Raw genomic sequence first — 57,671 nt, 5'->3', positions numbered from 1 at the left:
ACGAAAGTATACCATCAATAACAACTTGATTTAATTTCGCCAAAGATTCTTTATCGCTCTTTCCGTCCTTCACTGTTTGCACAGCTATTGACGTATACATATACAGCTTTTTTACCTCCTCCTGCTTCATACTTTTCCCTACTTTTTCAATTGATTTCCATTCTTTCTCAATTACTTCTATATCTTTTGCATTACTTTTCCCACCAGCTTGTACGCTAGAAGCATATTTTGCTAAATGAGTATATAATGGCTGTACTTTTGTTAAGAACGCTCCTATTTCTTTATCATCTTTAAGCAACGCTTTATCCGTAATATCCCAGTTCTTTTTTAAAACGGAGACACCATCATTTTTATACTGCGTCATTAATTGATTTATAGCCTGTTCATCGCTAGCAATACCAACAATTAGTGCATACTTATCACCGCTCGGTTTCAAAGCAGCAACCCCTCCGTTACCTTTCCATTCTTCAAGAGCGGCCTGTCCCGTTTCTTTGGAAGAATAAAGCCCACCTTGAACAAAAAATAATTTCATTGGCTCTAATGACATTCCTGTCTGTTTTTTTTGTTTTTCCTCTTTTGATACTGGTGTTTGTTCTGCCGTTCCATCCACCTTTGATTCTTCATTTCCAGTCTGCTTCGAAGCCGTTACCGTACTTTCCCCTGTTGTCCCTTGTCCTGTAAGTAACTGCAGCATTCCCATTCCAAACGCCGTACCAATTATAATTGCAGTTGCAACAATTACAATTAATGTATTACTCCACTTCTTTCTGTATTTTTCCATGGGCGCTGATTTCTTTTTTTGAAACGGAACAACGTTTTTCGGTCTTTCACTTTCCACTACCATCCATTCAAACTCATCTTTCTTCTTCTCTTCATACTTCGCTTCTGTTCCATTTACTTTCACTGAGATCGTTCGTGATTGCTTGTCCATACACTCACACCTCACCTCTTGTCGTTGTCCGCATCATATCATATTCATTTCACAAAAAAACGAGATATTTGTCAGAGGAATTCGCCAAATAACCCTATATAATTATCTTATATGTATGCATTTGACTTCATTTGTAGAACAAAAAAACTAGATAGCAAAGGCTATCTAGTTTTTCTCGCGAATATATTTTCTAACTTCAGAAATGAAATATAGAGAACCCGTTATGATAAAGACATCATTTCCCCCTATCATTTCAACCTTTGTATCAATTGCCTCTTTCCAATCTTCAAAGACTATTTTTGATTTTTTTTGCGAATGCGCTGCAAGTTTGTCAGCGGAAATGGCACGATCAAAGGCGAATGTTGTAAAAATAATTTCATCGGCAATTGTTTCTAATTGACCTACCATGTTATGCAACTGTTTATCACCAAGCGCAGTAAATAAAACTATTATATTTTTATCTTTATAATGTGCCTCTACTGTTTTCACAAGACTCTCAATACCTTCTGGATTATGAGCACCATCTATTATAATATCAGGATTACTTTTCAGCTTTTCAAATCGGCCAATCCAATACGCTTCATGTAATCCAGCTCTTATTTCCTCTTCCTCAATTAAAAATGATACATATGTTTTTAAATACATAATTGCCATAAGTGCTAGTGAGGCATTTCCTACTTGGTGAACACCTTTCATTGACATTCGAACATCTTCAAAAGATGCGAAAGGACAAGCAAAATCAAAACGTTCCCCATCTTCGTTAGACTGTTTATGTAACGCTGTAAAATGTTTGCCCAGTTCATATAAGTTTGCATGATTTTCCTTTGCAACCTTTTGAATGACCTGCAATGCTTCATCATCTTGCACGCCTGTAATAACCGGAACACCCGACTTAATAATTCCTGCCTTCTCATACGCAATTTCTCCTAGTGTATCCCCTAAAATATGCATATGATCGTGGCCGATATTTGTAATAATTGTGAGAATAGGATGAATAACATTCGTAGAGTCAAAGCGCCCTCCAAGCCCTGTTTCAAATAAAACAACATCACAGAAATTGATTTTACCGAAATAACAAATTGCCATAACAGTAATAATCTCAAACTCAGTCGCTTCCCCTAAATCCGTCTCGTCTAGTTTTTCAACGACTGGCTTTACCATGTTTACAAGTTCCGCAATCTCTTCATCTGCAATTGGTGTTCCGTTCACACTAATACGCTCATTAAATGTTTCAATGTAAGGAGAGGTAAATGTTCCAACCTTATATTTTGCGCCTTCTAGCATGTAGCGCATATACGTTAAAGTTGAACCTTTTCCATTTGTACCAGCAAGATGAACACATTTTATATGACGCTCTGGATTTCCGAGTTCTTCTAGCATCCAGCTCATTCTTTCTAATCCTGGTTTAATACCAAACTTCAATCGACTATGAATCCACCCTATCGCTTCTTCGTATGTATGTATCACGTATGTTTTCCCCTTTCAAAAGACAACCTTCATCATTCTATTATACGCAAAGAAAAGAGACTCACCAATATAGTGAGTCTCTAAAATACACTTTATTTCTCAAGATCTGCTAGACGTTGGCGAACTGCTTCGCGTTTTTCTAGGTAATCTTGCTCTTTCGCACGCTCTCCGTCAATAACTGCCGCAGGAGCTTTCGCTACGAAGCCTTGGTTTGAAAGTTTCTTCTGTACACGTTCTACCTCTTTATCGAACTTCTCAAGTTCTTTTTCAAGACGTGCTCTCTCTTCGTCAAGGTTGATAAGATCAGCTAACGGTAAGAATAACTCTGCACCTGATACGATTGCAGTCATCGCTTTTTCTGGCGCTTGTAAATTCGTTTGAATTGTTAATTCACTTGGGTTACAGAAACGCTCAATGTAAGAGCTGTTTTTCGTAAGTTGAGCAAGGATAGCCTCATCTTTTGCTTTAATTTGCATTTGAACTTTTTTGCTCATTGGCGTATTTACTTCTGCACGGATGTTACGAACAGAGCGAATGATATCAACTAGAAGGTGCATTTCTGCTGCCGCTTCTTTATCTTGTAAATCTTCGCGAACTGTTGGCCAAGCCGCTACTGTAATAGACTCGCCTTCATGCGGTAAATGTTGCCAAATCTTCTCTGTTACGAACGGCATGAATGGGTGTAATAGACGCATCGTTTGGTCTAATACGTAAGCTAAAATAGAACGAGTTGTTTTCTTAGCTACTTCATCTTCACCGTATAGTGGAAGTTTCGCCATCTCAATGTACCAGTCACAGAAATCATCCCAAATGAAGTTGTATAATGAACGACCAGCTTCACCGAACTCATATTTATCCATGTTACGTGTTACACTTTCAATCGTTTCGTTTAAGCGAGTTAAAATCCACTTATCTGCAACTGATTTTTCACCAGTTAAATCGATTTCTTCATACTTCATATCATCCATGTTCATTAATACGAAACGTGATGCGTTCCAAATTTTATTAATGAAGTTCCAAGTAGATTCTACTTTTTCCATGCTGAAACGTAAATCTTGGCCTGGTGCACTTCCTGTTGATAAGAAGTAACGCATTGCATCTGCACCGTACTTCTCGATAACATCCATCGGATCGATACCGTTACCAAGAGATTTACTCATTTTACGTCCCTGTTCATCACGAACTAAACCGTGAATTAATACATCTTTAAATGGACGCTCTCCTGTAAACTCTAAACCTTGGAAAATCATACGAGATACCCAGAAGAAGATGATGTCATAACCAGTTACTAAAGCATCTGTTGAATAGAACTTTTTAAAGTCTACTGCCTCTTCATTTGGCCAACCAAGTGTTGAGAACGGCCATAACGCTGAGCTAAACCATGTATCAAGTACGTCGTTATCTTGATTCCAGTTTTCAATATCCGTTGGCGCTTCAGTACCTACGTATACTTCACCAGTTTCTTTATGATACCAAGCTGGAATGCGGTGTCCCCACCATAATTGACGAGAAATACACCAGTCATGAATGTTTTCCATCCAGCGTAAGTATGTGTTTTCAAAACGCTCTGGTACGAACGTTACTTTTTCTTCTTCTTTTTGTTGAAGTGCTACTGCTTTTTCTGCAAGTGGAGCCATTTTTACGAACCATTGTGTTGATAAATAAGGCTCAACAACTGCACCGCTACGCTCACTATGACCTACTGAATGCATATGAGGCTCAATTTCTACTAATACGTCCGCTTCTTGTAAGTCTTTCACTAACGCTTTACGGCATTCGAAACGGTCCATACCGTTATACTTACCAGCTTTTTCGTTCATCGTTCCATCTTCGTTCATTACTAAGATGCGTGGTAAGTCATGACGGTTACCTACTTCAAAGTCATTCGGGTCATGAGCTGGTGTAATTTTTACAACGCCTGTTCCAAAGTCTTTTTCTACGTACTCATCGGCAATAATCGGAATCTCACGGCCTACGATTGGAAGGGTAACTGTTTTTCCGATTAAATGTTTGTAACGATCGTCTTCTGGATGAACTGCTACAGCTGTATCACCAAGCATCGTTTCTGGACGAGTGGTTGCAAGACGAATGTGACCAGAACCATCTGTTAACGGATAGTTCATATGGTAGAATGCACCTTGAACCTCTTTATGAATTACTTCGATATCAGAAAGAGCTGTACGTGTTGCTGGGTCCCAGTTGATAATATATTCACCGCGGTAAATTAAGCCTTTTTCGTATAATTGAACGAATACTTTATTAACTGCATCAGATAAACCTTCGTCTAATGTGAAACGTTCACGAGAATAGTCTAGTCCTAAACCAACTTTCCCCCATTGTTGACGAATGTGAGAAGCGTACTCTTCTTTCCACTCCCAAGCTTTTTCAAGGAATTTCTCACGGCCAAGATCGTAACGTGAAATACCTTCTTCACGAAGTTTTCCTTCTACTTTCGCTTGTGTTGCGATACCCGCATGGTCCATTCCTGGAAGCCATAATACATCGTATCCTTGCATACGCTTCGTACGAGTTAAAATATCTTGAAGAGTTGTATCCCAAGCATGACCTAAGTGTAACTTACCAGTTACGTTCGGAGGTGGAATTACAATTGTATACGGTTGTTTCTTCTCGTCTCCTGTTGCTTCGAAATATTTGCCTTCAAGCCACCATTGATAAAGGCCTTCTTCAACGGACATATGATCATATTTAGTTGGTAAATTCTTTTCCGTGTTTGACATTATTTTCCCTCCTTAAAATAAAAAATGCCCCTCATCCAAAAAAGGACGAGGGACATCGCGGTACCACCTTTATTTACAAACAAATTCAGAATTTGCTTATACTCTTAATTTGATAACGGACAAATCCGTCTTTTCCTAATGAGAACTATTCCGTTCAGAAAAGATGCTCCAGGGCTACCTTCTAACATAACTATCTAGAGAATCTCCCAGCTAATGATTCTCCTCTCTGAAGACGTTTCATGTTATACTCTTCCCCTTCAAGGCATTTATATGATTGTTAATTATTATATACAATAGTGTAAAAAACGAAACCTTATTCGTCAAGATAAATTTAAGACTATCACTTTCCGGGCGAATATAAAAAAGATAAGTAGCATCCTCCACTTATCTTTTTTACCCCTCTATTTACGGGCGGTAATACCCCCGCCACTGATTAAAGTTTCACTTTATCCGTTCCCTTGCTGGGCAGCTTGTAATTGTGACAGGAAATATTCTACATTGCTAACGAGCCAATGTGATTGTTGCAAGCTCTTTACTCCGCGAATCTCATTTTCCTTATTGCGACTCTGCCTTCTTTTTTTATAAGACTCAATTTGCCGAATAAATTGCGATGGATAGGTCATGTAAGCATACATAAGCAGTTGCTCTTCTTTCGTAAACGGGAAGTTTTTTTGGTACATTTGATACCATTCAAAACGATCACTTCGCGCAATTGGATATGTGTTTAAAGACCGCGAATAAAACCCTACAATATCTTGCACAGGCGTTGCAAACTTCGATTTTTCTAAACTAATAAAATAGCCATTCCGTTCATAGTCAAATAAAAAATGATTAAGTGACACGTTACCATGCACAAAAGTAATGCGTGTTTTATCTTTTTCTTTCATCGCATCGTTCCACTCATTTAATTGCTTCGTTGCAAATTCACGCGCCCTCATTACATGATGATAGTACGTACAATATTGTAATTCAAACGGAGACATATACCACTTCGCTTCAGATTCTACAAGAAACTCTTCTAACATCTCACCATCATTTTCCCAACGATCGGATATACTTGTGTAATGTTTTTCTAAATCTTCTTCTGTATATGTTTCTTCTTTCACCGTTTTTTGGTGCAACGTTCCAAGTGTTTGAAACATTTTATGGTATTGATCATTATCCTCGCCGTTTCCTTCCGCACGTTCTAACCAAGGCATTAAATAATAATTATAAGTCCCGTCACTTAAAATATAATTCCCATCCGTCGCATGGTATATAGGTACATAATTTGAAAAACCTTTTTCCTTCAAATATTGAATATGATGTAGAAAGTTATTCCGCTCTAACTTTCTATCTTCTATTTTCTTTAGCGCATATGGACCTTGATTCGTGTAAATTTTCGTTACACTTCCGTGCTCTTCCATATGCTGCGTATCCAATCTATATTGCCTTACAATGGGTTCATAGCGATTTCGTAATTCAATATCCATACGAATGACCCTTTCTATTCAAAACATAGCCTCTAGGACAATAGGGGAGTGAAAGCACTCACCCCCTTATTTCACCTTTGCTTTTGAAACGGGAATATAAATAATTTGTCCCGTAGTTAAATATATATCTTCTGTTTGATTAACACGGTATAAATTTTGTACAGACGTGTCATAACGTTCTGCAACAGATTCGATTGTATCCCCTTCTTGCACGAAATACATTCTTAACTTCGTAAATTCTTCTTCCGGTTCTTTCGTAAATAATTGTGTTAAATAAAGCGCATTTTCATCTCGCTGTGAGTATGCCTCTTCTTGCTCTTCCTGCTTTTTCGCCTTTTCTTTTTGATAATCTTTTCGTCCAAACAATTCAAATTGCAGCGTCGTTTCTTGCCCCTCTTCACGCTCCGCAAATTCATGTTCTGCCAATTCCTCTTCCGCTTCTTCTTGCTCTTTTCTTTCTTCTAGCTGGAACGGTTCAAATGCGTAATCTTCCCATTCATCCGATTCTTTATAGGTTGGTTCCGCTACATGCGGCGCGGGTCTATTTTCATCCTCTTCAGCTGAATCATCTTCTAACTCAGCATACGCCGTTTCTTCCTCTTCATCCTCGATTCTTTCCTCATCACATAAACCTGTAATAGATATATCCGCTAATAATTGTAAGCAACCATTTTCCTTCAATTCATAATCAAATTCTTCAATTGATACATATAATTCTTCAATTACTTTCACTCGATTTCTTGGAATTGATATTTCAAGTGGAAAGGAATGAACAAGTTCATTCACCCCATCTTCCCTTGTTTCTACATAATCAATTGACTTTGCTGGCGATAGTTCTCTTAATGAATAGGCCGAATCATCTTGCCTTGCAACATACTCCCCCGTTAAATCTAACTGCCCTCTCACGATAACTTCATGATCAAGCTCTTCTATCTCAACGTCTGGATCTAACGAAATTGACAAAAGTTCTTCGACTTCCTGTCCTTTTTGGAACCAAACAGATTCTTTTAATGAAAATCGTAACGAATGATCTGTTGTCACTTCTTTTCCCCCTCCCAAACTATATGTCATTACAGATTTATGTATGTAAAGCCCACTTTATGAATAAAAAAAATCGCTCCCCTTATGGAGAGCGATTTTCTCTAATATATTATGCTTGTAACTTTGACATTGCAATTTCAGCCGCTGCAATCGTCGCTTCAATATCTGCATCACTATGTGCTGTCGATAAGAACAAACCTTCAAATTGAGATGGTGGCAAGAATACACCTTGTTCTACCATTTCACGATAGTAAGCCGCGAAGAATTCTAAGTTTGAAGATTTCGCTGTATCGTAATTAATAACCGGCTCATCTGTAAAGAAAATACCAATCATAGAGCCTGCACGGTTAATATGATGAGGAATACCATGTTTTTCAGCCGCTTTACGTAGTCCCGCTTCTAACATTTCTGCTTTACGCTCAAACTCTACATATGATTCTGGCGTTAATTGTACTAACGTTTCATAACCTGCTGCCATTGCAAGTGGGTTACCTGATAAAGTACCAGCTTGATAAATCGGTCCGCTCGGCGCAACTTGACGCATAATTTCTGCTTTACCACCGTACGCCCCTACTGGTAAGCCACCACCGATTACTTTACCTAAACAAGTTAAATCAGGTGTTACACCGTAGTAACCTTGTCCACAGTTATAAGCAACACGGAATCCTGTCATTACTTCATCAAAAATAAGCAGTGCACCGTTTTGTTCTGTTACTTCACGAAGCCCTTCTAAAAATCCTGGTTGCGGAGGAACAACCCCCATATTCCCTGCTACTGGTTCTACAATTACACAAGCAATATCATCACCGAATTGTTCAAAAGCGTACTTCACACTTTCTAAATCATTATAAGCTACTGTAATCGTATTTTTCGCTACACCTTCTGGTACGCCAGGGCTATCTGGTAAACCTAGAGTCGCCACACCAGAACCAGCTTTAATTAATAACGAATCACCATGACCGTGGTAACAACCAATAAATTTTAAAATTTTGTTACGGCCTGTATAACCACGAGCTAAACGTAGTGCACTCATTGTCGCTTCTGTTCCAGAGTTAACCATGCGGACAATTTCAATCGATGGTACACGCTCAATAACAAGTTTCGCTAATTTATTTTCGATTTCTGTCGGCGCACCGAAGCTTGTACCTCTTTCAGCAACAGATTTTAACGCTTCAACAACACGATCATTTGCATGACCATGAATTAAAGGACCCCATGATAATACGTAATCGATGTATTCATTTCCATCAATATCATATACTTTAGAGCCTTTTCCACGCTCCATAAACAATGGATTCATACCAACAGATTTAAAGGCACGAACAGGGCTATTTACGCCACCAGGCATTAAGTCTTGTGCCTCTTCAAACGCCGCAATCGATTTATCAAACTTTTTCATTATTTAGCGCCTCCTTCTTGTAACCATTTTGCTGCATCTTTCGCATGATACGTAATAATTAAGTCTGCTCCTGCACGTTTCATGCTAATTAATTTTTCAAGCACAACTTCTTTTTCATTAATCCAACCATTTTGCGCTGCCGCTTTAATCATTGAATATTCACCACTTACGTTGTAAGCAATGATTGGTAAATTAAAGTTATTTTTCACATCACGAATGATATCTAAGTAAGAAAGAGCTGGCTTTACAATTAAGAAATCAGCACCTTCCATTACATCTGATTCTGCTTCACGGAATGCCTCCATACGGTTCGCTGGGTCCATTTGATATGTTTTACGGTCACCAAATTGCGGCGCGCCGTGTGCAGCATCACGGAACGGTCCATAAAATGCTGATGAATATTTCACAGCGTACGACATAACTGGTACGTGTCCAAAACCATTCTCATCTAACGCATGGCGAATTGCTGTTACGAATCCGTCCATCATGTTTGATGGCGCAATAATGTCCGCTCCTGCTTTCGCTTGGCTTACAGCTGTTTTCGCAAGTACTGCAAGAGACTCGTCATTTAAAATAATACCATCTTCAATTACACCGCAATGACCATGGCTTGTGAATTGACATAAACATGTATCTGCAACTACTACTAACTCAGGGAACTCACCTTTAATTTGCTTAATGGCACGCTGTACAATTCCATGATCACAATATGCTGATGATCCAACTTCATCCTTTTCAGCAGGTAAACCAAATACAATAACAGAACGAATACCTAAATCAACAACCTCTTGCATTTCAGCTTGCAATAAATCTAAAGAGATTTGATATACGCCCGGCATAGAAGGAACTTCATTACGAACATTCTCTCCTTCTAATACAAAAATAGGGTAAATAAAATCTTCCGTATGTAAAAACGTTTCACGCACAAGCGCACGCATGCCCCCGCTTTGTCTTAAGCGACGATGACGATTAAATTGTAAAGAGTTCATAAATTTCTATCCCCATTCTTTTATTTTGTCCCGCGTTAACGGGCAGTAAGACTCCCATCTCAAAATTCGGCTAGAGCAAAGAAGTTAGATGGGAAATCAACTGCCCATAAACGCCCAATTGGTGAGGGCTAATAATTAGTGTGGAATGAACCTCCCACTAATTAAAGTTTCACTTTATAGATTCACAAATGCATTGTAGTAATGCTTCTACAGTGTACTCTTTCGGCACAATAACATGCGGAAAATAAAGGTTCGCTTCTTTTTCCGTAATAGGCCCTATACAAGCAATTGTACATTTTTTTGTCCATTCTCTCCAGTTTGTGCCCTCCAGTAAACGAACAAAACTATCAACAGTTGAAGGACTCGTAAATGTAATAACATTTACTTTCCTTACTTTCAATGCTGTTATAAGTTCTTGTTTTTTCTCTACATTTACTTTCGTACCGTATACGATTAGCTCATCTAGAGAAACACCAATTCCCCGAAGTTTAACTGGAATTACATCTCTCGCTAAATTCCCTTTCGGAAATAAAATACACTCGTTTCCACTTAATTCTTTTAGAAACTCTTCGGCAAACACTTCTGCAACAAATGAGGTTGGAACAAAATGAACTTGATAGCCCCTTTTTTCTAACTCTAATTTTGTTTTCACGCCTACCGCAGCGATTTTAATAGTTAATGGTAGTTTCTTTTCTAAACCATCTAGAAAAAAAGTTACACCATTTTTACTCGTAAAAATAACCCAGTCATACGAATGTAGCTGCCTTGCTGTATGGTGAATTCGCCTATGAGATGTGCCTTCCATACGCAAAAGCGGAATTTCCAATGGAATTCCGCTCCGTTCTTTCACTGCTACACTCATTTGTTTCGCTTGATGCTGGGCACGTGTAATCAATACTGTTTTGCCAGCAAGAGCATTCATATTTATTGTTGTCCCTTATTTGCAGCAAGAATGAGTTCTTTTGCGCCTTGTTTAATTAAACGGTCCGCAGCCTCTAGCCCTACTTCCTTTGGTTCAACGCCTACCACTGTCTCTTTTAATAAAACAGAGCCGTCCATAGAACCGACAAGAGCTGTTAATTCGATTGCATCATCCTTTGTAAGAGTTGCATATCCAGCGATCGGAACTTGACATCCACCTTCAAGTTTATGAAGAAATACTCGCTCCGCTGCCACTGTTCTCTCTGTTACAGCATCATTCATATGCGATAACAACTGTAATAAATCGTTATCGTCCTCACGACATTCAATCGCTAATGCACCTTGTCCTACAGCTGGTACACATAACGTTTCATCTAAATGTTCTGTAATCACTTCATCATCCCAGCCCATTCTTTGTAATCCAGCTGTCGCTAAAATAATTGCATCATAATCTTCTTCTTTTAATTTACGTAAACGTGTATCGATATTTCCGCGAATCCATTTCACTTGTAAATCTGGTCTCGCAGCTAATAACTGTGCACTACGTCTTAAACTACTCGTTCCTAAAATCGCACCTTCTGCTAAATCTTTAAATGATTCTCCGCTTTTAGAAATAAAAGCATCACGAGGGTCAACACGCTTTGGTGTACAGCCAATCATTAATCCTTCTGGAAGTACGGCTGGCATATCTTTCATACTATGTACAGCCATATCGATTTCTTTCATAAGTAACGCATGTTCAATTTCTTTAACGAACAAACCTTTTCCGCCTACTTTTGAAAGAGTAACATCTAAAATCACATCACCTTTAGTGACAATTTCTTTCACTTCAAATTCATATGGTAAACCAAGTGCTTTTAACTGATCAATAAACCAGTTTGTTTGCGTCAATGCTAGCTTACTCTTTCGTGAACCTACAATAATTTTGCGCATAATTCTCTCTCCTCATTATAAATACCAAAAGTGGAAATTAGATAAACTACTTAATAGAAAAATGTTAACTAGCATTACGAGAAAGGCCCCTACATTCCACAGTACAATTTTCTTCCCTTGCAACACATCTGCCGCTCGTAAATACAAGCCCGTACAATATACAAATAGAACGACAAACGAACCGATTACTTTCGTATCATACCAATGAAAATTGTCCAATTTTGTATATCCCCATATGCATCCTAATAAAATTGCTAGTAAGAAAAATGGAACAGAAAATAAATTTAACCCGTAAGACGTAGATTCAAGCTTCGGCAAATTCCCTAACCTTCTTAATCTCGCATTCCACTTTTTCTTTTTTAATAGGCGATATTGCAGTAAATACATAATAGAAAAAATAAACGATACCGTAAACGTTGCATAAGAAATAATCGCCATTCCAACATGCACGTATACAAGTTCTGAAACTAATTGCTCTGCAAGTACTGGCGACATCTTTCCGAGCGGTGTAAAAATAGAAAAGGCGCTTACGCCAAATGCTACAACATTTGTAAAGAAGACTAAAAAGTCAACGCGCATAAATCGATTTATGACTAACGACATCGTAATCAATAACCAAACATAAAAATAAATCCCTGATAATAAAGTTAAAATGGGATTCGTTTCTGAATCTGTCGCCCTAAGCAACATAAAAATAGACTGCAATACCCATACAATCGAAAGTAACCAAAAAGCAAATCGGTTCGCCTTTCGGTTACTTTGGAAATAATCTATAAAATATAAACTAATGCTACAAGCATATAAAATAATTGCAATATGATAAATAATACTGTTATTTAAAAAACTCATCCGATCATCCTTCCAAATTATAAAGATGGAACGGATGGTGTCCACACTCTTTTATGTTCTACTTCTTCCGCACGACTCTCTACTTCTTCCGTTTCTAAATCAAAAATCTTTGCAAATAACGCTAATTTTTCGCCCGCCCCCTCTTCAGCAGCTATTTCTTTTGCTACTAAAATTGGGTCTTTTAATAATTGGTTAATAATACTTTTCGTATGCTTACTAATTACTTTTTTCTCACGATCACTAAGATTTGGTATTTTTCGTTCAAGACTTTCCATCGTTTCGCTTTGAATTACAAGTGCCTTATCACGAAGAGCTGCTATTAACGGAACAACACCAAGTGTACTTAACCACGTTTTAAATAGAACAATTTCCTCTTCAATCATAAATTGAATTTTCTCTGCTTCTTTCAAACGCTCAGCACGATTTGCTTCCACTACTCCTTGCAGATCATCAATGTCATATAAGAAAGAACCTTCTAACTCATCAATTGCTGGATCAATATCACGTGGCACTGCAATATCAACCATAAATAAAGGACGACCAGAGCGCATTTTCTCTACCTTTGTCATCATCTCTTTCGTAATGACATACTCTGATGCACCAGTGGAACTAATTAAAATGTCCGCTTCTAATAATGCACATTGTAATTCACTTAAAGATTTTGCATGTCCCATATATTTCTCAGCCATTACTTCCGCTTTTGAAAGCGTTCTATTCATAACGGTTACTTTACGAGCACCGCTTCCGTATAAATTTTGTAATGCAAGTTCTCCCATTTTACCAGCACCAAGAATAAGTACATGACAATCTGTTAACTCACCAAATATTTTCTTTCCAAGTTCAACAGCAGCATAACTAACAGACATTGCACTCTCACCAATTGTTGTTTCTGAGTGAGCACGTTTTGCTAACGTAATGACTTGCTTAAACAATTCATTAAAAATTGTACCTGTCGCTTTTACTTGTTGCGCTTCTAAAAAGCTATCTTTTATTTGACCTAAAATCTGCGTTTCTCCAACTACCATAGAATCTAAACCGCACGTTACGCGGAATAAATGATCTATTGCACCATCTTGTTCAAAAATAGTTAAATATGGTGCGACTTCTTCTATTTCAAGCTGAAACCAATCAGCTAAAAACTTCTTAATATAATACCGTCCCGTGTGTAATTGATCGACAACAGCATAAATCTCAGTGCGATTACAAGTTGATACAATGACATTTTCTAACACGCTCTTTTGACTTTGTAATGTAGTCATTGCTTGTTCTAGCTCTGCTGCCTGAAATGTGAGTTTCTCACGAAATTCTACAGGGGCTGTTCGATAATTTACACTAACAACAAGAATATGCACGCAGCATGTCCCCCTTCACCCGTTTTATCACTTTATCTACTATCATAATACAACTTTCCTCTTATGAATCTGACAATCGTGTGAACAACCGATTATTTTTTATATATTCTCCGTATGTAATAAAGGAGATTCAGTAAAACTAATAAAAAGCTCCCTACTTTATAATGATTATAAATTAATAACTCTATTTGTACGTTACCAAAAAAAGTCCTCATAATCAAGTGATGGAAACTATTCCATATAAATTATAACATCATCTTTCCTATCTTCTTTCATCATGAAGGAAAATATGTATGATTGTTCCAAAATATAGCACACACTTTCTCAATACAATGTATTTGACATTGTATTTATTTTTCGTTATATTGGTTTTACAAAATTAAATTGTTCACAATTTAAAAAGAAAGGAGTTATTCATGATAGAAGATTCTTTGCATCTAGATAACCAACTTTGTTTTTCTATTTACGCCTGTTCTAGAGAGGTTACACGTTTTTATCGACCGTATTTAGACGAAATGGGTATTACGTACCCTCAGTACATTACTTTACTTGTACTATGGGAACAAGACGGACTAACAGTAAAAGAAATTGGAGAACGTCTATTTCTAGATTCCGGCACGTTAACACCTATGCTAAAACGGATGGAATCATTAAACCTTGTAAAACGTGTTCGTTCAAAAGAAGATGAGCGAAAAGTTTGTATTGAATTAACAGAACAAGGTAAAGATTTAAAAGAAAAGGCTTGTTCATTACCGAAAACGATGGCTACAAATTTAGGAATTACAGAGCAAGAGTATCGTTCTTTATTAACCCAATTAAATAAACTAATTGAAACAATGAAAACAATAAATGATAGAAAAGGGGAATAAACATGGATAAATTATATACTGCTTCAGTAACAGCAACAGGTGGAAGAAACGGGAAAGTAGTTTCAGATGATGGCATATTAAATCTTGATGTAAAAATGCCGAAAGCATTAGGTGGTGCTGGCGGGGAAGCAACAAACCCTGAGCAACTATTTGCCGCTGGTTATGCCGCTTGTTTTGATAGTGCATTGCAACTTGTCATTCGTACAAAACGAGTGAAAGTGGAAAGTACAGAAGTAACTGCTCACGTTTCTATCGGAAAAGATACAGATGGTGGTTTCGGACTATCTGCTGTACTTGACGTACATGTCGCTGGCGTTTCTCATGCCGAAGCACAAGAACTTGTAGAAGCCGCTCACGGTGTATGTCCGTACTCTAAAGCAACACGAGGGAATATTGAAGTAACATTAAACGTACGCTAAAAATTTATACAAACAAAAAACGCGCGACATTCGTCACGCGTTTTTTGTTTTTGTCATTTTATGAATTGCCTTCCACGCTTCTTCTTTTCCAAGTCCTGTTTCAGAAGAGAATAGAACGATTTCATCGCCAATTTCAACAGCAAGCGTTTCTTTTACAACTTTTAAATGCTTTTGCCATTTCCCTTTCGGAATTTTATCGGCTTTCGTCGCAATAATAATTGTTGGAATTTCATAATGCTTTAAGAAATCATACATCATCACATCATCGTTTGTTGGTTGGTGACGTAAATCTACTACTAATACAGCTGCATCTAATTGCTCACGTGTTGTAAAGTACGTTTCAATCATCTTGCCCCATGCTGCACGTTCCGTTTTAGATACTTTCGCATATCCATAACCTGGAACGTCAACAAAATGCATCATTTCATTGATTAAGAAAAAGTTTAGCGTTTGCGTTTTTCCTGGTTTAGAAGAAATACGTACTAACTTTTTACGATTTAAAATTTTATTAATGAAGGAAGACTTCCCGACATTTGAACGACCTGCTAATGCAATTTCTGGTAAATCACTGTCTGGATATTGTTCTGGTTTAACAGCACTAATTACAATATCTGCTTTTGTTACTTTCATTGTTTCACTCCTACTAATGCGTGCTCCAATACTTCGTCTAAATGAGATGCAAGCACAAACGTAAGATTTTCTTTTACGCTTTCTGGAATATCATCTAAATCTTTCTCGTTCTCTGCTGGCAAAATAATTTTTGTTAAGCCTGCGCGATGAGCACTTAATGTTTTTTCTTTCAATCCACCAATTGGTAATACACGGCCACGAAGTGTAATTTCACCTGTCATACCAACTTCTTTACTTACAGGAATACCTGTTAGTGCAGAAATAAGTGCCGTTGCCATCGTAATACCTGCTGACGGTCCATCTTTTGGAACTGCTCCTTCTGGAACGTGAATATGAATATCATTTTTCTCATGGAAATTTGAATCAATATGAAGCTCTTCGGCACGAGAACGAATATAGCTAAACGCAGCTTGTGCTGATTCTTTCATAACATCCCCAAGTTTCCCTGTTAAAATTAATTTCCCTTTACCTGGCGCTACAGACACTTCAATTGCAAGTGTATCGCCGCCCGCTGCTGTATAAGCTAACCCGGTTGCCATTCCGACTTGGTCTGTTTTCTCTGCTTGCCCATAACGGAATATGTGTTTACCAAGTAAATCTACAATATTTTTCTCTGTCACAACAATACGTTTACGTTCCGCTGTAACGATAATTTTCGCTGCTTTACGACAAACTTTTGCAATTTGGCGCTCTAGCGTACGAACACCAGCCTCACGTGTATAATAACGAATAATTTCAAGAAGCGCTTCATCACGTACTTGTAAATTACCTTTTCGTAAGCCATGCTCTTTTAATTGTTTCGGCAATAAATGCTCTCGAGCAATGTGCACCTTTTCCAGTTCTGTATACCCAGCAATCGAAATAATTTCCATACGGTCAAGTAATGGACCCGGAATACTTGAAAGTGTATTAGCGGTTGCTACAAACATAACTTTCGATAGATCATATGGTTCTTCAATGTAATGATCACTGAAGTTATGATTTTGTTCTGGATCTAACACTTCAAGTAATGCTGCTGATGGATCGCCACGGAAATCGTTAGACATTTTATCAATCTCATCTAATAAGAAGACTGGATTAACTGTTTTCGCCTTTTTCATACCTTGAATAATGCGTCCCGGCATTGCTCCAACGTATGTACGACGGTGACCACGAATTTCAGATTCATCACGCACACCACCAAGGGATACACGGACAAAATTACGATTTAATGATGTCGCAATTGAACGAGCTAACGAAGTTTTCCCGACCCCTGGAGGGCCTACTAAACAAAGGATAGGTCCTTTTAATGAGTTCGTCAATTTTTGTACAGCTAAATATTCAAGCACTCGCTCTTTTACTTTTTCAAGACCGTAATGATCTTTGTTTAAAATCTCTTCAGAATGAACAAGATCAATCATATCCTCTGTCGCTTCTGTCCACGGAAGTGCTAATAACCAATCAATATAATTGCGAATAACACCGCTCTCCGCAGAACTTGCTGGTAGCTTTTCATAACGATCTAATTCTTTCAGTGCAGCCTTCGTTGTTTCTTCAGGCATTCCTGACTGTTCAATTTTCTCACGAAGTTCTTCAACTTCCCCGCCCTTACCTTCTTTATCGCCAAGTTCAGTTTGAATCGCCTTCATTTGCTCACGTAAGAAATATTCTTTTTGCGTGCGTTCCATTGAACGTTTCACTTTTTGTCCAATTTTCTTTTCTAAACTAAGTAACTCTTGTTCATCTTGAATAATTGAAATAAGTGTATGTAATCGTTCTTTCACAGATACAATCTCTAAAATTTCTTGTTTCTGTTTCGTTTTAATTGGCAAGTGAGAAGCAATTAAATCAGCTAGTCTTCCTGGTTCTTCTACATCAGCTACCGTTGCAAATGTTTCATTTGATACTTTTTTCGAAACTTTAATATATTGTTCGAAATGCTCCAGTAACGTACGCATAAGAGCTTTCTCTTCTAAATCATCTTCCACTTTTTCAGTTACCGTTTTAATAGAAACTTGTACTACATTTTCTTCCTCGATAAACTCTACTACTTCTGCTCTATGTAAACCTTCTACAAGGACACGAAGCGTACCGTTCGGCAATTTTAACATTTGCTTCACTTTCGCCACTGTACCTACACTATATATGTCATCTTCTTTCGGATCATCGATATTCATTTCTTTTTGCATCGCTAAAAAGATGATATTTTCATCCATTGCCGCCTGCTCTAGTGCCTGTATCGATTTATCACGTCCTACATCAAGATGCAGAACCATCGTTGGATATACGAGAACGCCTCTTAATGGTAGGAGGGGTACGATTCTTTCATTCGTATTCATACTAGACATAGCACCTCCATAATAAATTAAACTCCTGTTCAACTATTTTATATTACAATACATCTAGATGCAATTGCAGAGATTCTGAGCAATTGTAAATCCCTTGTTTTTTCTCCCTTATGAAAAGAAAAAAAGACTCCGCTTAAGCATACAAACTTAAACGAAGTCTGGCAAATTTTATTATCATTCATTCTCACATGGATTGTGCATCTGTTTCGTCTACAGTAGTATGTACATCAAGCTCTCGATGCATATTTTCCTGCATAAATGTTAGCTCAAATACTTCTTTTAACTTACGCACAGGAATGATTTCAATTCCCTTTATTGTGTACAAAAACGGTTGCATGTTTTCAGCAGGAATAATGACTTTCTTAGCTCCTGCTTTTTTCGCAGCCTTTATTTTTGCGTACACACCACCAATAGGCTTCACTTCTCCATGTATACTTATTTCACCTGTCATCGCCACTTCATTATTCACATATGTACGATGCACGGCTGAGTAAACACCCGTTGCCATAGCAATCCCTGCAGAAGGACCATCGATCGGGATACCACCTGGAAAATTAATATGTATATCGTACCCTTCTGGCAACACATCTAAAGAACGAAGTACTGTTAATACATTATCTACAGAACCTTTCGCCATACTTTTACGACGAATTGATTTCGTTTGGCTACCAATACTTTCCTCTTCTACAATACCGGTAACATTTACCGCCCCTTTATCTTTCGCCGTGATTGCTGTTACTTCTATTTCTAATAACGCTCCTGTATTCGGTCCGTATACAGCAAGTCCGTTTACAAGACCGATCCTCGGAATAGGGTAAATACGTTTTTCATATTTCGGTGCAAGCTGACTAGAATGAACAACCCACTCTATATCTTCATCTTTAATGAAAGAACGTTCTTCATTTATCGCCATACCAGCAGAGATTTGCACGAGATTGATTGCTTCTCGTCCATTCCTTGCATACATACCAATCATTTCAATACCGTTCTCACCGATTTGCATTTCCACTTTGTCGGCTGCATTCTTCGCTACTTTTTGAATTTCTTCTGTATCTAGTTCACGGAAAAATACCTCTAAGCAACGAGACCGAATAGCAGGTGGAATTTCCTCTGGTGAACGTGTTGTCGCTCCAACTAAGCGGAAATCTGCTGGTAAACCTTTTTGAAAAATATCATGTATATACGTTGGAATCATCGTATTCTCTTCACTATAGTACGCACTTTCTAAAAATACTTTTCGATCTTCTAACACCTTTAACATTTTGTTCATTTGAATCGGATGTAGTTCACCAATTTCATCAATAAACAAAATACCACCATGTGCATCTGTTACTGCGCCTTTTTTCGGTTGTGGAATACCTGCTTGCCCCATCGCACCAGCACCTTGATAAATCGGATCATGAACCGAGCCAATTAAAGGATCTGCAATACCACGTTCATCAAACCGAGCTGTCGTCGCATCAAGTTCGATAAATGTTGCATTCGTACGAAATGGAGATTTCGGATTTCGTTTCGCCTCTTCTAATACAAGACGCGCTGCTGCTGTCTTTCCGACACCCGGCGGGCCATATATGATTACATGTTGCGGATTCGGACCACAAAGAGCCGCTTTTAACGACTTAATCCCGTCTTCTTGCCCTACAATATCTAAAAAGGATGTAGGGCGCACCTTTTCCGCAAGCGGCTCTGTTAGAGAAATCTCACGCATTTTACGAAGCTGTTCTAATTCTTTTTTTGATTCTCGATCAATTGAAACTTTTTGTGTTCGCTGATTTCGAAGTAAGTGCCAAAAATATAATCCGACAATTACACCAAAAACAAGTTGAACAAGTAAAAATATATTTGTCCAGCTCATCATTTATTTCCTCCCGCAATGTTTTATCATTTAGTATTTCCGCGGAAGAACGTAGCTAAACATAAAGAAAAACAGCAATTATAAAAATTGCTGTTTCTCTTTCGCATTATGCAGATGTTTTTGTATCAAGTACAGTACCGTCTTGTAGCACCAATTTCGGTGGCTCATTATCAGCTACTGTTTCTTTCGTAAGAATACACTTCTCGATATCTTTGCGAGATGGAAGTTCAAACATTACATCAAGCATTAAGCCTTCAATAATAGAACGAAGTCCACGAGCACCTGTTTTACGTTCAATTGCTTTTTTCGCAATCTCAATCAGTGCGCCTTCTTCAAACTCTAACTCAACATCGTCAAGCTCCAACAGTTTTTGGAATTGCTTAACAAGTGCATTTTTCGGTTTCGTTAAAATATCAACAAGAGCATCTTCATCAAGTGGCTCTAGGTTCGCAATAACTGGAAGACGACCGATAAACTCTGGAATTAAACCAAATCTTAAAAGGTCCTCTGGTAATACGTGAGATAGAACATGCTTTTCATTTACATCAGCATTTTTCTTCTCTGAACCAAATCCAATTACTTTTTCACCAAGGCGACGTTTAATAATTGGCTCAATGCCATCAAACGCTCCACCACAAATGAATAGGATATTCGTTGTATCAATTTGAATGAATTCTTGATGCGGATGCTTACGACCACCTTGAGGTGGAACGCTTGCTACAGTACCTTCTAAAATTTTCAGAAGTGCCTGCTGTACACCTTCACCAGATACATCACGTGTAATTGATGGATTTTCGGACTTACGTGCCACTTTATCAATCTCATCAATATAAATAATTCCTTTTTCCGCTTTTTCTACATCATAATCAGCCGCTTGAATTAGTTTTAGTAAAATGTTTTCTACATCTTCCCCAACGTATCCAGCTTCTGTTAAAGATGTTGCGTCCGCGATTGCAAATGGAACATTTAAAATACGCGCTAATGTTTGTGCCAATAATGTTTTACCACTACCTGTTGGCCCAATAAGTGAAATATTACTCTTCGCTAATTCTACATCATCAATTTTGCTGTTAGAATTAATACGTTTGTAATGGTTATATACCGCTACCGCTAGTGCTTTTTTCGCGTTATCTTGTCCGATGACATACTCATCTAAGATTTCACGAATTTCTACCGGTTTCGGTACATCTTTGAATTCTACTTCTTCGTCCTTCGCAAGCTCCTCTTGTACAATTTCAGTACAAAGCTCGATACACTCGTCACAAATGTAAACACCTGGACCTGCAACTAACTTTCGAACTTGCGTTTGTGTTTTACCACAGAAAGAACATTTTAATTGCCCTTTTTCATCATTAAATTTAAACATATTTTCACACCCCTTACAAAGTGCTAACCTCTTGCCTTCGTATGTACACGATAAATGTATCGTATGTAAATACATATTATGTCACTACGTAGCGAGAAATACAAATAATATGACTAGTTATGTACAAATAAAAAGTTTTTAAAACTTTTGAAATATGTATATTCGACTTATAAAGGAACTTTTCCTTCTTCATCGAAAAGTTTTATAAATATATTTCTATATTTATAAAACAAGGCACGATTAAAATCGCGCCTTGTTATTTTATTATGCAGCGTTTTCTACTAAGAAGTCTACAGCTTTACGCACTTTAAGATCTTCAGATAAAGCGTCTGCGCTTCCAAGAGCTTGCTTGATAGCGTCTACTGGCATACCGTACATTTCAGCCATTTTTTCAACTTCTGCAGTTACTTCTTCTTCAGTAACTTCGATGTTTTCAGCTTCAATGATAGCTTCAAGAACAAGATTGATTCTTACACGTTTTTGTGCATCCTCTTTCATTTGCTCTTTTAATTTGTCAGCATCAGTACCTGTGAATTGGTAGTAAAGCTCAAGGTTCATACCTTGTTGGCTTAAACGTTGCTCGAATTCACGAACCATACGATCTAACTCAGTGTCGATCATAGCTTCTGGAATATCGATTTCAGCGTTAGCAGCAGCTAATTCTACTACTTCGTCACGTACTTTGTGCTCAGCTTCGTGCTTTTTGCCTTCTTCTAAGTTTGTACGAAGTTTTGTTTTTAATTCATCAAGAGTTGCAACTTCTTCGTCAGCCTCTTTAGCGAACTCGTCGTTTAACTCAGGAAGTTCTTTTGTTTTGATTTCGTGAATTGTTACTTTGAATGTTGCTGGTTTGCCAGCTAATTCAGCAGCATGGTACTCTTCTGGGAATGATACTTCAACGTCTTTAGACTCACCAGATTTAAGACCAATTACTTGCTCTTCGAAACCTGGGATGAAAGTACCAGAACCGATTGCAAGAGAATAGTTTTCGCCTTTTCCGCCTTCAAATGCTTCGCCATCAACGAAACCTTCGAAGTCGATTACAGCTGTATCACCATTTTCAATAGTTCCTTCTTCTTTAACAACTAGTTCAGCTTGACGCTCTTGTAAAGCTTTTACTTCATTCTCTACATCTTCGTCAGTTACAGTTGTTTCAACTTTTTCTACTGCTAAACCTTTGTACTCACCTAATTTAACTTCAGGTTTCACTGTAACTTTTGCAGTGAAGATAAGGTTAGCATTTTTTTCGAACTTCTCAATATCGATTTCAGGATGAGCAACTGGGAAGATACCAGCTTCATCGATTGCTTCACCGTATGCTTTTGGTAAGATGATATCTAAAGCATCTTGGTATAAAGATTCGATACCAAAGCGTTGTTCGAATAACGGACGAGGCATTTTTCCTTTACGGAAACCTGGTACGTTGATTGTTTTTACTACTTTTTTGAACGCAGCGTCGATAGAGTTGTTTACTTCTTTAGCATCAACTTCAATTGTTAAAACGCCTACGTTACCTTCTAATTTTTCCCATTTTGCAGCCATTTATTCTTTCCCTCCAACTATAATAATGTATGCACATACCTCTATAGATCAAAATATTCATTATCTCTCTTTCGAAATAATAAATGTACAAATAATCCTCTAGCAAATGCTTTCAGATATAATGTTCCAATCTACTAGTTGTCTAAAAGACAACTACGGTATATTTTGTTCGAGACTAATATGAAACATATTAAGTAAGAGAATTACACTTCTCTTCTCTTACAAACAGACAGATTTCTGCCTTTTGCAACCCTTACATTATAACATAGAATATGCTCGTTTCAAGAACTGAACGATTCTTTTTCATAATTATACGGGCAAATATCCTTCTCTTTCAACACGCAATAACCATTGATAGGCAATATGAAACTCTTCTAATTCAATATTATATGCTGTCATAAGTTCTTCTTCATCAATAGCCAATCCGAAACGCTTTCTTCCAATTCTCTCTAAAACAGCAGCCCAAATCTCTACTTTATCCATTAATAGTGCAAATGGGAAAACGCTAATTTGTAATTCTTTCCAATATGCAACCATCGCACTAAATATATCGGGATAATTTTGCTCCAATCGGCTTGATAATGTATGTATAATGTTATCGGATTGCTCCTCATTATGACCTGTAAATGCTGGAATCACTTTAACCCTATTTCCAAACTTTTCTACTTCTATCTCTTCTTCTACTTGATTTTCTATCATTTTATACAAAATAGAAGTTTTCAAATAAGGATGTTGCTTTTCGTCTATTAAAAATTTCTTTAAAACAGGTAATGCGAGATCCAAGTCTTTTAACGAAATCTGTTGAATCGCTCTCAGCTTTTGCCCAAAGTTTTCTCCAAAAATCTCCTTAGTAAATTCATCCAATTCGAAATTTGAATCAATTAGCGACGTGTCTTCTTCATTTAGCATACCTTCTGCAAATAAAGCGAGTTGCGCTAATTTTTCCTTTTGCTCAGGCATTATATCTTTCGTTCGCAAAACTTTTTCAACAGTTTCAATAACGCCTTCATAATCATTTGTTTGAACTAAAATCGTCACATACGTTTCAAGAATATCACCAAATAAGACAGCTCCTGTTTCAAGCAGCTGTTCACATTTGTCTTTCGCTTCTTCCATACGTTTTAATTCCAGCAAACAAATAACGGAAGCTAATTCCGTTTGTTCCGTTTCTGCATTATACTGACGTAATATTTCAAAGCAGCGCAATGCATCTTCGAATTCCCGCTCTTTCAGTGCTAAAAAACCTTCATCAATATAGCGTTCTGATAGTTGCGGAAACAATACGACCGTATTTTCTTTTTTATCCATACGTCCGCCTCTTTTTCTAGATTTTAATGATCTTCAAAGTAAATATATCAAATGCGTAATAAGAACACAACAATCTAAAACCTTTTGTTTGAAATATAAAAATATTCTATTTTTATATTTCAATACAGCTAAATCTTTATTAAAAAATCAAAATTATACAAATAAAAATCCTCAGCAACAGACGCAGAGGATTCATCATTAATGGAAAGCTTTTATAATTGTGGGGTATATTACAAGGGTAATAATTTGGAGAACAATAATTGCCATAACAATCATGCTAAAATAGAAGATTGGCTTACTTCGCTTCATTAAAAACATAATAATAAGCATCGTGCAAGCAAACAAACTTAAGAAAAACAAACTCGTGGTCGAACTAAGTATACCACTCGGGACAAAGAACAATAACACTACACTACAAGTACCTATAATTCCAAATAACCATTCCATTCATTCACTCATTCCCTTTCCCTCTCATGGTAGTTTTTTTACTAAGCGATTAAATGTTTTACAACATCAACTACATACGTTAATTTCTCATACGCTACAAATCCAAAAGCAACTGTTAAGCCTGTTACAACTAATCCCTTCATCATTTCTTCCTCCTCGTTTTATCGTTGTTACCTTCATTATAAAAGATTAGCAATTTCTTACCATCGAACTACCTTACAGTTACCTTACAGAATTGTAAGATTTCAAAAGGGTTAGAAAAACACCTCCTATCGCTTGAGGTGCTTTCATGGAATTTCTCTATAATCACTTGCAATATTAACTTTTTCTCTTGATAATTTTTCGGAGAATCAACTCTCAAACTAATGGATTTATTAAATAATTTAGGATCGAAATAATATTCGTTATTTTTCTTAACTTACCTTCAAATATTTTCGCCTTACAAGAAAACATTTTGTTAAAATCATGTTAATATATTTTTGTATAATTAAGAATTTAAAAGGGGGATTATATATGTTTAAAAAAATGGCTGCAGATGTATTAGGACTAAGCGATGTAGGGTCTGTCATTACACCGAAAGATTACGATAAGGTTGATGCTGATGATTACGTGATGCATGAAGATGGAGAGAAAATTTATTTTCTAATTAAATCAAAATCAGATGAATATTGTTTCACAAACAAAGGATTAATCCACTTAGATGGCACAAGCGCAACAAGTAAAAAACGTACACTACGCCGCTTTAGCTATAGTAAATATCAAATTAAAAACGTAGCACTTGAAACTGCCGGAACGATTGATTTAGATGTAGAAATTAAGTTTCAAATGGGAGATGAGCATTATTCAATTGATGTTCATAAAAAATACATTGAAGAATTAAAAGATTTATATAAGGCTTTACTTAAAATAGAAGAAATTTCATACGACAACGATATTACATTGCAGTATGCACATAAAAGTCTAGATATGGCATCTAACGCTTTTAGCCGTATTTCAAATGCACAAGTAAATTTAGCAGAGCAATTTAAAGAGATAAATGAAATCGCCTTTAACTGGCTCGTTGATACGAAGAAACAATATAATGTGAAAGATTATGGTTTTGTCTTTGAGAAGTTTATTAATAACTAAACAAAAAACCTTGTTATCAAAAAATAACAAGGTTTTCTTAGCGCCCCAGGAGAGATTCGAACTCTCGGCCCGCTCATTTCCATACTATTTTATATATTTTGATCGCAGTCTTAATATATCTTCCTCTTCGCGAATGCCTGCCGATCCCTTCCTCACATTTTTTACGACAGTCCAATTCGGGTTAGTTTCATCACCGATGTTCTGTATTGTAAAGTTACCGTCACCATATTTTCGTTGACCTTCTGCCAATTTCTCCGTTAAATCATTCTCTTTTGCTCTCGCCATCTTTGCGCCATCTCCCTTTTTTATACAACCTTCTTAAACTGTCCAACCAATCACACGTCCAGTCAATTGGAGATTCTCGTTTTCCGCTTCTATTAATTGTAACACACTGTCGGGGATAAGTTTCGATAACGGGTGCTCAATCGTACTAGAATGATAAAAAGTTTTATAACACTCTAAGTGAACAATTGGGATAATATAGATATGGATTTAAGTTCCATCATAAGCCTATTGATTCTTTAAATTAAACAAGAGAAATAGAGCGCATAAATGGCGCTCTATTCTTAATGCACTTTAATCTGTTGTATATAATAATTATTATATGTTACGTTATATTTTTTACACCTCTTGCACATACATCAATTTTTAGACAAACAAAAAACCTTGTTATCAAAAGATAACAAGGTTTTCTTAGCGTCCCAGGAGAGATTCGAACTCCCGACCGTACGCTTAGAAGGCGTATGCTCTATCCGGCTGAGCTACTGGGACATGGAGCGGGTGAAGAGAATCGAACTCTCGACCAGAGCTTGGAAGGCTCTTGTTTTACCACTAAACTACACCCGCATATGTTATTTTATTTTTCTTCGTTAGCGCTGTTTCCCTATCGACAATATTTATTATATGTATATCCATACATAAAGTCAACACCTTTTTTAAAAGAGGATAATTTTTCTTATCCTCTTTTAAAAACTGCTTGTTCAACTAGTTGTCCGTCTAATGTTTCAAAGCGAACATCTATATGTTTTTCATTCATTTCTAATAAGGCAAATGTCTTTTCTGCACGCTGACGTGGTAATAAAATACTTCCTGGATTGATAAATAAAACTCCATCAATAAATTCCGCACCTAATACGTGAGAATGTCCGAAGCATGCAACTTGTGCCCCCACTTCTTCTGCATAGTACGCTAACGTTTGTAAAGTCATTTTCACGTTATGACGATGTCCATGCACAACTAAGAAGCGAATGCCATCTACGTCAGTTACAATTTCATCTTGAAAGTTAGCATAATCACAATTTCCTTTTACAACATGGAAACCTTGCAGTTCTTCATGAGCAGGCGTTAACTCCGAATCACCACAATGGATCATGACATCTACTTTCCCTTCATATTTCTCTTTTAACTGCTGTAATTCCTTCACAGAGCTATGACTATCGCTTACGATTAAAGCTTTCATCAATCTCTCTCCCTCATTCTCCTAAAAACCATTCCGGAATTTTTTCTTCTAACTTACGAAGAGCACGTCCGCGGTGACTAATGGCATTTTTCTCATCTGAACTTAGTTCTGCCATCGCTTTTTTATATGCTTCTACATAAAAGATTGGATCATATCCAAAGCCGTTTTCCCCGCGGCGCTGTTCTAAAATGTACCCTTCACACGTTCCATTCACAATGACCGGTTCTTTATCCGCTTCTGGGAATGCAACTGCTAATGCACAGTAGAAACGCGCTTTACGTTTTTCAAAGTCAATTCCATTTAATTCTTGTAACACTTTATCCATGTTCGCTTGATCGTCTTTCGGCTCTCCTGCAAACCGGGCTGAATACACGCCTGGTTTTCCGTTTAGAGCATCTACGATCAGACCTGAATCATCCGCAATTACGATAGAATCCAACTGTCTACTCAAACTATCTGCTTTTAAGATTGCATTTTCTTCAAACGTTTCACCAGTTTCTTCGACTTCTTCAATATGAGGAAAATCGTGTAATGATTTCACTTCTAAATCAAAGCGCTCAAATAACTCAGCAAACTCACGCACTTTCCCCATATTTTTTGTCGCAACAACAACTTGTTTCATATTTTCCACCTCTACTCTATATGAGATACGATGTCACCTAACGCTTCTTTTTGCATGTCAATTAGTTGGAAAATGCCTTGTTCCGCAGCATCAAGTAATTCATTTAACTGTGTTCTGCTAAACGTCGCTTCTTCTCCAGTTCCTTGCACTTCGACAAACTGACCTTTTCCAGTCATAATCACGTTCATATCAACGTCCGCTTTAGAATCTTCTGCATAGTTTAAATCTAAAACAACACCTTGCTCTTCCACAATTCCTACTGACGTTGCTGCTAAATAATCTTTTACTGGAATTTTAGATACTTTTTCTGCTTGTAATAACTTCTCAAACGCTAATACCATCGCTACATATGCACCTGTAATAGAAGCTGTTCTCGTTCCACCATCTGCTTGAATAACATCACAGTCAATCCAAACTGTTCTCTCGCCAAGTGCTTCTAAGTCAACTACCGCACGTAATGCTCGTCCAATTAAACGCTGGATTTCCATTGTACGTCCAGTTACTTTCCCTTTACTTGACTCCCTGATTGTACGTTGTTCTGTTGCACGCGGAATCATCGCGTATTCAGCTGTTACCCAGCCCTTTCCTTCCCCGCGCATAAACGGTGGGACACGCTCTTCAATTGTCGCTGAGCAAATTACCTTTGTATCCCCAACTTCAATTAATACTGATCCTTCTGGGTGTTTTAAATAATTCGTATGAATATGTATATGGCGTAATTCTGTTTTCTCTCTACCATCTACTCGCATAAAAATAACCTCCTCATAACTACTTGTTAGTATAGCCAAATTTAAATGTATGATATGTATACAATAAAAGAAGGGGAACCCAAAAAGCAATTCCCCTTTCTTACTTAAGTATATCAAATTATCCACGATTAAAAACTACCTGTATTCACGTTTTCTGGACGATCTACAGGTTTTATTAACTTTCCGCCCTTTTCATCTATAAGATTTGCTTTACCATTTACCTCAATAGAAACACTTTTTACGCCTTTCTTTTCTGTTAAAGATAAAACTAACGACTTCAATACGTAATTTGAAACCATATTTTTATCTGGGTTTACAAATATATTTTCATTAAAGTTTAATGTAAGATTTCCGTCTTGCAATTTTGGATTCGTAATAAGCTTAACTCCTGGGTTAAAATCATTCAGGAGCGATTGATGAATCGGTCCTTTTACAAGTTCATCTATAATGGTTGCATAATCATTTTCTTTTCCCTCTACAACGCGGCGTGTTACCGGTACATAATATTGCTGCTTATCATTATTTTGCGCCATAAAGTAAAGCGTAACTGGTTTTGTATTTGTTACATCTGCTACTTGTTCATCATCAAAGTTAATACCATTCGCACGACTCACCCCTTCTCCAAGCGGTGTACCCGCGACAGGCATCTTCGCTAACTTTTCACCATTTATCTGAAACTGCACTTGTTTTATTTCTTTAAATTGAGTCAAAGTCCACGCTACTGACTCAACAATTTGACGCTCTTCTTCTTTTGCATAGTTTTTCATTTCTTTAGAGAAATCAATTACTGCTGTCCCATCTTTTTTCAAATCTAGAGTCATCGATGTATTTGCTGGAATAACCGCACGGAACCCATTCGGTAATAAATCAGTTACCGGCCCATCTTTCACAAGGTATTCTAGCGTTTGCTGTATTACTTCATTCGCTTTCGGAGTAGGCATTGCGATTGTTTGCGGTACAACATATCCATTTTTATCAACTAAGTATATTTCTCTATTTATCGTTTGCCCTTGTTTATTTTGAGCCGTCCCTTTCTTTTCACCATCTGTATACGTAACTTTTTTTGGTGGATCAATTTGTTCGGTCGCTTTCTCCTGATTTATGAAGCCGCACCCTGTTAATAAAACAGCACTTACCGTAGCACCAATAACCCATTTAAAAGTGGATTTAGGCATGCCTTTCCCCCCCTAAAAACTAAGTTTGTACTATTATGTATACGAGCTATTTCACGTTTTAGAACAAGCTGTGCTTCTTATAAAGTGAAACTTTAATCAGCAGGGTCTTACTGCCCGGCAAATAGCGGGATAAACAAAAAAACCCTGATTTCTCAGGGGTTCACTTATATGAATTCTATTATTATTCTTCTAAATGAATATGCTTCACATTTTCAATCGGCTGACCGAACCATTTTGATGCAATTTCTTTAAATAGGCCTATTTTCCCTGTTGTTAAGAAGAGATGATCACTTTGTTCCTCTCCCTCATTCAACATTTTACTATGATATAAAATTGTACTTACTTCACGCGCTGTTTCATCACCAGAACTAATTAGTTGCACTTTATCTCCCATTACCTTTTTAATAACAGGACCTAAAATTGGATAATGTGTACAACCTAAAATAAGTGTATCAATATCGGTATTTTTCAGCGGTTGCAATGTTTCTCTTACAACTTCATACGCCATTTCACTTTCGAAATTCCCACTTTCTACAAGTTCGACGAAAGGCGGACATGCTAAACTTTCTACCATAACACGGTTATTAATAGACTTTAACGCTTCTTCGTATGCACCACTTTTCACCGTTCCAATCGTACCAATAATCCCAACATGATACGTATTTGTCACTTTTAAAGCTGTACGTGATCCTGGGTGAATAACTCCCACTACCGGAATTGGTAATTGTTTCTGCATTTCTTCTAATACAACCGCAGTTGCTGTATTACACGCAATAACTAACATCTTGATATTTAAATCTAGTAAATGCTCCGTCATTTCCCACGTAAATTGACACACTTCTTCTCGAGAACGTGGACCATAAGGGCAACGCGCTGTATCCCCTAAATATATAATACGCTCTTTCGGCAACTGACGAATTAATTCCTTCGCTACAGTTAAACCACCAACTCCTGAATCGATAACACCGATTGCTCTATTCAACTTCATCACCCGTTTTCTCATTCATCATCTTATTTTATCATTATATTTTACACACTTTAAGTTCGCTCACTTAAACTGCTTCTGTATGAAAATTTTCATTTGTACCTGTATAGACTAGGACCTTTTTTATTTTGCTCCTTTTTTTCATAATTTGCAAGACAGAAAAATAACCGACCTTCTATACGAAAGTCGGTTTCTTCTATATAAAGTGCATATTTACCTCGCTATTTGCCGGGCAGTAAGACCCTGCTAATTAAAGTTTCACTTTATTGCTCCATCTTTTTTTTGGAAAGAAGACATTCCTATTAATAAGAAGAAATGAGCAGAAATTAAAAGGACGATAATTTATTTACAGCCCTTTTTATAGCCTTACCTATTCCCACGCTAGACTGCGGATTTTGCCCTGTAATTAAACGACCATCCACTACAACATGTGGCGTAAAATTAGGAGCTACATAAAACAAGGCCCCTTCTTCTTTCAATTTACTTTCTAGCAAAAATGGAACTCGCTTTTCTAAATGTACAGCTTTTTCTTCATCGTTTGTATAACCTGTTATACGCTTACCGGCAACAAAAAACGAACCATCTTTATTTTTCACACCAACTAAAGAACTTACCCCGTGACAAACAGCCGCTACAATCCGGTTATTGTTATACATATTCTCAATTAAATTTGCTACATATGGATTACCTGGAAAATCTACAATCGCCCCGTGTCCACCACCAAATAATACCGCATCATACTCTGAAGAATGGACAGTTGAAATCGCCCTCGTATTTTGCAATAAAGAAGCGACATGCTTAAATTCACGAGGTATGCCATTCGGAATAGATACTCTATCAATCGGCACTCTTCCGCCTTTTATAGAAACAATATCAACATCGAACTTAGCTTTTTTAAATAAAAGATAAGGGGCTGCGAGCTCTTCCAGCCACAAACCAGTCGGGTGTCCATTCATATCATGAGCACTTGTTGAAACTAACAGTATCCTTTTCAACATATCCCCTCCTTATTACCTATTTATGTATGAAACGTTTTTATCATTCATATAGCACGTGAAACAAACAGAAAAATAGCCGACTCTTTTTATAAAAGTCGGCTGCTTTCTTATAGTTCGAGCTCTCCCATGCGAAGAAGCTCAACAACTGCTTGTGAACGTCCTTTAACCCCTAGCTTTTGCATTGCGTTTGAGATGTGGTTGCGAACTGTCTTTTCACTTATAAAAAGTTCACCTGCAATTTCTTTCGTTGTTTTATCTTGAACCAGTAATTCAAATACTTCTCTCTCTCTCTTTGTGAGTAAAGGTTTAGATTGATACGCTTTTTCCTTCAACTGGTATAACCCTCCTTGCTTAAGCCAGAGCTGTGTATGTGTAAGTTGGGTGTTTATTTAGTCAAGATATTGTATGAACGAAATGTGCAGGTGGTGAATAAAAATGGGCTTTATTTCCTATGTTATTTTAGACTTTTATACAGTGCGGACACTCTTTTTATCCACTTACTTTCCAGTACGCCATATTTGTTCTAGCAATATACTTACAACTGTACCTACAAATAAACCATTCCCGAATATATATTGCATAACAGACGGCAATGATTGGAGTGCTCCAGACGGTAAAAACATAACGCCGCTGCCAAATAATACTGCAACGCCTAAAATCGTTATATTCCTTTCACTCATCGGCACTTGTTTTATATTATTAAATCCAATTCCAATTAACTGTACGAACGAAGCCATTAACACTGCAGATGCGACAGCGGATGGCAACGATGCTAAGTAACGAATAATACTCGGAAACAGCGACATTACGACTAGTAATATACATGCTAGTAAGAACGATCGTATATACTTTTGTTTTGTTAAACGTATAAATCCCGCTGTCGCCGGTAGCGGCACGACACCTACAGTTGAAAATACGGAAGAAATGATATGTGAAATCCCTCCAACCCACGTACCATCCTTCAACTGTTTTTGTTCAATAGTCGCTTTATGAATCGTAGCTTGATTAATCGCTATAATAGCTGCCACTGTATTTGAAACTAAAATACATACCATAACGAAACTCGATACAGCCATCCCTGTATTCCACTTTGGAAGACCCCAAGCAAATATTTGTGGAAGTTGCACAAAATGAGTTACTTGAGATGGGATTGTCACTTTCCCTGCAATGAGAAAAATAATCCACCCACTAATTAATCCTATTAAAACGGCATAACTTTTAACGAAACCTTTTCCAAAATTAGATAGTATAATAACGAACAGAAATATACTAAACGCGATTATTGCTGTAAATCCATCAATTTGAGAAATAGTAGCTGTAATTCCTAGCATTCCTTTTAAAAATACACCACTTAATTGTAAACATAATAAAAGTAAAAACGTCCCTGTCACAACCGGCGTAAATAAAAATAAAATACGTCCAATAAAACCAGTTACTCCTAATCCTATTAAAATAACACCGGAAATGATCATTCCTAATTCCAAAATTTGCAGTGTACTATGTAATTGATCCTGTCCGGCCGTTGCATAAGCAAGTACGGTAAATACACCAACCCAAGATCCAGCTGGCCCATCCGCAATTGGTAGTCTATGTCCAATCCATCCTTGTAAAAAAGAAGATATACCAACTACAAAAAACGTACGCTGCATTAAATAAAATATTTCTTCCGTCGTAAGATGAAATAACCCACCAACGACAATTGGTAGTGCGATTGAATTCGCTAATAAAAATATAAACCATTGCAAAGTTCCCATAATATGATTTTGGTTATGTTGATTGTCCAAATTTTTCATCCCTTCTAGCTTTCCTATACGAAATATATTGTAAGAATAAAAAAGAAGAGTTCTATATTCTCAATTAGAACCCTCCTCAAATTATTTAAACGATTCTTCTACACAAGATTATTTAATTCCACCTTATTTAAACTTCCAACAACAATATCCCCTTTATACACGACTAAACGCTTTTCTGTTTGACGCGCTACCGCTTCAGCAGTACATGTTGCATTCGTTAAAACAAAGCTCGCTTCATCTCCTACATTTGGCCAAGCTCGTTTCCCTTCCTTGTTTAACGTTTCTTTTCCTCCCGTAATAAAGCGAAGTGCTTTTCCTAAAGACCTTTCGTCACTCCACCCAAAACGCTCTGCTAATCGATTTGCCTTTTGAAGCATATCGCCAGTTCCAAACGGCGACCAATGATCTGTAATACTATCATTTCCTAATGAAACTTTAACACCTTTTTTATCTAATAATGGAATTGGAATTACTTGTTTACCAATTGGCACCGTTGAAGTAATATCAATACTTAATGCTGCTAATCTTTCTGCCACTTCTTCAGCTTCTTTATCAGTAACACCACCAAGTCCAAGTGCATGACTAATTGTTACACGACCTTGCCACCCTGCTTCTTCTGTTAAGCTTGCCAACCTCTTCATCGTAAACGTTCCTAGATTATTCGCATCATGCAAATGAATATCAACATCTGCATTAAATTCTACTGCGATATCCATAATCGTATGTAATGATTTTTCGATATCATTATCCACTGTAGCTGGATCCACTCCACCGACTAGATTCGCACCCATACGCATCGCATCTTTCACAAGTTGTACAGAATTACTGCGCAATAATCCATGTTGCGGAAAAGCAACGATTCTACCAGACATCCGATTTTTATATGTTTCTAATGCAGCTAACGTCGCCTCCAAATTATGAAGTCCAATAATTGGATCAACATTACAATGCGTTCTAATATTCGTTGTACCATTTCGAAGTAGTAACTCTAGCATATTTTCCGCCCTGTCTTGAGCAGTTGTTACTTGCTTTGGCAAAATCTTCTCTTCCTCATTAAAACGTGTAAAAATACTGTCTGCTGGCATACAAGCTTTCCAAGGCCCACTATAATATGTTTTATCAATATGAATATGCATCTCTTCGAAAGACGGCAAAATTAATAAGCGATTCGCATCAAGAGTTACTATCCCTTCCTCTTGAACAATCCCTTCTATAATTTTTTTAATTCGTCCATCTTCAATGAGTAAACTACATAATTCTGTTTCTGTTCGTGAAATTGCCCCTTCTTCATATGTATACCTTGATTCAAGCATTACATTAGTCAACCAATATACTGTCATTTCTATTTCCCCACCCTTTATTAAAAATCGCCTCATACCTCTTACTATAAGTTTAATATCCGCTGAAAATTAAGACAATTAATATGATCGTTTCTCTAAAAAAATGTAATACAACCTCATAGTCTTCTCATAAATTTCCATATAGAATAGAAGTATATAGCTTCATATAAAAAAGGAGTTGATCGTTATATGTCAAAAAAATTATGTAAATCCGAAACTGATAAAATGCTATTTGGTATATGTGGTGGTTTAGGAGAATATTTTGATATTAGTTCTACTCTCATTCGTATCCTTTGGGTCATTGCTATTTTATGTTTTGGAACGGGATTTTTAGTTTACTTTATTTGTTTATTACTTATGCCACGTTCGTACTAATGGCATCACTTCCTATACTTAAGAAGAGCATATAAAAAATCACCTATAGAATTCTATAGGTGATTTTTTCATGAAGAGTATTTCATCGTTAAATGTAATACAGCCACTTCATCTTCTTCATTTTTATAGCTATGTTTCTTATTCGCTTCAAATTGAATGGAGTCAAACTCGTTTAATTCGTATACATCATTCTCCACTTGAATGGATACTTTCCCTTTCATTACCGTTACAAGCTCAATAGCACCTTCATGATGAGCTTCCGGTTCATATATACTATTCGCTCTTAAACAAGCACGGTGCATTTCCATCCCTGTTTCTTTCGTGTAACGGAACATCGTTTCTAAATGCCATGCTTGTCCTACATCTACTGCAAATCCTTCTCCGCAGCGCGCAACAGCTACAGGTTCTCCAACAACCATTAATCTCGATAAAGGTATCGATAACCCTTTCGTTATTTTCCAAATGACAGCTAACGTTGGATTCGTTTCACCTCTCTCAATTTTCCCTAATGTTAATTTACTAACTCCTGTTTTTTGGGCTAATTCTTCTAAACTTAATTTTTGTTCATTTCGAATTTGCCTTAATAGCTGACCTACTTGCTGAATGACTTCTTTCGTTTGCATATCTTCATGTTCTTTCATCTATAAAACCACCTTAAAGTATAAAATAGTTTACTTTTATTATCTTAAAGTATATTATACTATACATAATTATTTATTTCCAAAAGGAGTGTTATATTTCATGCGTGCAATATTATTAGGCCTCTTATCATCAGCCTTTTTTTCTGCAACTTTTATTATTAATAGAGCAATGAATGTATCTGGAACGAGCTGGGCTTGGACAGCTTCCTTCCGCTTTTTATTCGCTCTCCCTATTTTATTCCTTATCGTTTTATTTCGCAAAAACTTAGGTGGGTTATGGGCAGAGTTAAAAAAACATCCATTCGCATGGATCGGATGGGGTTCCGTTGCAGGGATTGGTTTCTATTCTTTATTAAGTTTCGCAGCTGTCTTCTCTCCGGCTTGGCTCGTTGCCGGAACTTGGCAAGTTACGATATTAGCAGGTTTACTTTTATCACCACTATTTTTCGTAAAAATAGAAACGAAGTCAGGTACAAAACTTGTACGCGGAAAAATTCCGCTTCGTAGTTTATATGTAGCATTATTTATTTTACTAGGTGTAATTTGTATGCAAACAACTGCAGCTGGACACATTACAATAACTCAGTTCATTTCAGGGTTTTTACCTGTCGTATTAGCTGCTTTTTTATATCCGTTCGGCAACCGAAAAATGATGGAACTTGTGGGGGGACGTCTTGATACATTCCAGCGTGTATTAGGAATGGCAATAGGCAGTCTTCCTATTACAATTTTACTTGGTATATACGGATTTTCTACTACTGGTATTCCAACATCCAGCCAAATGCTGCAAGGATTTTTGTTAGCTTTATGTTCCGGCGTCATTGCGACGATGACATTTTTCTTTGCCACTGACTTAGCAAAAGACAACCTCGCTTTACTTGGTGCCGTTGAAGCAACACAAGCTGGAACGATGGTCTTTACAGTACTTGGTGAAATTGTGTTCTTGAACGGTTCATTCCCTGGTGACCTTTCCCTATTTGGAATGATTATTATTATGTTAGGAATGGTTGCAAATAGTATTTTAAACCGTTCTGTTCCAGTCATTAAACAGAAAAAGTCAGCATAAAAAAGATATGGTTCTTCTTCATAGAACCATATCTTTTTTATTGTCCCCCTATTTCGCCTTATCAGAATAGTATTTCATTGGCTGTTTATACGAAAACCTATGTTATAATACGTTTCATGCGCATTAATAGGAGGTAAATTATGTTAAAAAAAGCAATCACTGAATTTATTGGTACATTTGTACTTGTATTATTCGGAACTGGAGTAGCTGTCACTGGCGGCGGAATTGAAGGAATTGGAACATTAGGAATCGCTATGGCTTTCGGTCTATCTATTGTAGCTATGGCATATAGCATTGGAACAATTTCTGGATGTCACATTAACCCAGCAGTATCGGTAGCTATGTTCATTAACAAAAGAATGAACGCTATGGAACTTTGTTATTATGTATTAGCTCAAATTTTAGGTGGTTTATTAGGAACTGCAACGTTAGTAACGATTTTACGCTCTGCTAAAACACCTTTAGATAATTTAGGACAAAATGGTTTCGGAACTCTTGGTTTATCTGGAGCATTTTTAGTTGAGTTCGTTTTAACTTTCGTATTTATTTTAGTTATCATGGCTGTAACAGGTAAAAAAGGAAGTTCTTCTTTAGCGGGACTAGTAATTGGTTTCACATTAGTTTTAATTCACTTATTAGGAATTCCTTTAACTGGAACATCTGTTAACCCTGCTCGTAGTATCGCACCAGCTTTATTTGTTGGTGGAGAAGCACTTTCTCAACTATGGGTATTCATCGTAGCACCAATTCTTGGTGGTATCGTAGCAGCTATCGTAGGTAAATTCATTTTAAATACTGAAAAATAGAATTTTCAATATTTCTGAATAAAAAAAGGCGAGCCCTCATTATGAGGAAGCTCGCTTTTTTATTCTTTTATTTTAGACTTTAAATTTGTAACTAATTGCTCTACCGTTACATTTGCAAGTACGTTTTCCATCGCTTCTTGCGCTTGCATTAAAATAATTTCTAATACTGATTGAATATTAGCTCCTACTGGACATTCAATGTTGGGATTTTCATGGAAGGAAAATAGATGTCCTTCTTCTACAACTTCCACTGCTTTATATACATCAAGTAATGTAATTTCTTCTAAATCACGAGCAAGTGTCGTACCACCTTTACCGGCTTGTACATCAACAAGTCCTGCTCTCTTCAACATTCCTGTAATGCGACGAATCACAACTGGATTTGTATTCACACTACCAGCAATCCATTCAGAGGTACAGCGAGAGTTTCGATCTATCGCAAGTAAAGTCAACATATGAACACCTACTGTAAAACGACTACTAATTCCCATCTGCACACCCTCCTTTGTATTCATTCTATTAAAAGACAACTCTTACTATTATATACTATTTTTAATTTATACATAAAGAAAAAGCATGATTTCAATAGAAAATCATGCTTTTCTCTCATTATTGACGCTTAATAAATTTTGCTAAATCTTTAAATTTCACTTTGTCTGAGTAATTCATTACACCATTTACATAGATACGACTTGTAACAGCGTTTAATATACCAATCGTCGCCAATAAGACTACTAATGTTATCGTAATTTCTAACATGCCTGCTTCACCGGCTACAATACGTGAGAAGGTAACCATCGGTGTAAAGAACGGAACGTAAGAACTTACAACAACGATAGTACTATTCGGATCACTTAATGATTTAATACTAATGAAGAATGCAGCCATAATTAAAATCATTATCGGGAAAGATACAGCTTGTAAATCCTCCGTCTTAGAAACAACAGCGCCAGCTGCAGCGTACATCATCGCATAAAGTAAATATCCCGTAATGAAATAAACAAGGAACATACTTATAACTTTTGCATCTAATTTTGTAAAGTCAATTGGAATTCCAAATAATGAGGCGTTTTCTAAATCGACCCACCCTAACAAATAAGGAATAAGATAACCGCACGCTAATATGACCAGTTGTAATAAAGCTGTTGAAACAACTGCTAATATTTTCGCATACATCATCGTAAGCGGTTTTACTTTCGGCAGCATGACTTCCATTACACGTGACGCCTTTTCTGATGCAATATTCATTGCAATTGTATTTCCGAACGCGACAATAAACATATATAAAGCAAATGTAAAAAAATAGGCAATTCCGAAAGAAGAAGAGCGATCTTTTATTGCTTCTTGTTTCACTGAAATTTCAGTTTGCAATTGCTGTGCAATTTCTGGTGAAACATTATGCTTTGCAATTGTCACCATTGTATATTGTTGTTTGAAATAACTTGCCATGATTGCAGAAGTTGCTTGGCTAGGAAATCCATTATACATATACGTAACCTCTGGAGCTCCATTCTTTTCTATTACATGAAACAAACCATCCAGCTCACCGTCTTCTACTTGTTTATGCAGTTTATCAAAATCTGCTTTTGAACCAACCGTTATTTTTGCTGATGGTAATAGCTTAGTTAACTCTTCTTTTTGTACGTTGTATGTGGAACTTTCTGTTACAACTGCAATTTTATCTTTATCCTTACTTTTATCATTCCCTGAAGTAAAATGATTAAATGCAAAAATCCCAAATACAACTAAAAATAATATCGCACTCGTAATTAATGATTTTTTAGATAAAAACGCTTCTCTAAAATAAAATGAAAATACATGAGAAAATTTACGCATCGTTATTTCGCCCTCTCTACAAAGATTTCATTTAACGTCGGCTCTAACATTTTAAATTGGCGCAAGGTAACACCTTGTTCTTGCAATTGTTGTAAAATCTTTAGAGCTTCTGCATCGTCTTGTACTTTTATATAAAGAAGGCCTTGTTGTTTTTCATATGAAACATGTATAGCTTCTAATCCCTTTTCATTCTCTGCTGTATCTTCAATCGTTAAATTACGGAAACCATATTCTTTCTTAATATCACTTAACTGTCCTTTGACAACTGCTTCGCCTTTTTTCAAAATACATACATGTTGGCAAAAAGCTTCTACTTGTTCCATACGATGACTGGATAAAATAATTGTCTTCCCGCTCTGTACTTGTTCTTCAATAATGCTAGCTAACATCCCAGCATTGACTGGGTCAAGTCCGCTAAACGGTTCATCTAAGATGAGAAGTTCAGGATTATGAAGAAGAGCAGCAATTAATTGAATTTTTTGCTGATTCCCTTTTGAAAGCTCTCCTGCCGTTTTAAATTTGTATTCTGGAATTGCTAATCGCTCTAACCAGTGGTCAATGGCAAGATCTACTTCTTTTTTCGTCATTCCTTCTAATCTACCAAAATATCGCAGCTGGTCTATTACTCTACTTTTTGTATATAAACCTCTTTCTTCTGGTAAATAACCAATCGTTACCCCACTAGTCCCAAATGATTTTCCATCCCATGTAATAGAGCCTTCATTAGGCGTTAATAATCCGAGAAGCATTTTGATTGTAGTTGTTTTCCCTGCACCATTTCGTCCAAGTAATCCTAGCACTTCACCTTTTGGTAACGAAATTTGCAAACCGTTAACTGCTTTTGATTCCCCAAATAGTTTCGTTAAGTTTTGAATTTGTAAACTCAAAGTATAAAGCCTCCCCTTTATTATCATTCGTACTCTCTTTCAAAGATTATGTTTATTTAGGATAAAATATAGCACTACGCTTCATCCTCTTATATATAACATTACCTTTAATCCATCATTTGTTCTATTTAGTTAAAATTGTAAATAACAAAGGTTTATTTGTCAATTATAATTGTCATTACGACAATAAAACCTGTCAAAATGACTATCATTATTTTGCTCATCTTTCTAATATAGGACACACTACTATATATACAAAAGACAATATGCAAATGTTCATAAAAAATTTTTATATTTTAATATATAATATAAGATGATTTTCTAACATCAAGGAGGATACATATGAAGATGAAGAGGGGCATTACCACTTTATTATCTGTAGCGGTTCTATCTACATCGCTTGTAGCATGTTCAGGAACGACAGAGAAAACAGCGGCCAAAGAAGAAAAAGTAAAATTAACAGAACAGCAATTAATGGCTGATTTATGGTATCAAACAGCTGGTGAAACGAAAGCACTTTACTACCAAGGGTACAATATCGGTCAATTGAAGCTGGATGCAGCTCTTGCAAAAGGGACAGCAAAAAAACCTGCTATCGTACTTGATTTAGATGAAACTGTTTTAGACAACAGTCCTCATCAAGCAATGAGTGTAAAGACAGGAAAAGGCTATCCTTACAAATGGGATGATTGGATTAATAAGGCTGAAGCTGAAGCCCTTCCAGGCGCAATTGATTTCTTAAAATATACAGAGTCTAAAGGTGTAGATATTTACTACATCTCAAATCGTAAAACGAACCAACTAGATGCAACTATTAAAAATCTTGAGCGCGTAGGTGCTCCTCAAGCAACGAAAGAACATATATTATTACAAGATCCGAAAGAAAAAGGGAAAGAGAAACGCCGTGAACTCGTTTCTCAAACACATGATATTGTCTTATTCTTCGGTGATAACTTATCTGATTTCACTGGTTTTGATGGTAAATCGGTAAAAGATCGCAATCAAACAGTTGCAGATTCAAAAGCACAATTTGGTGAGAAATTCATCATTTTCCCTAATCCAATGTACGGCGATTGGGAAGGCGCTTTGTATGACTATGATTTCAAAAAATCAGATACGGAAAAAGATAAAGTCCGTCGTGACAACTTAAAATCATTTGAAGCAAAATAAAAGAGGATGGCATTTGCCATCCTCTTTCTTTATTGCATATTTCTCGTTAAAGGTAAAATAAACACTTCTACACGTCTATTTTTTGCTTTTCCTTCCGGTGTATCATTTGGTGCAATCGAACGGTATTCTCCGTAACCAATTGCACTAAATTTTCCTGGTTGCAAATCTTTATTTTGAAGTAATACCTGCATAAAATTAACGGCACGCTGTGTACTTAACTCCCAGTTTGATGCAAACTGAGCATTTGCGATAGGAACAGTATCTGTATGACCAGATACTGTAATCTCACGAGGTGATGCGGAAACAAGCAGGTTAGACATCTCTTTTGCAATCCCTAACGATTCTAATTTCACATCTGCTTTCCCCGAGTCGAATAGTACATTTTCTAATATTGTTACCATTAATCCTTTTTCAGTTAAATCGGTTTTAAAAGAAGACGATAATTGCTTTTCCTCAATATATTTATCAATACCTTTTTGTACCGCTTTTAATTCATTCATTTCTTGCTGCTTTACTTCAGCCTCAGCATTCTTTTTAATCTGCTCAGATTCTAAACTATTTGCTGACAACTCTTTCTCTTCATTCGGCTTCTGGTCACTTAAAAACTCTTTATTTCCTGTTCCACCTGCTAGTTCACTCCGAAAAGCTACTGCCATCTGTTTAAACTTCGCAGCATCTATACTACTCATTGCGAATAATACGATGAATAATGCAAATAACAACGTTAACATATCAGAATACGGAATTAACCACGTTTCATCGATATGCTCATCATGTTTTTTCTTTTTACCTCTTCTATTTTTTTTACTCCGCATTTTTTTCTGCTCCTATTTCTAGCTTTTTACGCTCAGTTGCAGAAAGTGCACCTAAAATACGGTTCTTCATAATAAACGGATATGTACCTTCTTGTAACATTAATAAACAATCAATAATTAAACGTTTTTTCTCGATTTCAGCTGCCGATTTTTGCTTTAACTTATTTGCAAATGGATGCCATAGTACATAACCTGAAAAAATACCAAAAATCGTTGCAATAAACGCACCTGAAATAGCATGTCCTAACTTGTCAATATCAGTTAAATTACCAAGCGCAGCTACAAGACCAATAACAGCACCTAAAACCCCTAATGTCGGTGCATACGTACCAGCTTGTGAAAAAATCGCCGCTCCTTTTGCATGCCTTTCTTCAATTGCTTCTAATTCAGCTTCTAAAATCTGCTCTAAATCTTCTGCGGATACGCCATCAATCACAAATTTCATACCACGTAAAAGAAATTCATCTTGAATTTTGTCTAATTGTTGCTCTAAAGACAAAATACCGTATTTTCTACTTTCAGATGTCCAATGAACAAATAATTCTAGCAACTGTTCGTAACTTAAATCCTTTTTATTTGAACCAAAAAGAACTTTAAATAATTTTGGAACCCTTTTTAGTTGATTCATCGGAAATGCAATACAAACTGCGGCAAATGTACCGATGAAAATAATTAATGCTGCGGCAGGATTCAATAAGGCTGTTACGTCAGCGCCCTTGACGACCATCCCTACTACTACCGCTACAAATCCTAAAATAAGTCCAATAATTGTTGCAAAATCCATTCCCATTCACTCCTAGTCTATACAAGAAGTTCTTTATTCTCGATAATCGCTACATCTTCTTATGTATATATATTACATAAAAAATTCAATTCATGAAAGATAAGAAATGAATTATATGAAAAAATACTACAATTTCACACATTTTCTGACATTTTCTTTGCATTTTCATTACGTTACGGCTCTTATATTTCTTTTTCAACAAACTAAACTTATAATAAAAACAATACATATTTTATTAAGAAAGGACTGTGATTACAAGGCATCATGAAAAAAATAATAATTATTTCTGCCGCTACTATTGTAATCGGTATCACATCTTTCGCTTATTTCAGTTCTGAATCACCATTACAAAATGGGGCGAAAGCTGTCGAAAGTCAAAAACATAGTAATCATCCAAAAGAAGAGATTCCTGCTTTTCCAAAAGCTGATCATAATGAAAAAAAACTAGATGATAATTTTTCCGTTGTAACAAATCCAGATTCTGCTCTTGTATTAGTCAATAAACATCGTAAATTACCAGATGGGTATATTCCAGAAGATTTAAAGAAACCGAACGTACCATTTACTAGTCCAAAAGATAAAGAGAAAACATTACTTCGTAAAGATGCTGCAGATGCGCTTGAGAAAATGTTCCAAGCAGCGAAAAACGAGGGGATAGAACTTACAGCAGTTTCAGGTTACCGTTCTTACAAACGTCAACAGTCATTACATAATACCTATATTAAGCGCCAAGGAAAAACTGAGGCTAATTCGGTAAGTGCAATTCCAGGAACAAGTGAGCATCAAACTGGTCTAGCAATGGATATTAGCTCAAAATCTGCTAAATTCCAATTAGAACCAATCTTTGGCGAGACAACAGAAGGGAAATGGGTTGCAAAACACGCCCATGAGTTTGGATTTGTCATTCGTTATTTAGAAGATAAAACAGAAACAACAGAGTACGCATACGAACCATGGCACTTACGCTACGTTGGTAATCCATATGCCACATACATATATAAACACCATCTAACATTAGAAGAGGCAATGAAGGATAAAAAATAAGAGAGCGATTCGCTCTCTTATTTTTGTATTCTCTTCTATTATTTTAGTAATTTCATCTTCCATTCTTCAGGCCACGGCTCGCCTCTTCCTGTTTTTTTCGATGCTTGTACCATCATACCGCGTCCAACTAAACAAACTTCCCCTTCTGCATTTTTGACCATATAGTGCAAATCTAAAGAAGAATTCCCAACTGTTCCTGCCTTTACATATACTTTCAACTGCTCATCAAAATATATTTGTTTGATGAAATTACATTGTAAATCTGCAACAACGATCATCGTTTCTGATGATTCATTTGTCCATTCTTGCATAAATCCAAGTTCTTTAAACAATGCGATACGTGCTTCTTCAAAATATGTAAAAGCAATGACATTATTTACATGTCCAAACATATCTACTTCACCGAAACGAACTTTTACAGGATTGTAAAACGAAAAACCACTTTCCCATTGCTTAAAGTCTTCAATATAAGAAATTCTCTTCATCGTTTTCTCTCCTTTTCAACTTCCAATATACAGAATAAACTGAAAAATAACCTTATAAATATTGCCCCTTCAAATGAAGAGGCATATTTATTAATAGTTATTATCGCTACCAAAGAAATCTTTGAACGATTGAATTGTTGTATCACGATTTAATGCTGCGATTGAAGTTGTTAATGGAATACCTTTCGGACATGATTGCACACAGTTTTGAGAGTTACCACAGTTTGCAAGCCCTCCATCTCCCATAATTGCACGTAAGCGATCTGCTTTGTGCATTTCACCTGTTGGATGCGAGTTGAATAAACGAGCTTGTGATAACGGTGCTGGTCCAATAAAGTCAGATTTACTGTTTACGTTTGGACATGATTCTAAGCAAACACCACATGTCATACATTTTGAAAGCTCATAAGCCCATTGACGTTTCTTCTCCGGCATTCTTGGTCCTGGACCTAGGTCATACGTACCATCGATTGGAATCCAAGCCTTAACGCGTTTTAATGCGTTAAACATACGACTACGGTCAACTTGTAAATCACGTACAACCGGGAATGTCTTCATCGGTTTTAAGCGAATTGGCTGTTCTAATTGATCAATAAGCGCTGTACATGATTGACGTGGTTTTCCGTTAATAACCATCGAGCAAGCGCCACATACTTCCTCTAAACAGTTCATATCCCATGCAATCGGAGTTGTTTGGTTCCCTTTTGAATCAACAGGATTACGGCGAATTTCCATAAGTGCCGAAATAATATTCATATTTGGACGATATGGAATTTCAAACTCTTGGTCAAACTCTTGTGCATCTGGTCCATCTTGTCTCGTAATGATGAGGCGGATTGTTTTCTCAGACATGTTGCTTATCCCCCTTCTCTTCACCCTTAGCAGCTACATCATGTTTTGAAGAATAGTCACGTTTACGTGGTTTAATTAATGAAACATCCACTTCTTCGTAATGGAATGCTGGTGCATTTCCTTCTCCCTCAAATTTTGCCATTGTAGTTTTTAAGAAGTTTGCATCATCACGATTTGGGAATTCCGGTTTGTAATGCGCTCCGCGGCTTTCATTACGGTTATATGCCCCAATTGTAATAACACGAGCTAGCTCAAACATATTTGCAAGTTGACGTGTAAATGAAGCACCCTGGTTACTCCATCTCGCTGTATCGTTAATGTTAATGCGTTTGTAACGCGCCATTAACTCTTCAATTTTTGCATCTGTTTCTAATAACTTTTTATTTTCACGAACTACTGTAACGTTATCTGTCATCCATTCTCCCAGCTCTTTGTGAAGAACATATGCATTTTCGTTACCATCAAGCGTTAAAATATTGTTAAATTTCTCTGTTTCGATTAATTCATTTTGCTCATATACACTAGATGAAACAGCATCAGATGATTTAGAAAGACCTTTCATATACTCAATTGCGTTCGGTCCTGCTACCATACCACCGTAAATTGCTGATAATAGTGAGTTCGCACCAAGGCGGTTACCACCGTGCATAGAATAATCGCACTCACCTGCTGCAAATAAACCTGGAATGCTTGTCATTTGCTTATAATCAACCCATAGCCCGCCCATTGAATAGTGAACCGCTGGGAAGATTTTCATTGGTAGTTTACGAGGATCATCTCCTGTAAACTTCTCATAGATTTCAATAATTCCACCAAGTTTAATATCTAGTTCTTTCGGATCTTTATGAGAAAGATCTAGGTACACCATGTTTTCACCGTTAATACCTAGTTTTTGCTCTACGCAAACATCAAAGATTTCACGCGTTGCAATATCACGAGGTACAAGGTTTCCGTAAGCAGGATATTTCTCTTCTAAGAAGTACCATGGCTTACCATCTTTATATGTCCAAACACGCCCACCTTCACCACGTGCAGATTCACTCATAAGACGTAACTTATCGTCTCCAGGAATTGCCGTTGGATGGATTTGAATAAACTCACCGTTCGCATAATATGCACCTTGTTGATATACAGCAGACGCTGCTGTACCTGTATTGATAATAGAGTTAGTTGATTTTCCAAAGATGATACCAGGGCCCCCTGTTGCCATAATCACGGCATCAGCTTGGAAACTTTTAATCTCCATAGTTTGTAAGTCTTGTGCAACGATTCCTCGGCACACACCTTCATCATCAACAACAGCTCGCAAGAAATCCCAACCTTCATATTTCGTTACAAGTCCTGCTACTTCGTGACGACGTACTTGCTCATCTAATGCGTATAGTAATTGCTGTCCAGTTGTTGCACCAGCAAATGCTGTACGGTGATGTTGTGTTCCACCAAAACGACGGAAATCAAGAAGTCCTTCTTCCGTACGGTTGAACATAACACCCATACGGTCCATTAAATGAATAATACCAGGTGCTGCTTCACACATTGCTTTAACTGGTGGTTGGTTCGCTAAGAAATCCCCACCATAAATTGTATCGTCAAAGTGGATCCATGGAGAATCCCCTTCACCTTTCGTATTTACGGCACCGTTAATTCCGCCCTGAGCACATACAGAATGTGAACGTTTTACTGGTACTAATGAAAACAGTTCAACATTTACTCCTGCTTCTGCCGCTTTAATCGTTGCCATTAAGCCAGCCAAGCCACCGCCGACTACTATAAGTTTCCCTTTCATGCTCTCCCACTCCTTACTGGTTTGCTAGCTGTGGATCGATGAACGCTAATAATGCACTCACACCTACATAAGATAGACCTAAGAAAATAGCTAATGTTACATAAGTAGAGATTCTTTGTGAACGTGGAGACACTGTAATTCCCCAGCTAATGCAGAATGTCCATAGTCCATTTGCAAAGTGGAAAATTGTTGAAACAACACCAACTAAATAGAATGCAAACATAGCTGGATTGTTTAAAATATCTGCCATCATATCGTAGTTTACCTCTTTACCTAACATTGCTTGAATACGAGTTTCCCAGACATGCCAAGAAATGAAAATCAGCGTAACGATACCTGAAATTCGTTGGAAGACGAACATCCAGTTACGGAAATAACCGTAAGATACCGCATTGTTCTTAGCTGTAAATGCAATATATAAGCCATATATAGCATGGTACAGTATAGGTAAAAAGATGATGAAAATTTCTAGCGCATACCGGAATGGAAGGAGCTCCATAAAGCCTGCAGCTTTGTTAAAAGCCTCTGCTCCTCTTGTTGCAAAGTTGTTTACAATTAGATGTTGCGTCAAAAAGACACCAACCGGGATGACCCCCATTAATGAGTGCCACTTACGAAACGTATACTCGCGGCCTTTCATGTCCCCATTACCCCCTTGAATGTTTGACTGCTGTTTTCAGATTAATTTACAACAATAATGTTTTTTCACTATTGGCATAAGAAAAACTGAAAAAATTATTCGAAATATTTCAGCATAATTTGATACCAAGTTCATTTTACTCCTATTTTTGTCGAAGCGTCAAGAAAACGTATACATAATTTGCATATAATTTGCCAATTCTTTTTTTCTTCTTATATATTCAGATTTTCCTAAAGAAAAATCTGTTTTTATAAATGAGAAATGTTATATAATAAGCCCTATAGAAAGAGGGGAATATTGTGAGCAAAAATACAATCGATATAACATCTTTAGAAGATGTTTCATTGAACGCCTTCGCTTATGAATTGCTACGTGAAGAATTACTACCTGATTTAATTGGTAACGATTTAGATGGTATTTTATACTGGTCCGGTAGAAACCTTGCAAGAAAATATCCGCTAGAAACAATTGAAGAAGTCATTCAGTTCTTTGAAAAAGCTGGTTGGGGCACTTTAAGTATTATTGAGCATAAACGTCGTGAAATGCAGTTCCAACTTAAAGGCACTCTCATTGCTGAACGTCAAAAACAAAACAGACATTCTTCTTATCAATTAGAAGCTGGATTCATTGCTGAGCAAATTCAGAAGCAACGAAACGTCGTAGCAGAGTCATACGAAGAAAAGAAAAAACGTTCAGACTCTATTACATTTCTTGTGAAATGGGATATAAAAGATCTCATTGAAGTGTAGCCTTACCTACAGTCAACTAGACATATAAGTTTAGTTGACTTTTTTGTATTTTCATTCAGATGCGTTTATTTTAAATCTTCAGAAATTATACCAAAAAACAGAAGACGTTGTAAACTACAACGTCTTCTTATCTGTTAAATACGTATAAATTGTTTCTGCGACATTTTTCGGCATACCCGCTTCGACAAATTCTGCTACAGAAGCTTCTTTCATCTTCTTTAATGAACCAAAATGTTTTAACAATACCTTTTTCCGTTTATCACCGATTCCTGGAATATCGTCCAGTGCTGATTGAATGACAGATTTCCCGTGTAATTGACGATGGAATGTAATCGCAAATCGATGCACTTCATCTTGAATGCGCTGCAATAAATAAAATTCTTGGCTATTCCTCTCAAGTATCACCGGTTCAGGTGGATCCCCAATAATTAAATGGGATGTTTTATGTTTGTCATCTTTTACAAGGCCTGCCATCGGAATATATAACCCAAGCTCATTTTCTAGAACATCACTTACAGCTGCCAGATGACCTTTTCCCCCGTCAATAATGATTAAATCTGGTAATGGTAAATTCTCTTTAAGCGCCCTTGTATAACGGCGCCTCACAACTTCTCTCATAGACTCATAATCATCTGGTCCTTGAACCGTTTTAATTTTATATTTCCTGTACTCTTTCTTCGCTGGTTTCCCATCGATAAAAGCAATCATTGCAGAAACGGGATTTGTTCCTTGAATATTTGAGTTATCAAACGCTTCAATACGATACGGTGTTTCAATCCCGAGCTGCTTTCCTAACTGATCTACAGCTTTAATCGTTCGCTCTTCATCACGTTCAATTAAGTAGAATTTCTCTTCAAGTGCAATTTTCGCATTTTTATTTGCTAATTCTACAAGATCTTTTTTCTTACCACGTTTCGGCTGCGTCGCTTCAACTTCTAAAAAGCGCTCTACTAATTCTGAGTCTATACTTCCTGGAACAACAATTTCTTTCGGTTTAAAATGACTGCTGTTTTCATAAAATTGACCGATAAACGTTAAAAATCCCTCTTCTGGTTCATCATAGATTGGAAACATAGAAACATCACGTTCAATTAGCTTTCCTTTTCGAACGAAGAAAACTTGAACGCACATCCATCCTTTATCAACTGCATATCCAAATACATCACGGTCCACTAAGTCACTCATAATCATCTTTTGTTTTTCCATAATTGCATCTATATGAGCAATTTGATCTCGCAATTCTTTCGCACGTTCAAATTCTAGTTTCTCTGAAGCCTCATACATCTTTGTTTCTAATTCTGAACGAATTTCTTTATGTCCACCATTTAAAAACTTAATAATTTCATCCACAATTTCTTTATTTTGTTCTTCCGTCACTTCTTTCACACAGGGTGCTAAACATTGGCCCATATGATAATATAAACACACTTTATCGGGCATGTTTGAGCATTTGCGAAGCGGATACATGCGATCTAATAGTTTTTTCGTTTCATGAGCTGATTGTGCATTCGGATAAGGGCCAAAATACTTTCCTTTATCCTTTTTTACGTTACGCGTAATGAGTAAGCGCGGCTGTTTTTCAGCGGTAATTTTAATAAAAGGATATGTTTTATCATCTTTTAATTGAATATTATATTTTGGATCATACTTTTTTATTAAATTTAACTCTAAAATAAGAGCCTCCAAATTTGAAGAGGTTACGATATATTCAAAATCTACAATTTCTCCTACAAGCCGAAGTGTTTTCCCATCATGCGAACCAGTAAAGTACGAGCGCACACGATTTTTTAACACTTTTGCCTTCCCGACATATATAACCGTTCCTTGCTTATCTTTCATTAAATAACAACCAGGTTGATCTGGTAAAATAGCCAATTTCTCTTTCAAATGTTCGTGCACTCGCCTACCTCCATTTCTACATGCTTATCATTGCAAATTCAAAATAAAAACATACAATGACAAAACACCCAACATACGTTCTTTTATTGTAACGGAAAGGTTTAAAAAAGGAAAATAAAAAAAGCTACCAAATGGTAGCTTCTTTCTTTTAGAAGTGTTTAGAAACTAATTCTACTAACGCTTCTTTCGGTTTGTAACCTAACGCTTGATCAACTACTTTACCGTCTTTTAATACGAAAAGAGCTGGAATGCTCATTACTTCAAATTGACGAGCGGTTTCTTGGTTTTCATCAACGTCTACTTTTACTACTTTTACTTTTTCACCTAGTTCTGAATCGATTTCCTCTAATACAGGAGCGATCATTTTACAAGGTCCACACCAAGGTGCCCAGAAATCTAATAATACAACACCTTCGCTAGTTTCAGCTGCGAAGCTTTGGTCATTTGCGTTTATAATTGCCATTTTATTTCCTCCTTCAAGTATATTCTACCAAGAGTATATCATTAACTTATATACGTGGCGAATAATATGTATCGTTATGTATTGTAACAAAAAAATGTTCCTTTATACTATATAAAAATATGGATGAAATACTAAAAAGGTGAGGGACAGGGGATCCCTCACCTTTTTCTATATATAGGGGTACTTCACTTGGAACTCAAGGGTACTCAAATCATGAATGTACTTTTAACTTTTTAAACTCTTCTGTTAAAAGAGGTAAAACTTCGAATAAGTCACCAACAATACCATAGTCAGCTACTTTGAAAATACTTGCTTCTGGATCTTTATTAATTGCAACGATTATTTTTGAGTTAGACATACCAGCTAAATGCTGAATCGCACCAGAAATACCGCATGCAATGTATAGATCTGGCGTAACGACTTTACCCGTTTGACCAATTTGTAATGAGTAATCGCAATACTCAGCGTCACAAGCACCACGAGATGCTCCAACAGCGCCGCCTAGTACATCAGCTAACTCTTTTAATGGCTTAAATCCATCTTCACTCTTCACACCACGTCCGCCAGCGATAATAACTTTCGCTTCTGAAAGATCAACGCCTTCTGCAGTTTTACGGACAACATCTTGAATAATTGTACGTAAATCTTTCACATCTACTGTAATAGAAGACACGTCACCTGTGCGAGACTCGTCTTTTTCAAGAGTTGCAATGTTATTTGGACGCACTGTCGCAAATAAGATACCATCTGTTACAATCTTCTTCTCAAACGCTTTACCAGAGTAAATCGGACGAGTGAAGATAACATTTCCACCTTCAACTTCTAAAGCAGTTACATCAGAAATTAGACCAGCTTCAAGTTTCGCTGCTAATTTTGGTGATAAATCTTTACCAAGTGCTGTATGTCCAAATACGATACCTTCTGGCTTTTCTTCAGCATATACAGCTAAAAACGCTTGTGCGTAACCATCAGATGTATATGATTTTAATTTATCATTTTCAACTGTCACAACGCGATCTGCACCGTAATGAATCAATTCATTTGCAAAAGAGGCAACGCTGTCTCCAACTAGAAGACCTACCACTTCACCGCCTTCTGCAATTGTTTTTGCTGCTGCTACCGCTTCAAACGAAACGTTACGTAGCGATCCGTCACGAACTTCACCCATTACTAATACTTTACGAGCCATAGATTTTCCCTCCTGCATATATAATTTCGTATTTTATTAGATTACTTTCGCTTCTGTATGGAGCAACGATACAAGTTCTTTTACTTGATCTTGCAGCTCGCCTTGTAACACTTTTCCTGCATCTTTCTTAGGAGGCAAATAGATTTCAATTGTTTTTGTCTTTGCTTCCACATCATCTTCTTCTAAATCTAAATCATCTAATTCTACTTCTTCCAGTGGCTTTTTCTTCGCTTTCATAATACCTGGAAGCGATGGATAACGCGGTTCGTTTAAACCTTGTTGTGCTGTTACTAAAACTGGTAATGACGTTTCAATAACTTCTGTATCACCTTCAACGTCACGCTCAATCTTCACGTTTGTACCATCAATCTCAAGTTTTGTAATTGTCGTTACGTACGGAATATTTAGCGCTTCAGCTACGCGTGGACCAACTTGTCCAGATGCACCGTCAATCGCAACGTTTCCGCCTAAAATTAAATCTGCATCTTTATCTTTTAAATATTCAGCAAGTACTTTTGCTGTTGTAAACTGATCGCCATTTTCAACATCATCTTCAATATTAATTAATACCGCTTTATCACAGCCCATCGCTAATGCTGTACGAAGTTCTTTCTCACTATCTTCGCCACCAACTGTTACGACAGTAACTTCTCCACCTTGTGCGTCTCTTACTTGAATTGCTTCTTCAATCGCATATTCATCGTAAGGGTTGATGATGAATTCCGCTTCGCCATCGTAAATTGCACCGTTTTTAATTACGATTTTTTCTTCTGTATCAAATGTTCGTTTCATGAGTACGTAGATGTTCATTCCATTTACCCCCTTATTTTTTCAGAAAGATTCTATCAATTTTAAAATTCTGTTAATTTATATTAAAAAAATAATTGAACTACCTACCACTAAACGAAGGCTTACGTTTTTCTAAAAACGCTGCTACACCTTCTCTTCCATCTTCACTCGTAAATACTTCACCGAAGATTTGAGCTTCGCGCTGTACACCTTCGTAATAATGAGACGATTTTGTCGTTTGCAATAACTCTAACACAGCACGAGTTGTTGCTAGACTTTTTCCAGCAATTTGTTTTGCAACTTTAAGTGTATCGTCTAAAAGTGTTTCTTCAGAAAACACTCCGTTAACAAGTCCCCATTTTAATGCTTCTGCACCAGTAATTGGTGTACTCGTTAACATCATTTCACAAGCTTTCGCTTTCCCAACATAACGTGGTAAGCGCTGTGTACCTGCAAAACCAGGAATTAATCCAAGTGTTAATTCAGGTAAACCAAGTTTTGCACTTTCAGTTACAAAGCGCATGTGGCAAGACATAGCAAACTCAAGGCCGCCGCCAAGTGCCGCTCCATGAATTGCCGCGATAACTGGTTTTGAACATTTTTCAACACGCTCAAATGTAACTTGTCCAAGCTGCGCTAATTCTGTCGCTTGCTTCGCTTCAGTAACAGATGTAAATTCTTTAATATCTGCTCCAGCTGAGAAGAAGCGCCCTTCACCGTGAATAACAACAACACGAATGTTATCATCCTTCTCCACTTGATCAATTAACTCAGTAACGTCATGCATAACTTGTGAAGACATCGCATTCGCTGGCCCGTGATTTAACGTCGCCACCGCAATATGGTCTTCAACTCTTACAGATAGGAATTTCAACATGATCCCTCCCATTATTGACGATAACCACAAGCCGCAATAAGTAGCCCATGTACCGTTTTTGAAAGTGCGACCAGATCATACTTATGATCGCTCATTACCCAATTGGTCACAACTTCATCTACTGTTCCAAAGATCATTTGTCTTGCCACACGAACATTTAAGTCCGCCTGAAACTCACCTTGCTTTATACCTGTCTCTAAAATTTCATCCATAACTTGTAAGTAGCCTTTTAATACTTCATTTATTTTAAGGCGCAAGTCTTGATTGGACTGTCTTAGCTCTAATTGCGTAACGATAGCAAGAGGATCATTTTGTGATAACAGCAAGAAGTGCGTTTCTACCAACATGAATAACTTCGCTACAGCGCTTTCAATTCCTGCTGTTTTTTGACGAATTGTTTCAACAAATTCTCCCATCTTCTCTTGGAATAAGGATATTAATATATCTTCTTTATTTTTAAAATATAAATAAATCGTACCATCAGCTACCCCAGCTTGCTTTGCAATTTTAGAAACTTGCGCTTGATGGTATCCATTCTCTGCAATCACAATGACTGCCGCATCAATAATTTGATTGTATTTCGGTCTATTTTTCTTCACTTTACTGTCCCCTTCAAGAAGATGACTGAATGAATAGTCATTCATATTCTTATAATACTGACTATTTAGAAAAGTGTCAATCCTATTTTTTCAAAAAGAAAGGGCCTTAGCCCGTTTGCTCATCCTCATTCTTTCTCTTCTCTTCATCTATTAGGACGCGGCGCAAAATTTTCCCTACTGTCGTTTTCGGCAATTCATCTCTAAACTCGTATACTTTCGGTACTTTATAAGCCGCTAAATATTTACGTGCAAACTGATCTAATTCCTCTTCAGAACATTCAGCGCCTTCTTTCAAAACAACAAATGCTTTTACAGTTTCCCCTCTGTACGGATCAGGAACACCGATCGTCACTACTTCTTGCACCTTTTCGTGTTCATATAACACTTCTTCTACTTCACGAGGATATACGTTAAAACCGCTAGCAACAATCATATCTTTCTTACGATCTTTCACATAGAAAAAGCCATCCTCATCCATGTATCCTACATCACCTGTATGAAGCCAGCCATCTTGCAATACAGCCGCCGTTTCTTCTGGCTTATTCCAATACCCTTTCATAATTTGTGGGCCTTTAACAACTATTTCACCGATTTCACCTGGAGGTAATGCCTCTCCTGTTTCAAGTGACATGATGATTGACTCCGTATCTGGCCACGGTACCCCAATACTTCCTGGCACACGTTTTTCCCACAAGAAATTCCCATGTGTAACGGGTGATGACTCCGTTAATCCGTAACCTTCTACCAGTTTACCACCTGTAACGCTCTCAAACTCCTCCTGTACTTCTACAGGAAGCGGTGCAGAGCCACTAATACAAGCCTGAATAGAAGAAATATCATATTCTTTTAAAAGAGGGCTATTTAATAGAGCAATATAAATGGTCGGCGCTCCTGGAAATAGTGTAACTTTATGTTTTTTAATTGCTTCAAAAACCATTTTCATATCAAACTTCGGAATAAGCACCATTTTATACCCTTGCATAATACTTAAATTCATTACAGCTGTCATTCCGTATACATGAAAAAACGGAAGGACACCAAGGATCACTTCTTCTCCCTCTTTACAATTATATAACCAATGTGCTCCCATTAAAGTGTTCGAAACGAGGTTTTTATGCGTCAGCATAACCCCTTTTGGAAATCCTGTCGTTCCCCCCGTATACTGCAAAAGAGCTAGATCATTTTCAGGATCACAGGGAACCTCAACATCAGCAGTACTTTCCCTTTCTACTGATTTCCATAGATGAATCGTTTCGCTTTCCGACACATTCACAACAAGATTCGCCTGCTTTTTTTGTACAAATGGATAAAGTAAATTTTTAGGGAATGGTAAGAAATCTGCAATACGAGTTACGATAATGTGCTCCAGCTTTGTGGCATTTTGAACATTAGTAACTCTCGGAAACACTAAATCAAGGCAAAGAATGACTTTTGCCCCAGAGTCATGAAGTTGGTACTCAAGCTCTCTTTCTGTATAAAGAGGATTCGTTTGTACGACAATCCCCCCCGCAAGCAAAGTACCATAATAACCGATTACAGATTGCGGACAATTCGGCAACATAATCGCAACTCTATCTCCCTTTTCAACACCAAGCCTTTGCAGATAATTCGCAAACTTCTTTACCTTGTCATGGAAATCTGAAAATGTAACATCTTTACCTAAAAAATGAAGCGCTTTCTTTTCTGGATAACGAGAAGCTATTTTCTCTAAATATCCATGAAGTGGCTGAATATCATAAGAAATAGTACTAGGAATTTCCTCTGGATAACTTTTTAACCAAGGTTTTTCCACCTTCATTCCCCCTTCAAATACATAAAAAATAAATGAATGTTCATTCATGATGGTTGTTTTCATTATATTATAGTCATAACAACGTTACAATCATAATATTCTGACTTTTATATAACTATGCTTTACCTCATTAACTTCTTATTATATGTACAAACTCTCTTACTCTTAAAAGAGTAAGAGAGTTATTATTTAACTTAGTCTTATAATTGTTAATACCGCTCCTGGAGTAGTCGTTGATAACGTCGCAACAGCTAACAAGCCAAATAATTGCAAACTAATTGCACTCCCCGCCGCAAGAGTCGTAATAATTGTTGCACTAAACGATGTGGTTGCTACTGCAGGGGAATTGATCGTCCCAGCAAGCGGTGCCCCATTAATTGTAATTCGCGAACTGACTAATAATGAAGCCGTTATATTAATCGAATATGAAATATAATAATTCCCTGCATTTGCAGCCGTAAATACTGTGTTCCCCCCAGACACTGTAATACCTGGACCGATATTCTGATTGTTTGGAAGCGGGACATTTGTTCCACCAAGTAATACCGATATTGCTGTACCCGACGTATTATTTGCAAATGCGTATGTTGCCGTTATACTTGTGCCGGTTGCTCCTGTTGGGCCTGTATCACCGGTTGCCCCCGTTGGACCTGTCGCTCCCGTTGCTCCTGTTGAGCCTGTATCACCTGTTGCTCCCGTCGGACCTGTTGCTCCCGTCGCTCCTGTTATTCCTGTCGCTCCTGTTGAACCTGTTGAACCTGTTACTCCCGTCGGACCCGTTGCTCCTGTTGAACCTGTCGCTCCTGTTGGACCCGTTGCTCCTGTTATTCCTGTCGCTCCTGTTGCCCCCGTTGGACCTGTTGCTCCTGTTATTCCTGTCGCTCCTGTTGCTCCCGTTGCTCCTGTTGGGCCTGTATCACCGGTTGCCCCCGTTGGACCTGTTGCTCCTGTTATTCCTGTCGCTCCTGTTGGACCTGTTGGACCTGTCTCTTATACACATCTGACGCTGCCGACGAAGCTAGA

At 37.1% G+C, this 57,671-nt stretch carries 54 protein-coding genes, 2 tRNA genes, 2 pseudogenes and 1 other annotated feature (1 of these 59 running past the window's edge); of the genes and pseudogenes, 9 read left to right on the top strand and 49 right to left on the bottom strand.

Features of this window, described 5'->3' with window-relative positions; all coding sequences use genetic code 11:
• The 11 genes from JDS92_RS12355 to hemA form a co-directional block, all read right to left on the bottom strand.
• Nucleotides 1-931, bottom strand: partial view of a stage II sporulation protein B gene (locus JDS92_RS12355; RefSeq protein ID WP_098911468.1) — the 5' portion only. It extends 32 nt beyond the left edge of the window; only the first 931 of its 963 coding nucleotides appear in the window; its start codon is at nt 929-931; the stop codon falls past the left edge of the window.
• 165 nt (nt 932-1,096) lie between these two features.
• Nucleotides 1,097-2,398: a bifunctional folylpolyglutamate synthase/dihydrofolate synthase gene (locus JDS92_RS12350; RefSeq protein ID WP_000582087.1), complete on the bottom strand. Its 1,302-nt coding sequence runs from the start codon at nt 2,396-2,398 to the stop codon at nt 1,097-1,099.
• Between the two features lie 92 nt (nt 2,399-2,490).
• Nucleotides 2,491-5,136: a valine--tRNA ligase gene (locus JDS92_RS12345; RefSeq protein ID WP_098911467.1), complete on the bottom strand. Its 2,646-nt coding sequence runs from the start codon at nt 5,134-5,136 to the stop codon at nt 2,491-2,493.
• Between the two features lie 38 nt (nt 5,137-5,174).
• Nucleotides 5,175-5,406: a binding site (T-box leader), on the bottom strand.
• A gap of 176 nt (nt 5,407-5,582) precedes the next feature.
• Nucleotides 5,583-6,608, bottom strand: a complete 1,026-nt coding sequence (gene ysxE, locus JDS92_RS12340) for a spore coat protein YsxE (protein ID WP_000350668.1) — start codon at nt 6,606-6,608, stop codon at nt 5,583-5,585.
• A 66-nt stretch (nt 6,609-6,674) separates the two neighbouring features.
• A complete protein-coding gene (spoVID, locus tag JDS92_RS12335; RefSeq protein ID WP_106080608.1) occupies nt 6,675-7,679 on the bottom strand; it encodes a stage VI sporulation protein D in 1,005 nt (334 codons plus the stop codon).
• A 79-nt stretch (nt 7,680-7,758) separates the two neighbouring features.
• Nucleotides 7,759-9,048 carry a glutamate-1-semialdehyde 2,1-aminomutase gene (gene hemL / locus JDS92_RS12330; protein ID WP_000712944.1) on the bottom strand — a complete coding sequence of 430 codons (1,290 nt, stop codon included), beginning with the start codon at nt 9,046-9,048 and terminating at the stop codon, nt 7,759-7,761.
• Nucleotides 9,048-10,037, bottom strand: coding sequence for a porphobilinogen synthase (hemB, locus tag JDS92_RS12325; RefSeq protein ID WP_199631976.1), 990 nt, complete (start codon nt 10,035-10,037; stop codon nt 9,048-9,050). The genes hemL and hemB overlap by 1 nt, the downstream gene beginning before the upstream one ends.
• Nucleotides 10,038-10,206: 169 nt before the next feature.
• Entirely contained in the window at nt 10,207-10,959 is a 753-nt protein-coding gene (hemD, locus tag JDS92_RS12320) for a uroporphyrinogen-III synthase (protein WP_199631975.1), read from the bottom strand.
• Nucleotides 10,960-10,961: 2 nt separating this feature from the next.
• Nucleotides 10,962-11,891, bottom strand: a complete 930-nt coding sequence (gene hemC, locus JDS92_RS12315) for a hydroxymethylbilane synthase (protein WP_001226391.1) — start codon at nt 11,889-11,891, stop codon at nt 10,962-10,964.
• A 15-nt stretch (nt 11,892-11,906) separates the two neighbouring features.
• Nucleotides 11,907-12,740, bottom strand: coding sequence for a cytochrome c biogenesis protein (locus JDS92_RS12310; protein WP_000009003.1), 834 nt, complete (start codon nt 12,738-12,740; stop codon nt 11,907-11,909).
• Between the two features lie 17 nt (nt 12,741-12,757).
• Nucleotides 12,758-14,092, bottom strand: coding sequence for a glutamyl-tRNA reductase (gene hemA, locus JDS92_RS12305; protein ID WP_000547854.1), 1,335 nt, complete (start codon nt 14,090-14,092; stop codon nt 12,758-12,760).
• 416 nt (nt 14,093-14,508) lie between these two features.
• Here hemA and JDS92_RS12300 point away from each other — a divergent pair, with 416 nt between their 5' ends.
• Nucleotides 14,509-14,961, top strand: coding sequence for a MarR family winged helix-turn-helix transcriptional regulator (locus tag JDS92_RS12300; protein ID WP_000568750.1), 453 nt, complete (start codon nt 14,509-14,511; stop codon nt 14,959-14,961).
• A gap of 2 nt (nt 14,962-14,963) precedes the next feature.
• The gene (locus tag JDS92_RS12295; RefSeq protein ID WP_000359777.1) at nt 14,964-15,380 is read left to right on the top strand and encodes an organic hydroperoxide resistance protein; all 417 of its coding nucleotides are present in this window, start codon (nt 14,964-14,966) and stop codon (nt 15,378-15,380) included.
• 33 nt (nt 15,381-15,413) lie between these two features.
• Here the strand turns inward: JDS92_RS12295 and ysxC are convergent, their stop codons facing one another.
• The 8 genes and pseudogenes from ysxC to JDS92_RS31700 form a co-directional block, all read right to left on the bottom strand.
• Nucleotides 15,414-16,010 (bottom strand): ribosome biogenesis GTP-binding protein YsxC, encoded by a 597-nt coding sequence (gene ysxC / locus JDS92_RS12290; RefSeq protein WP_000869123.1) that lies wholly within the window; start codon nt 16,008-16,010, stop codon nt 15,414-15,416.
• Nucleotides 16,007-18,337 carry an endopeptidase La gene (gene lon, locus JDS92_RS12285; RefSeq protein WP_199631974.1) on the bottom strand — a complete coding sequence of 777 codons (2,331 nt, stop codon included), beginning with the start codon at nt 18,335-18,337 and terminating at the stop codon, nt 16,007-16,009. The genes ysxC and lon overlap by 4 nt, the downstream gene beginning before the upstream one ends.
• Nucleotides 18,338-18,521: 184 nt before the next feature.
• On the bottom strand, nt 18,522-20,192 hold the full coding sequence (gene lonB / locus JDS92_RS12280) for an ATP-dependent protease LonB (RefSeq protein ID WP_033663342.1): 1,671 nt from the start codon (nt 20,190-20,192) through the stop codon (nt 18,522-18,524).
• Nucleotides 20,193-20,298: 106 nt separating this feature from the next.
• The gene (clpX, locus tag JDS92_RS12275) at nt 20,299-21,558 is read right to left on the bottom strand and encodes an ATP-dependent protease ATP-binding subunit ClpX (protein WP_000472286.1); all 1,260 of its coding nucleotides are present in this window, start codon (nt 21,556-21,558) and stop codon (nt 20,299-20,301) included.
• 264 nt (nt 21,559-21,822) lie between these two features.
• Nucleotides 21,823-23,100: a trigger factor gene (gene tig, locus JDS92_RS12270; RefSeq protein WP_000729257.1), complete on the bottom strand. Its 1,278-nt coding sequence runs from the start codon at nt 23,098-23,100 to the stop codon at nt 21,823-21,825.
• A 309-nt stretch (nt 23,101-23,409) separates the two neighbouring features.
• A complete protein-coding gene (locus tag JDS92_RS12265; RefSeq protein WP_000358250.1) occupies nt 23,410-24,408 on the bottom strand; it encodes a hypothetical protein in 999 nt (332 codons plus the stop codon).
• A gap of 198 nt (nt 24,409-24,606) precedes the next feature.
• The gene (locus JDS92_RS12260) at nt 24,607-24,855 is read right to left on the bottom strand and encodes a hypothetical protein (RefSeq protein ID WP_001983650.1); all 249 of its coding nucleotides are present in this window, start codon (nt 24,853-24,855) and stop codon (nt 24,607-24,609) included.
• A 287-nt stretch (nt 24,856-25,142) separates the two neighbouring features.
• A pseudogene (locus JDS92_RS31700) lies at nt 25,143-25,255 on the bottom strand (group I intron-associated PD-(D/E)XK endonuclease); the annotation flags it as partial.
• A 113-nt stretch (nt 25,256-25,368) separates the two neighbouring features.
• On the opposite strand from JDS92_RS31700, the gene JDS92_RS12255 reads away from it, so the two are divergent.
• Nucleotides 25,369-25,983 (top strand): PH domain-containing protein, encoded by a 615-nt coding sequence (locus JDS92_RS12255; RefSeq protein ID WP_098137373.1) that lies wholly within the window; start codon nt 25,369-25,371, stop codon nt 25,981-25,983.
• Nucleotides 25,984-26,067: 84 nt separating this feature from the next.
• Here JDS92_RS12255 and JDS92_RS12250 read toward each other — a convergent pair whose 3' ends face one another.
• The 12 genes from JDS92_RS12250 to JDS92_RS12195 all read right to left on the bottom strand — a co-directional run bounded on the left by JDS92_RS12250 (nt 26,068) and on the right by JDS92_RS12195 (nt 35,104).
• Nucleotides 26,068-26,268 (bottom strand): hypothetical protein, encoded by a 201-nt coding sequence (locus JDS92_RS12250; protein ID WP_000090056.1) that lies wholly within the window; start codon nt 26,266-26,268, stop codon nt 26,068-26,070.
• A gap of 412 nt (nt 26,269-26,680) precedes the next feature.
• Nucleotides 26,681-26,754, bottom strand: a tRNA-Arg gene (locus JDS92_RS12245).
• A gap of 1 nt (nt 26,755) precedes the next feature.
• A tRNA-Gly gene (locus JDS92_RS12240) sits at nt 26,756-26,829 on the bottom strand.
• Between the two features lie 109 nt (nt 26,830-26,938).
• Complete coding sequence (locus JDS92_RS12235) at nt 26,939-27,442, bottom strand: metallophosphoesterase (protein ID WP_199631973.1); 504 nt, start codon at nt 27,440-27,442, stop codon at nt 26,939-26,941.
• A gap of 13 nt (nt 27,443-27,455) precedes the next feature.
• The gene (locus JDS92_RS12230; protein ID WP_141555939.1) at nt 27,456-28,064 is read right to left on the bottom strand and encodes an XTP/dITP diphosphatase; all 609 of its coding nucleotides are present in this window, start codon (nt 28,062-28,064) and stop codon (nt 27,456-27,458) included.
• An 11-nt stretch (nt 28,065-28,075) separates the two neighbouring features.
• Nucleotides 28,076-28,813 carry a ribonuclease PH gene (rph, locus tag JDS92_RS12225; protein ID WP_001261767.1) on the bottom strand — a complete coding sequence of 246 codons (738 nt, stop codon included), beginning with the start codon at nt 28,811-28,813 and terminating at the stop codon, nt 28,076-28,078.
• Between the two features lie 128 nt (nt 28,814-28,941).
• Nucleotides 28,942-29,988 (bottom strand): GerMN domain-containing protein, encoded by a 1,047-nt coding sequence (locus JDS92_RS12220; RefSeq protein WP_001126735.1) that lies wholly within the window; start codon nt 29,986-29,988, stop codon nt 28,942-28,944.
• Between the two features lie 181 nt (nt 29,989-30,169).
• Nucleotides 30,170-30,976 carry a glutamate racemase gene (gene racE / locus JDS92_RS12215; RefSeq protein ID WP_098711451.1) on the bottom strand — a complete coding sequence of 269 codons (807 nt, stop codon included), beginning with the start codon at nt 30,974-30,976 and terminating at the stop codon, nt 30,170-30,172.
• 323 nt (nt 30,977-31,299) lie between these two features.
• Complete coding sequence (locus tag JDS92_RS12210) at nt 31,300-31,971, bottom strand: type 1 glutamine amidotransferase domain-containing protein (protein ID WP_098711450.1); 672 nt, start codon at nt 31,969-31,971, stop codon at nt 31,300-31,302.
• A gap of 107 nt (nt 31,972-32,078) precedes the next feature.
• A complete protein-coding gene (gene gerE, locus JDS92_RS12205) occupies nt 32,079-32,303 on the bottom strand; it encodes a spore germination transcription factor GerE (RefSeq protein ID WP_000659484.1) in 225 nt (74 codons plus the stop codon).
• 165 nt (nt 32,304-32,468) lie between these two features.
• Complete coding sequence (locus JDS92_RS12200; protein ID WP_000792689.1) at nt 32,469-33,764, bottom strand: purine/pyrimidine permease; 1,296 nt, start codon at nt 33,762-33,764, stop codon at nt 32,469-32,471.
• A 98-nt stretch (nt 33,765-33,862) separates the two neighbouring features.
• Entirely contained in the window at nt 33,863-35,104 is a 1,242-nt protein-coding gene (locus JDS92_RS12195) for an amidohydrolase family protein (protein WP_098711449.1), read from the bottom strand.
• A gap of 189 nt (nt 35,105-35,293) precedes the next feature.
• On the opposite strand from JDS92_RS12195, the gene JDS92_RS12190 reads away from it, so the two are divergent.
• Complete coding sequence (locus JDS92_RS12190; RefSeq protein WP_000038412.1) at nt 35,294-35,479, top strand: PspC domain-containing protein; 186 nt, start codon at nt 35,294-35,296, stop codon at nt 35,477-35,479.
• Between the two features lie 68 nt (nt 35,480-35,547).
• Here JDS92_RS12190 and JDS92_RS12185 read toward each other — a convergent pair whose 3' ends face one another.
• Nucleotides 35,548-36,120 carry a helix-turn-helix domain-containing protein gene (locus tag JDS92_RS12185; RefSeq protein WP_000658048.1) on the bottom strand — a complete coding sequence of 191 codons (573 nt, stop codon included), beginning with the start codon at nt 36,118-36,120 and terminating at the stop codon, nt 35,548-35,550.
• A 100-nt stretch (nt 36,121-36,220) separates the two neighbouring features.
• On the opposite strand from JDS92_RS12185, the gene JDS92_RS12180 reads away from it, so the two are divergent.
• Both JDS92_RS12180 and JDS92_RS12175 read left to right on the top strand, forming a co-directional pair.
• Nucleotides 36,221-37,186, top strand: coding sequence for a DMT family transporter (locus tag JDS92_RS12180; protein ID WP_098711447.1), 966 nt, complete (start codon nt 36,221-36,223; stop codon nt 37,184-37,186).
• Between the two features lie 140 nt (nt 37,187-37,326).
• On the top strand, nt 37,327-37,992 hold the full coding sequence (locus JDS92_RS12175) for an aquaporin (protein ID WP_000913216.1): 666 nt from the start codon (nt 37,327-37,329) through the stop codon (nt 37,990-37,992).
• A 59-nt stretch (nt 37,993-38,051) separates the two neighbouring features.
• Here the strand turns inward: JDS92_RS12175 and JDS92_RS12170 are convergent, their stop codons facing one another.
• From JDS92_RS12170 to JDS92_RS12160, 3 genes are all read right to left on the bottom strand, one after another.
• A complete protein-coding gene (locus JDS92_RS12170; RefSeq protein WP_000512996.1) occupies nt 38,052-38,483 on the bottom strand; it encodes an Rrf2 family transcriptional regulator in 432 nt (143 codons plus the stop codon).
• A 118-nt stretch (nt 38,484-38,601) separates the two neighbouring features.
• Nucleotides 38,602-39,828, bottom strand: a complete 1,227-nt coding sequence (locus JDS92_RS12165; RefSeq protein WP_001224992.1) for an ABC transporter permease — start codon at nt 39,826-39,828, stop codon at nt 38,602-38,604.
• A 2-nt stretch (nt 39,829-39,830) separates the two neighbouring features.
• Nucleotides 39,831-40,715 carry an ABC transporter ATP-binding protein gene (locus JDS92_RS12160; protein WP_000058105.1) on the bottom strand — a complete coding sequence of 295 codons (885 nt, stop codon included), beginning with the start codon at nt 40,713-40,715 and terminating at the stop codon, nt 39,831-39,833.
• Between the two features lie 342 nt (nt 40,716-41,057).
• On the opposite strand from JDS92_RS12160, the gene JDS92_RS12155 reads away from it, so the two are divergent.
• Nucleotides 41,058-41,885, top strand: a complete 828-nt coding sequence (locus JDS92_RS12155; protein ID WP_000782780.1) for a 5'-nucleotidase, lipoprotein e(P4) family — start codon at nt 41,058-41,060, stop codon at nt 41,883-41,885.
• A 29-nt stretch (nt 41,886-41,914) separates the two neighbouring features.
• On the opposite strand, the gene motB is transcribed toward JDS92_RS12155, so the two are convergent.
• On the bottom strand, nt 41,915-42,700 hold the full coding sequence (gene motB, locus JDS92_RS12150; RefSeq protein WP_001256738.1) for a flagellar motor protein MotB: 786 nt from the start codon (nt 42,698-42,700) through the stop codon (nt 41,915-41,917).
• Nucleotides 42,690-43,484 carry a flagellar motor stator protein MotA gene (gene motA, locus JDS92_RS12145; RefSeq protein ID WP_000344856.1) on the bottom strand — a complete coding sequence of 265 codons (795 nt, stop codon included), beginning with the start codon at nt 43,482-43,484 and terminating at the stop codon, nt 42,690-42,692. Before motA ends, motB begins: the two co-directional genes overlap by 11 nt.
• Nucleotides 43,485-43,748: 264 nt before the next feature.
• On the opposite strand from motA, the gene JDS92_RS12140 reads away from it, so the two are divergent.
• On the top strand, nt 43,749-44,528 hold the full coding sequence (locus JDS92_RS12140) for a M15 family metallopeptidase (RefSeq protein WP_000720189.1): 780 nt from the start codon (nt 43,749-43,751) through the stop codon (nt 44,526-44,528).
• Nucleotides 44,529-44,566: 38 nt separating this feature from the next.
• Here JDS92_RS12140 and JDS92_RS12135 read toward each other — a convergent pair whose 3' ends face one another.
• The 4 genes from JDS92_RS12135 to sdhC form a co-directional block, all read right to left on the bottom strand.
• Entirely contained in the window at nt 44,567-45,013 is a 447-nt protein-coding gene (locus JDS92_RS12135; RefSeq protein WP_000822754.1) for an acyl-CoA thioesterase, read from the bottom strand.
• 90 nt (nt 45,014-45,103) lie between these two features.
• On the bottom strand, nt 45,104-45,865 hold the full coding sequence (gene sdhB / locus JDS92_RS12130) for a succinate dehydrogenase iron-sulfur subunit (protein WP_001291830.1): 762 nt from the start codon (nt 45,863-45,865) through the stop codon (nt 45,104-45,106).
• Complete coding sequence (gene sdhA / locus JDS92_RS12125; RefSeq protein ID WP_000676745.1) at nt 45,858-47,651, bottom strand: succinate dehydrogenase flavoprotein subunit; 1,794 nt, start codon at nt 47,649-47,651, stop codon at nt 45,858-45,860. Before sdhA ends, sdhB begins: the two co-directional genes overlap by 8 nt.
• Nucleotides 47,652-47,664: 13 nt before the next feature.
• Entirely contained in the window at nt 47,665-48,291 is a 627-nt protein-coding gene (gene sdhC / locus JDS92_RS12120; RefSeq protein WP_000678354.1) for a succinate dehydrogenase cytochrome B558, read from the bottom strand.
• 299 nt (nt 48,292-48,590) lie between these two features.
• Between sdhC and JDS92_RS12115 the strand changes: the two genes are divergently transcribed.
• Complete coding sequence (locus JDS92_RS12115; RefSeq protein ID WP_000042215.1) at nt 48,591-49,040, top strand: YslB family protein; 450 nt, start codon at nt 48,591-48,593, stop codon at nt 49,038-49,040.
• Nucleotides 49,041-49,154: 114 nt separating this feature from the next.
• Here the strand turns inward: JDS92_RS12115 and uvrC are convergent, their stop codons facing one another.
• From uvrC to JDS92_RS12075, 8 genes and pseudogenes are all read right to left on the bottom strand, one after another.
• Nucleotides 49,155-50,939, bottom strand: a complete 1,785-nt coding sequence (gene uvrC, locus JDS92_RS12110) for an excinuclease ABC subunit C (RefSeq protein WP_000544286.1) — start codon at nt 50,937-50,939, stop codon at nt 49,155-49,157.
• 148 nt (nt 50,940-51,087) lie between these two features.
• The gene (gene trxA, locus JDS92_RS12105) at nt 51,088-51,402 is read right to left on the bottom strand and encodes a thioredoxin (protein ID WP_000974757.1); all 315 of its coding nucleotides are present in this window, start codon (nt 51,400-51,402) and stop codon (nt 51,088-51,090) included.
• A gap of 211 nt (nt 51,403-51,613) precedes the next feature.
• Nucleotides 51,614-52,591 carry an electron transfer flavoprotein subunit alpha gene (etfA, locus tag JDS92_RS12100; protein ID WP_000101960.1) on the bottom strand — a complete coding sequence of 326 codons (978 nt, stop codon included), beginning with the start codon at nt 52,589-52,591 and terminating at the stop codon, nt 51,614-51,616.
• A 36-nt stretch (nt 52,592-52,627) separates the two neighbouring features.
• The gene (gene etfB / locus JDS92_RS12095; protein ID WP_001029031.1) at nt 52,628-53,401 is read right to left on the bottom strand and encodes an electron transfer flavoprotein subunit beta; all 774 of its coding nucleotides are present in this window, start codon (nt 53,399-53,401) and stop codon (nt 52,628-52,630) included.
• A gap of 79 nt (nt 53,402-53,480) precedes the next feature.
• Nucleotides 53,481-54,257, bottom strand: a complete 777-nt coding sequence (locus tag JDS92_RS12090) for an enoyl-CoA hydratase (protein WP_000911298.1) — start codon at nt 54,255-54,257, stop codon at nt 53,481-53,483.
• A gap of 11 nt (nt 54,258-54,268) precedes the next feature.
• Nucleotides 54,269-54,856, bottom strand: coding sequence for a TetR/AcrR family transcriptional regulator (locus tag JDS92_RS12085; RefSeq protein ID WP_000742218.1), 588 nt, complete (start codon nt 54,854-54,856; stop codon nt 54,269-54,271).
• 106 nt (nt 54,857-54,962) lie between these two features.
• Entirely contained in the window at nt 54,963-56,648 is a 1,686-nt protein-coding gene (locus tag JDS92_RS12080; protein WP_000414725.1) for a long-chain-fatty-acid--CoA ligase, read from the bottom strand.
• A 189-nt stretch (nt 56,649-56,837) separates the two neighbouring features.
• Nucleotides 56,838-57,635, bottom strand: a pseudogene (locus tag JDS92_RS12075) (BclA C-terminal domain-containing protein); the annotation flags it as partial.
• Nucleotides 57,636-57,671: the final 36 nt, after the last annotated feature.

Origin of the sequence: Bacillus cereus group sp. N12 (assembly GCF_016483575.1) — a bacterium.
Lineage (GTDB): Bacteria > Bacillota > Bacilli > Bacillales > Bacillaceae_G > Bacillus_A > Bacillus_A toyonensis.
The sequence above is the reverse complement of the archived record's forward strand: the minus strand, read 5'-3'. Positions and strand labels throughout refer to the sequence as shown.

Coding starts and splice junctions, on each gene's coding strand:
- JDS92_RS12165 (WP_001224992.1), bottom strand. CDS start 39,828: ATGCGTAAATTTTCTCATGTATTTTCATTTTATTTTAGAGAAGCGTTT.
- JDS92_RS12345 (WP_098911467.1), bottom strand. CDS start 5,136: ATGTCAAACACGGAAAAGAATTTACCAACTAAATATGATCATATGTCC.
- hemB (WP_199631976.1), bottom strand. CDS start 10,037: ATGAACTCTTTACAATTTAATCGTCATCGTCGCTTAAGACAAAGCGGG.
- JDS92_RS12170 (WP_000512996.1), bottom strand. CDS start 38,483: ATGGGAATTAGTAGTCGTTTTACAGTAGGTGTTCATATGTTGACTTTA.
- hemL (WP_000712944.1), bottom strand. CDS start 9,048: ATGAAAAAGTTTGATAAATCGATTGCGGCGTTTGAAGAGGCACAAGAC.
- JDS92_RS12200 (WP_000792689.1), bottom strand. CDS start 33,764: ATGAAAAATTTGGACAATCAACATAACCAAAATCATATTATGGGAACT.
- sdhC (WP_000678354.1), bottom strand. CDS start 48,291: ATGAAAGGCCGCGAGTATACGTTTCGTAAGTGGCACTCATTAATGGGG.
- JDS92_RS12265 (WP_000358250.1), bottom strand. CDS start 24,408: ATGGATAAAAAAGAAAATACGGTCGTATTGTTTCCGCAACTATCAGAA.
- JDS92_RS12190 (WP_000038412.1), top strand. CDS start 35,294: ATGTCAAAAAAATTATGTAAATCCGAAACTGATAAAATGCTATTTGGT.
- JDS92_RS12300 (WP_000568750.1), top strand. CDS start 14,509: ATGATAGAAGATTCTTTGCATCTAGATAACCAACTTTGTTTTTCTATT.
- JDS92_RS12180 (WP_098711447.1), top strand. CDS start 36,221: ATGCGTGCAATATTATTAGGCCTCTTATCATCAGCCTTTTTTTCTGCA.
- etfB (WP_001029031.1), bottom strand. CDS start 53,401: ATGAACATCTACGTACTCATGAAACGAACATTTGATACAGAAGAAAAA.
- JDS92_RS12230 (WP_141555939.1), bottom strand. CDS start 28,064: ATGAAACAAGTTGTTGTTGCGACAAAAAATATGGGGAAAGTGCGTGAG.
- racE (WP_098711451.1), bottom strand. CDS start 30,976: ATGAAGTTGAATAGAGCAATCGGTGTTATCGATTCAGGAGTTGGTGGT.
- hemC (WP_001226391.1), bottom strand. CDS start 11,891: ATGCGCAAAATTATTGTAGGTTCACGAAAGAGTAAGCTAGCATTGACG.
- JDS92_RS12250 (WP_000090056.1), bottom strand. CDS start 26,268: ATGGCGAGAGCAAAAGAGAATGATTTAACGGAGAAATTGGCAGAAGGT.
- sdhA (WP_000676745.1), bottom strand. CDS start 47,651: ATGAAAGGGAAACTTATAGTAGTCGGCGGTGGCTTGGCTGGCTTAATG.
- spoVID (WP_106080608.1), bottom strand. CDS start 7,679: ATGACATATAGTTTGGGAGGGGGAAAAGAAGTGACAACAGATCATTCG.
- lon (WP_199631974.1), bottom strand. CDS start 18,337: ATGTCTAGTATGAATACGAATGAAAGAATCGTACCCCTCCTACCATTA.
- lonB (WP_033663342.1), bottom strand. CDS start 20,192: ATGAGCTGGACAAATATATTTTTACTTGTTCAACTTGTTTTTGGTGTA.
- motB (WP_001256738.1), bottom strand. CDS start 42,700: ATGCGGAGTAAAAAAAATAGAAGAGGTAAAAAGAAAAAACATGATGAG.
- JDS92_RS12220 (WP_001126735.1), bottom strand. CDS start 29,988: ATGCCTAAATCCACTTTTAAATGGGTTATTGGTGCTACGGTAAGTGCT.
- motA (WP_000344856.1), bottom strand. CDS start 43,484: ATGGATTTTGCAACAATTATTGGACTTATTTTAGGATTTGTAGCGGTA.
- JDS92_RS12135 (WP_000822754.1), bottom strand. CDS start 45,013: ATGAAGAGAATTTCTTATATTGAAGACTTTAAGCAATGGGAAAGTGGT.
- clpX (WP_000472286.1), bottom strand. CDS start 21,558: ATGTTTAAATTTAATGATGAAAAAGGGCAATTAAAATGTTCTTTCTGT.
- sdhB (WP_001291830.1), bottom strand. CDS start 45,865: ATGTCTGAGAAAACAATCCGCCTCATCATTACGAGACAAGATGGACCA.
- tig (WP_000729257.1), bottom strand. CDS start 23,100: ATGGCTGCAAAATGGGAAAAATTAGAAGGTAACGTAGGCGTTTTAACA.
- trxA (WP_000974757.1), bottom strand. CDS start 51,402: ATGGCAATTATAAACGCAAATGACCAAAGCTTCGCAGCTGAAACTAGC.
- JDS92_RS12255 (WP_098137373.1), top strand. CDS start 25,369: ATGTTTAAAAAAATGGCTGCAGATGTATTAGGACTAAGCGATGTAGGG.
- JDS92_RS12185 (WP_000658048.1), bottom strand. CDS start 36,120: ATGAAAGAACATGAAGATATGCAAACGAAAGAAGTCATTCAGCAAGTA.
- JDS92_RS12140 (WP_000720189.1), top strand. CDS start 43,749: ATGAAAAAAATAATAATTATTTCTGCCGCTACTATTGTAATCGGTATC.
- ysxC (WP_000869123.1), bottom strand. CDS start 16,010: ATGAAAGTAACAAAAGCAGATATTGTAATTAGTGCTGTTAAACCAGAA.
- JDS92_RS12295 (WP_000359777.1), top strand. CDS start 14,964: ATGGATAAATTATATACTGCTTCAGTAACAGCAACAGGTGGAAGAAAC.
- etfA (WP_000101960.1), bottom strand. CDS start 52,591: ATGGCTCGTAAAGTATTAGTAATGGGTGAAGTTCGTGACGGATCGCTA.
- JDS92_RS12260 (WP_001983650.1), bottom strand. CDS start 24,855: ATGGAATGGTTATTTGGAATTATAGGTACTTGTAGTGTAGTGTTATTG.
- JDS92_RS12210 (WP_098711450.1), bottom strand. CDS start 31,971: ATGTTGAAAAGGATACTGTTAGTTTCAACAAGTGCTCATGATATGAAT.
- JDS92_RS12310 (WP_000009003.1), bottom strand. CDS start 12,740: ATGAGTTTTTTAAATAACAGTATTATTTATCATATTGCAATTATTTTA.
- JDS92_RS12195 (WP_098711449.1), bottom strand. CDS start 35,104: ATGACAGTATATTGGTTGACTAATGTAATGCTTGAATCAAGGTATACA.
- rph (WP_001261767.1), bottom strand. CDS start 28,813: ATGCGAGTAGATGGTAGAGAGAAAACAGAATTACGCCATATACATATT.
- JDS92_RS12175 (WP_000913216.1), top strand. CDS start 37,327: ATGTTAAAAAAAGCAATCACTGAATTTATTGGTACATTTGTACTTGTA.
- JDS92_RS12090 (WP_000911298.1), bottom strand. CDS start 54,257: ATGTTGAAATTCCTATCTGTAAGAGTTGAAGACCATATTGCGGTGGCG.
- JDS92_RS12235 (WP_199631973.1), bottom strand. CDS start 27,442: ATGAAAGCTTTAATCGTAAGCGATAGTCATAGCTCTGTGAAGGAATTA.
- JDS92_RS12155 (WP_000782780.1), top strand. CDS start 41,058: ATGAAGATGAAGAGGGGCATTACCACTTTATTATCTGTAGCGGTTCTA.
- hemD (WP_199631975.1), bottom strand. CDS start 10,959: ATGAATGCTCTTGCTGGCAAAACAGTATTGATTACACGTGCCCAGCAT.
- ysxE (WP_000350668.1), bottom strand. CDS start 6,608: ATGGATATTGAATTACGAAATCGCTATGAACCCATTGTAAGGCAATAT.